Source organism: Frankia umida, assembly GCF_023242945.1.
In the GTDB taxonomy this organism is placed as follows: domain Bacteria; phylum Actinomycetota; class Actinomycetes; order Frankiales; family Frankiaceae; genus Frankia; species Frankia umida.
Genome location: NZ_JALKFT010000030.1, coordinates 1 through 57,671 on the forward strand (window position 1 = coordinate 1; position 57,671 = coordinate 57,671).

General features: G+C 69.0%; 52 protein-coding genes and 3 CRISPR repeat arrays. Of the genes, 40 read left to right on the forward strand and 12 right to left on the reverse strand.

Annotated features, from left to right (window positions below; genetic code table 11):
• Positions 1-435: 435 nt before the first annotated feature.
• From MXD59_RS21200 to MXD59_RS27480, 3 genes are all read left to right on the forward strand, one after another.
• Entirely contained in the window at positions 436-1,578 is a 1,143-nt protein-coding gene (locus MXD59_RS21200; protein WP_504858363.1) for a site-specific integrase, read from the forward strand.
• Positions 1,579-1,694: 116 nt separating this feature from the next.
• A complete protein-coding gene (locus tag MXD59_RS27475) occupies positions 1,695-1,904 on the forward strand; it encodes a TIR domain-containing protein (protein ID WP_372512161.1) in 210 nt (69 codons plus the stop codon).
• Positions 1,814-2,062 carry a TIR domain-containing protein gene (locus MXD59_RS27480; RefSeq protein ID WP_372512162.1) on the forward strand — a complete coding sequence of 83 codons (249 nt, stop codon included), beginning with the start codon at positions 1,814-1,816 and terminating at the stop codon, positions 2,060-2,062. Before MXD59_RS27475 ends, MXD59_RS27480 begins: the two co-directional genes overlap by 91 nt.
• A 255-nt stretch (positions 2,063-2,317) precedes the next feature.
• On the opposite strand, the gene MXD59_RS21205 is transcribed toward MXD59_RS27480, so the two are convergent.
• On the reverse strand, positions 2,318-2,542 hold the full coding sequence (locus tag MXD59_RS21205) for a helix-turn-helix transcriptional regulator (protein WP_248826380.1): 225 nt from the start codon (positions 2,540-2,542) through the stop codon (positions 2,318-2,320).
• 537 nt (positions 2,543-3,079) lie between these two features.
• On the opposite strand from MXD59_RS21205, the gene MXD59_RS21210 reads away from it, so the two are divergent.
• The 7 genes from MXD59_RS21210 to cas6e all read left to right on the forward strand — a co-directional run bounded on the left by MXD59_RS21210 (position 3,080) and on the right by cas6e (position 12,818).
• Positions 3,080-3,775, forward strand: a complete 696-nt coding sequence (locus MXD59_RS21210; RefSeq protein WP_248826381.1) for an FxLYD domain-containing protein — start codon at positions 3,080-3,082, stop codon at positions 3,773-3,775.
• 72 nt (positions 3,776-3,847) lie between these two features.
• Positions 3,848-4,790: a CRISPR direct-repeat array (repeat unit 28 nt; unit sequence GTGCTCCCCACGTGCGTGGGGGTGAACC).
• A gap of 309 nt (positions 4,791-5,099) precedes the next feature.
• Complete coding sequence (gene cas3, locus MXD59_RS21215; protein ID WP_248826382.1) at positions 5,100-7,925, forward strand: CRISPR-associated helicase Cas3'; 2,826 nt, start codon at positions 5,100-5,102, stop codon at positions 7,923-7,925.
• A complete protein-coding gene (casA, locus tag MXD59_RS21220; protein WP_308301753.1) occupies positions 7,922-9,421 on the forward strand; it encodes a type I-E CRISPR-associated protein Cse1/CasA in 1,500 nt (499 codons plus the stop codon). The genes cas3 and casA overlap by 4 nt, the downstream gene beginning before the upstream one ends.
• A gap of 26 nt (positions 9,422-9,447) precedes the next feature.
• The gene (locus MXD59_RS21225) at positions 9,448-9,966 is read left to right on the forward strand and encodes a type I-E CRISPR-associated protein Cse2/CasB (RefSeq protein WP_248826384.1); all 519 of its coding nucleotides are present in this window, start codon (positions 9,448-9,450) and stop codon (positions 9,964-9,966) included.
• Between the two features lie 55 nt (positions 9,967-10,021).
• Entirely contained in the window at positions 10,022-11,308 is a 1,287-nt protein-coding gene (gene cas7e / locus MXD59_RS21230) for a type I-E CRISPR-associated protein Cas7/Cse4/CasC (protein ID WP_248826385.1), read from the forward strand.
• A gap of 2 nt (positions 11,309-11,310) precedes the next feature.
• On the forward strand, positions 11,311-12,117 hold the full coding sequence (gene cas5e, locus MXD59_RS21235) for a type I-E CRISPR-associated protein Cas5/CasD (protein ID WP_248826386.1): 807 nt from the start codon (positions 11,311-11,313) through the stop codon (positions 12,115-12,117).
• Positions 12,114-12,818 carry a type I-E CRISPR-associated protein Cas6/Cse3/CasE gene (gene cas6e, locus MXD59_RS21240; RefSeq protein WP_248826387.1) on the forward strand — a complete coding sequence of 235 codons (705 nt, stop codon included), beginning with the start codon at positions 12,114-12,116 and terminating at the stop codon, positions 12,816-12,818. Before cas5e ends, cas6e begins: the two co-directional genes overlap by 4 nt.
• 151 nt (positions 12,819-12,969) lie before the next feature.
• Positions 12,970-13,305: direct repeats of the CRISPR family, unit length 29 nt; unit sequence CGGTTCACCCCCACGGGCGTGGGGAGCAC.
• A 91-nt stretch (positions 13,306-13,396) separates the two neighbouring features.
• A CRISPR array of direct repeats spans positions 13,397-14,646; the repeat unit is 29 nt; unit sequence CGGTTCACCCCCACGGGCGTGGGGAGCAC.
• A gap of 200 nt (positions 14,647-14,846) precedes the next feature.
• Here cas6e and MXD59_RS21245 read toward each other — a convergent pair.
• Positions 14,847-15,062: a DUF397 domain-containing protein gene (locus MXD59_RS21245; protein ID WP_248826388.1), complete on the reverse strand. Its 216-nt coding sequence runs from the start codon at positions 15,060-15,062 to the stop codon at positions 14,847-14,849.
• The gene (locus tag MXD59_RS21250; protein WP_248826389.1) at positions 15,059-15,922 is read right to left on the reverse strand and encodes a helix-turn-helix domain-containing protein; all 864 of its coding nucleotides are present in this window, start codon (positions 15,920-15,922) and stop codon (positions 15,059-15,061) included. Before MXD59_RS21250 ends, MXD59_RS21245 begins: the two co-directional genes overlap by 4 nt.
• Before the next feature lie 415 nt (positions 15,923-16,337).
• Between MXD59_RS21250 and MXD59_RS21255 the strand changes: the two genes are divergently transcribed.
• Positions 16,338-17,348: an ATP-binding protein gene (locus tag MXD59_RS21255; protein WP_248826390.1), complete on the forward strand. Its 1,011-nt coding sequence runs from the start codon at positions 16,338-16,340 to the stop codon at positions 17,346-17,348.
• Positions 17,349-17,506: 158 nt separating this feature from the next.
• Positions 17,507-19,150 (forward strand): hypothetical protein, encoded by a 1,644-nt coding sequence (locus MXD59_RS21260; protein ID WP_248826391.1) that lies wholly within the window; start codon positions 17,507-17,509, stop codon positions 19,148-19,150.
• Between the two features lie 28 nt (positions 19,151-19,178).
• Here the strand turns inward: MXD59_RS21260 and MXD59_RS21265 are convergent, their stop codons facing one another.
• Together MXD59_RS21265 and MXD59_RS21270 are read right to left on the reverse strand one after the other, a co-directional pair.
• Positions 19,179-19,700 carry a flavoprotein gene (locus MXD59_RS21265; protein WP_248826392.1) on the reverse strand — a complete coding sequence of 174 codons (522 nt, stop codon included), beginning with the start codon at positions 19,698-19,700 and terminating at the stop codon, positions 19,179-19,181.
• Entirely contained in the window at positions 19,700-21,289 is a 1,590-nt protein-coding gene (locus tag MXD59_RS21270) for a hypothetical protein (RefSeq protein WP_248826393.1), read from the reverse strand. Before MXD59_RS21270 ends, MXD59_RS21265 begins: the two co-directional genes overlap by 1 nt.
• Before the next feature lie 373 nt (positions 21,290-21,662).
• Between MXD59_RS21270 and MXD59_RS21275 the strand changes: the two genes are divergently transcribed.
• The 12 genes from MXD59_RS21275 (at position 21,663) to MXD59_RS21330 (ending at position 31,357) form a co-directional block, all read left to right on the forward strand.
• Positions 21,663-22,103, forward strand: coding sequence for a hypothetical protein (locus MXD59_RS21275; protein WP_248826394.1), 441 nt, complete (start codon positions 21,663-21,665; stop codon positions 22,101-22,103).
• Between the two features lie 120 nt (positions 22,104-22,223).
• A complete protein-coding gene (locus tag MXD59_RS21280; RefSeq protein ID WP_248826395.1) occupies positions 22,224-23,096 on the forward strand; it encodes an SAM-dependent methyltransferase in 873 nt (290 codons plus the stop codon).
• 375 nt (positions 23,097-23,471) lie between these two features.
• Positions 23,472-23,858: a 6-pyruvoyl trahydropterin synthase family protein gene (locus MXD59_RS21285; protein ID WP_248826396.1), complete on the forward strand. Its 387-nt coding sequence runs from the start codon at positions 23,472-23,474 to the stop codon at positions 23,856-23,858.
• Entirely contained in the window at positions 23,855-24,580 is a 726-nt protein-coding gene (locus tag MXD59_RS21290; protein WP_248826397.1) for a 7-carboxy-7-deazaguanine synthase QueE, read from the forward strand. The genes MXD59_RS21285 and MXD59_RS21290 overlap by 4 nt, the downstream gene beginning before the upstream one ends.
• A complete protein-coding gene (locus MXD59_RS21295) occupies positions 24,570-25,088 on the forward strand; it encodes a phosphoribosyltransferase (protein WP_248826398.1) in 519 nt (172 codons plus the stop codon). The genes MXD59_RS21290 and MXD59_RS21295 overlap by 11 nt, the downstream gene beginning before the upstream one ends.
• Entirely contained in the window at positions 25,085-26,209 is a 1,125-nt protein-coding gene (locus MXD59_RS21300; protein WP_248826399.1) for a glycosyltransferase family 4 protein, read from the forward strand. Before MXD59_RS21295 ends, MXD59_RS21300 begins: the two co-directional genes overlap by 4 nt.
• 64 nt (positions 26,210-26,273) lie before the next feature.
• Positions 26,274-27,017: a PIG-L deacetylase family protein gene (locus MXD59_RS21305; RefSeq protein WP_248826400.1), complete on the forward strand. Its 744-nt coding sequence runs from the start codon at positions 26,274-26,276 to the stop codon at positions 27,015-27,017.
• The gene (locus tag MXD59_RS21310; RefSeq protein ID WP_248826401.1) at positions 27,014-27,817 is read left to right on the forward strand and encodes a WbqC family protein; all 804 of its coding nucleotides are present in this window, start codon (positions 27,014-27,016) and stop codon (positions 27,815-27,817) included. The genes MXD59_RS21305 and MXD59_RS21310 overlap by 4 nt, the downstream gene beginning before the upstream one ends.
• A gap of 10 nt (positions 27,818-27,827) precedes the next feature.
• Positions 27,828-28,553: a nucleoside/nucleotide kinase family protein gene (locus MXD59_RS21315; RefSeq protein WP_248826402.1), complete on the forward strand. Its 726-nt coding sequence runs from the start codon at positions 27,828-27,830 to the stop codon at positions 28,551-28,553.
• Complete coding sequence (locus MXD59_RS21320; RefSeq protein WP_248826403.1) at positions 28,550-29,611, forward strand: radical SAM protein; 1,062 nt, start codon at positions 28,550-28,552, stop codon at positions 29,609-29,611. The genes MXD59_RS21315 and MXD59_RS21320 overlap by 4 nt, the downstream gene beginning before the upstream one ends.
• A complete protein-coding gene (locus MXD59_RS21325; RefSeq protein ID WP_248826404.1) occupies positions 29,598-30,695 on the forward strand; it encodes a DegT/DnrJ/EryC1/StrS family aminotransferase in 1,098 nt (365 codons plus the stop codon). Before MXD59_RS21320 ends, MXD59_RS21325 begins: the two co-directional genes overlap by 14 nt.
• On the forward strand, positions 30,689-31,357 hold the full coding sequence (locus MXD59_RS21330) for a 3'-5' exonuclease (RefSeq protein WP_248826405.1): 669 nt from the start codon (positions 30,689-30,691) through the stop codon (positions 31,355-31,357). Before MXD59_RS21325 ends, MXD59_RS21330 begins: the two co-directional genes overlap by 7 nt.
• Positions 31,358-31,365: 8 nt before the next feature.
• On the opposite strand, the gene MXD59_RS21335 is transcribed toward MXD59_RS21330, so the two are convergent.
• Positions 31,366-31,869, reverse strand: a complete 504-nt coding sequence (locus MXD59_RS21335) for an NUDIX domain-containing protein (RefSeq protein WP_248826406.1) — start codon at positions 31,867-31,869, stop codon at positions 31,366-31,368.
• A gap of 170 nt (positions 31,870-32,039) precedes the next feature.
• Here MXD59_RS21335 and MXD59_RS21340 point away from each other — a divergent pair, with 170 nt between their 5' ends.
• Positions 32,040-32,921: a hypothetical protein gene (locus MXD59_RS21340; protein ID WP_248826407.1), complete on the forward strand. Its 882-nt coding sequence runs from the start codon at positions 32,040-32,042 to the stop codon at positions 32,919-32,921.
• Complete coding sequence (locus MXD59_RS21345) at positions 32,908-34,548, forward strand: PEP/pyruvate-binding domain-containing protein (protein ID WP_248826408.1); 1,641 nt, start codon at positions 32,908-32,910, stop codon at positions 34,546-34,548. The genes MXD59_RS21340 and MXD59_RS21345 overlap by 14 nt, the downstream gene beginning before the upstream one ends.
• Before the next feature lie 195 nt (positions 34,549-34,743).
• On the opposite strand, the gene MXD59_RS21350 is transcribed toward MXD59_RS21345, so the two are convergent.
• The 5 genes from MXD59_RS21350 to MXD59_RS21370 all read right to left on the reverse strand — a co-directional run bounded on the left by MXD59_RS21350 (position 34,744) and on the right by MXD59_RS21370 (position 41,036).
• Entirely contained in the window at positions 34,744-35,739 is a 996-nt protein-coding gene (locus tag MXD59_RS21350; protein WP_248826409.1) for a hypothetical protein, read from the reverse strand.
• A 339-nt stretch (positions 35,740-36,078) separates the two neighbouring features.
• Complete coding sequence (locus MXD59_RS21355) at positions 36,079-37,425, reverse strand: putative type IV secretion/conjugal transfer ATPase (protein WP_248826410.1); 1,347 nt, start codon at positions 37,423-37,425, stop codon at positions 36,079-36,081.
• A complete protein-coding gene (locus MXD59_RS21360) occupies positions 37,412-38,956 on the reverse strand; it encodes an SCO6880 family protein (protein ID WP_248826411.1) in 1,545 nt (514 codons plus the stop codon). Before MXD59_RS21360 ends, MXD59_RS21355 begins: the two co-directional genes overlap by 14 nt.
• Positions 38,953-40,107, reverse strand: coding sequence for a TrbL/VirB6 family protein (locus MXD59_RS21365; RefSeq protein ID WP_248826412.1), 1,155 nt, complete (start codon positions 40,105-40,107; stop codon positions 38,953-38,955). The genes MXD59_RS21360 and MXD59_RS21365 overlap by 4 nt, the downstream gene beginning before the upstream one ends.
• 578 nt (positions 40,108-40,685) lie before the next feature.
• The gene (locus MXD59_RS21370) at positions 40,686-41,036 is read right to left on the reverse strand and encodes a hypothetical protein (protein WP_248826413.1); all 351 of its coding nucleotides are present in this window, start codon (positions 41,034-41,036) and stop codon (positions 40,686-40,688) included.
• A gap of 256 nt (positions 41,037-41,292) precedes the next feature.
• Between MXD59_RS21370 and MXD59_RS21375 the strand changes: the two genes are divergently transcribed.
• On the forward strand, positions 41,293-41,664 hold the full coding sequence (locus tag MXD59_RS21375) for a hypothetical protein (RefSeq protein ID WP_248826414.1): 372 nt from the start codon (positions 41,293-41,295) through the stop codon (positions 41,662-41,664).
• 88 nt (positions 41,665-41,752) lie between these two features.
• On the opposite strand, the gene MXD59_RS21380 is transcribed toward MXD59_RS21375, so the two are convergent.
• Entirely contained in the window at positions 41,753-42,484 is a 732-nt protein-coding gene (locus tag MXD59_RS21380) for a hypothetical protein (RefSeq protein ID WP_248826415.1), read from the reverse strand.
• 358 nt (positions 42,485-42,842) lie between these two features.
• Between MXD59_RS21380 and MXD59_RS21385 the strand changes: the two genes are divergently transcribed.
• The 13 genes from MXD59_RS21385 to MXD59_RS21445 all read left to right on the forward strand — a co-directional run bounded on the left by MXD59_RS21385 (position 42,843) and on the right by MXD59_RS21445 (position 57,584).
• Positions 42,843-45,065 carry a WD40 repeat domain-containing serine/threonine protein kinase gene (locus MXD59_RS21385; RefSeq protein ID WP_248826416.1) on the forward strand — a complete coding sequence of 741 codons (2,223 nt, stop codon included), beginning with the start codon at positions 42,843-42,845 and terminating at the stop codon, positions 45,063-45,065.
• A 322-nt stretch (positions 45,066-45,387) separates the two neighbouring features.
• Positions 45,388-49,548 carry a MobF family relaxase gene (mobF, locus tag MXD59_RS21390; RefSeq protein ID WP_248826417.1) on the forward strand — a complete coding sequence of 1,387 codons (4,161 nt, stop codon included), beginning with the start codon at positions 45,388-45,390 and terminating at the stop codon, positions 49,546-49,548.
• A gap of 599 nt (positions 49,549-50,147) precedes the next feature.
• The gene (locus MXD59_RS21395) at positions 50,148-50,501 is read left to right on the forward strand and encodes a hypothetical protein (RefSeq protein ID WP_248826418.1); all 354 of its coding nucleotides are present in this window, start codon (positions 50,148-50,150) and stop codon (positions 50,499-50,501) included.
• A gap of 26 nt (positions 50,502-50,527) precedes the next feature.
• Positions 50,528-51,325, forward strand: a complete 798-nt coding sequence (locus tag MXD59_RS21400) for a hypothetical protein (protein ID WP_248826419.1) — start codon at positions 50,528-50,530, stop codon at positions 51,323-51,325.
• 55 nt (positions 51,326-51,380) lie between these two features.
• A complete protein-coding gene (locus MXD59_RS21405; RefSeq protein WP_248826420.1) occupies positions 51,381-52,094 on the forward strand; it encodes an SAF domain-containing protein in 714 nt (237 codons plus the stop codon).
• On the forward strand, positions 52,091-52,828 hold the full coding sequence (locus MXD59_RS21410) for a hypothetical protein (RefSeq protein ID WP_248826421.1): 738 nt from the start codon (positions 52,091-52,093) through the stop codon (positions 52,826-52,828). Before MXD59_RS21405 ends, MXD59_RS21410 begins: the two co-directional genes overlap by 4 nt.
• Positions 52,825-54,159 (forward strand): ATPase, T2SS/T4P/T4SS family, encoded by a 1,335-nt coding sequence (locus tag MXD59_RS21415; protein ID WP_248826422.1) that lies wholly within the window; start codon positions 52,825-52,827, stop codon positions 54,157-54,159. The genes MXD59_RS21410 and MXD59_RS21415 overlap by 4 nt, the downstream gene beginning before the upstream one ends.
• The gene (locus MXD59_RS21420; RefSeq protein ID WP_248826423.1) at positions 54,156-55,046 is read left to right on the forward strand and encodes a type II secretion system F family protein; all 891 of its coding nucleotides are present in this window, start codon (positions 54,156-54,158) and stop codon (positions 55,044-55,046) included. Before MXD59_RS21415 ends, MXD59_RS21420 begins: the two co-directional genes overlap by 4 nt.
• Positions 55,043-55,924, forward strand: a complete 882-nt coding sequence (locus tag MXD59_RS21425) for a type II secretion system F family protein (RefSeq protein WP_248826424.1) — start codon at positions 55,043-55,045, stop codon at positions 55,922-55,924. The genes MXD59_RS21420 and MXD59_RS21425 overlap by 4 nt, the downstream gene beginning before the upstream one ends.
• A gap of 14 nt (positions 55,925-55,938) precedes the next feature.
• The gene (locus MXD59_RS21430; RefSeq protein WP_248826425.1) at positions 55,939-56,211 is read left to right on the forward strand and encodes a hypothetical protein; all 273 of its coding nucleotides are present in this window, start codon (positions 55,939-55,941) and stop codon (positions 56,209-56,211) included.
• A gap of 19 nt (positions 56,212-56,230) precedes the next feature.
• Entirely contained in the window at positions 56,231-56,641 is a 411-nt protein-coding gene (locus MXD59_RS21435; RefSeq protein WP_248826426.1) for a hypothetical protein, read from the forward strand.
• Positions 56,638-57,087, forward strand: a complete 450-nt coding sequence (locus MXD59_RS21440) for a hypothetical protein (RefSeq protein WP_248826427.1) — start codon at positions 56,638-56,640, stop codon at positions 57,085-57,087. Before MXD59_RS21435 ends, MXD59_RS21440 begins: the two co-directional genes overlap by 4 nt.
• A complete protein-coding gene (locus tag MXD59_RS21445) occupies positions 57,087-57,584 on the forward strand; it encodes a hypothetical protein (RefSeq protein WP_248826428.1) in 498 nt (165 codons plus the stop codon). The genes MXD59_RS21440 and MXD59_RS21445 overlap by 1 nt, the downstream gene beginning before the upstream one ends.
• Positions 57,585-57,671: the final 87 nt, after the last annotated feature.

Sequence of the window (57,671 nt, forward strand, 5' to 3'; positions counted from 1 at the left end):
CCTGGCGGGCACCGGGTTGACCTTGACACCATCCCATGATCAACCAGTCGACCTCGCGCATTAAAGGTCAGTAGTTGCTTCCAAGCTACCTGGGGCTCGAACCGCCGACCCGGATGGATGACCTGGGCATCTGTCGCCGAGTACGGCCTATACAGAGATAGATGGAACCTATTTCTACAGATCAAACGGTTCGTCACGCAGCGTGGTGGGGCGGGTGGGGCTCGAACCCACGACCGACGGATTAGCAATCCCATTTCGTCACTACCTGTTACTACCTGTCGAACCTTGCCTCTACCTGCGCAATCTGCTTGCAAGCAGTCGTCCCTGCGTGGCACTGCCAATCGTTATTGATCGTTTAAAGTACGGGGTAAGTACGGGATGATCAGGCTAGAATGGAGGGGTTCGTTCCACTTCCGAACGATGCGGCGGTGTGGCGTGGCTCGTCCCAGTCTGGATCTCGGCATTGGCGGGAATATCTTCTACAGCGATACGGCGAAGGGTGTTCGTGCGCGTTGCTTCTACCGCGATCATGATGGGGTGCGTCGCGAGGTGGAACGCGGCGGCACATCGAAAGCGGCGGCTACGCGGGCGCTGAAACTGGCGCTACGCGACCGGCTACGGGTCGCCGTCGGGGATGGCGACATCACCCCTGAGACGACGATGCGCGTGCTCGGTGAGGCGTGGTTCGCCGAGCAGCAGAAGAAAGACCGTTCACCGAACACCCTGGCGGCCTATCGGACCACGCTTGACCGGCACGTCTACCCGGCGCTTGGCGGAGTGAAGGCACGACAGGTCACGGTCGGCACGGCGGACCGGTTCTTCACCGCGGTCACCGCCAAGAGCGGACCCGGGGCGGCGAAGACGGCACGCGCCGTCCTGTCCGGCATGTGCGCGATGGCGGCCCGGCTCGACGCGATGGACCGCAACGTGGTCCGCGACGCCGGGCAGATCGCCCGGCCCGAACCGAAGCCGGCACCCAAGGCGCTCGGAGCTACCCAGCTCCGGCAGCTACGAGCATTGCTGACCTACGACGAGCGAGCGCGGCGGCGCGACATCCCCGATCTCGTGGACATGCTCATGGCCTCCGGGGCGCGGATTGGTGAGGTGTGCGGGATCGTCTGGGACGCAGTGGACCTGAACGCGGGTACCGTCGAGATCCGCTCCACGGTCGTGCGGATCACCGGTAAGGGGTTGGTGAACAAGCCGCGGCCCAAGTCGGAAGCCGGGCACCGGCTGTTGCTGCTGCCGGCCTGGGCTGTGGCGATGCTGCGCACCCGCCGCGACGGACAGGCCGCCGACAACGTGGTGTTCCCCGCACAGATGGGCGGGCTACGCGACCCCAGCAACACCCAGGCCGACATCCGCGACGCGGTGAACGACGCCGGATTCCCCGGGGTGACGTCCCACCTGTTCGGCCGGAAGTCCGTCGCCACGCTCCTCGACGGCGACGGCCACTCCCCTCGGCAGATCGCCGACGTCCTCGGCCATGCCAACCCGTCGATCACCCTGTCCACCTACATGGGTCGCAAAGTCTCCAACCCCGGCGCAGCAGAAACCCTGGCAGTACTGGCAGTCTGAGCGAGGCGGCGCGGGTGATGGGTGGTCGACTCCGTTCCGATCTTGGTCTCGGCGAGGTTGAGCTTGGTCCGGCCTCCCCCGAGGGTGTGGTCGGGTGGTGGTGGGACACTCAACGGATGATCGGCGGAGGCATCGCTGAAGGCGATGAGGACCGGGATTTTTTCGTCTCATACACGCAGGCGGATCGGGCGTGGGCGGAGTGGATCTCCTGGGAATTGGAAGAACGCCGCTTCCGGTGTTGCTGCAGGCGTGGAATTTCGCCGCGGGATCCAACTGGCCCACAGAGATGCAATGCGGTGTCATATGTCCGGCCCGGACAATCGTGATTCTATCCCATGACTATCCGCTCTCCCAGTACACGGCGGCGGATTGGCAGGCGGCACGGAAGGACGATCCGGCCGGTGAGGTGCGCAAGCTACTGGTGATGCGGGGCGCGGGCTGCCCCGGCCGGGGCTGTCCGTGGGACGGGCGCGCCCGACAATAGAGCTGCTATCGGAAGCCGCCCGCGAAGTTTGTGCTGAGAGAGGCCGATGTGGCAGCTGCGCGGCAGCGGCCGGCAGATCCAGCGGGTGAACCGACAATGGGCGTGGTCAGGATGCGGGGCGCGGGGAAATCGACGCTGGCCCAAATACTGGTCCGCGACATGCAGATCCGGGTGGCTTTCCCAACGGGGTTTTGTGGGCCGAGGTCAATCCGGAACGGACCTGACCGCGCTGAACAACGCGCACCGCCGCCGGGGTTACTGGTCCGAGTCATCGCGATGCTCGTCGAGCCAGGCTTCCACGTCTTCCGGTCTCCATCTGAGATGCTTCCCGATCCTCGCCGCCTTCGGCCCATACCGGTTGGTCCGCCATTTGTAGATCGTATCCACCGACACACCTAGGTACTCGGCGAGATCATCGATCTTCCATAGCCTCCGTGGACCGTCAGCACCGTTCCAACTTGCGCCTTGCCCCTGCACCATGGAGCACACCTCTCGGAGCCGGAATCGCTGGATTCTCTACCCCTTGAAGCGCAGCGCTGGAAAAATTCGGAAGCGAACACCGCACTCCGCCACTGGGAGTCGACTCAGACTTACCCTCGGATGCCACCTCAAGGGCAAGGAAACATCGCAGCGCACGCCGTGGCAATTGCTGGATTCCGATCCCAACCACTCGCTGATGCCAGGCTCGATGAACAAGGCCGAGCCAGGTGCCGCCACTGGCACCGTCCGCCCGAGCTCAGGCGCTGCCTGCGCCATGGCAGGCGCACATTGCCGCTATCCGCCATGCACGTCGGACACGCATGCGCCAGTCCCCAGCTCTGGGCTGGCACGAGGGCAGCTTTGGAAGCATGGCCAGGTGAACCATCCCGCAGCAACGGGGAAGCTACCCAAAATCGCCGATCGCGCACCTGACAACGCAGAAGGGACCGGCGCGACCCTTCGTCGCCCGTATGCGATAGTTGCACTTCTTTGCACGATCGGGGGGATGAGGAAGTGGCGTTCGTAGGCAGGCTCATAGTGGCCGCCACGGTGATGGCGTTGGCGGCCGCCTGTGCTGGCGGAAACTCGGCTTCGCCGGGGAGCACCGCACCCGGCAGGCAGATCGAGGCGGACGGCGGTCTGGTGACAGGCGCGAGTGGCTTCGGGATTTCTCGTTCACCGGGAACGGGCATGCCGGACTACGTGTGGGCGACAACGATGGTAACCAATCGCAGCGACCAGATCACGGGACTGACCGCGTCGTTCGGGCTGTACGATCGGGCAGGTCGAGTGATCGGGCAGTCGGACACGTCCGCCCCGATCCTGCGTGCGGGCGCCCAAATCCCGGTGGGTACGATCGTGGAGGTCCCCGCGGGCTCGGACGTCGACAAGATCGTGGCCACGGTGAGCCCGCTGGTGAACCTCTCGGAGAAGGACCAGCATCCCGAGTCCGTCTTCACCACGCAGGGTGTGCACCTACAGGCTGATCCGACGTCGGGCGCTGCGCAGGTACTCGGCGAGGTTGTCAGCCACTACCAGCAGCCCGTCAAACAGGTCTATGTGAGCGTGATCTGCTACGACCAGGCCAACCGGATAATCGGAGGAGGTGAGCACTACGTCGACGCGATCAACCCCGGCCAACAGGTCGCCTTCTCCAGCGACAGCCTGACCGTGACCGGCGCGCCAACCCGATGCGACGCTTACGCAACGTTGTCCGGCGCCTCGGCCTCCTGACCCGGGGACAGCAAGCGGATTCGAGTGAATCGAAACGAGCCACGGCGCTCGAATCTTCGCAGGTCAGGAAGGGTGCTCCCCACGTGCGTGGGGGTGAACCCAGTGCTCCGAGCATCGCCTCGGGTCGGCTGGCGTGCTCCCCACGTGCGTGGGGGTGAACCCGGGACATCGTCCACGAACCCGTCCGCGGTCGCGTGCTCCCCACGTGCGTGGGGGTGAACCGACAGTCACGCATCGTCAAGACGGCAGCGTGGCGTGCTCCCCACGTGCGTGGGGGTGAACCGTCGTCCTGGATGGTCGCGGTGGCGGCCACGGGGTGCTCCCCACGTGCGTGGGGGTGAACCGCAGGTCCCGGCGGATAGCCCTGTGGCTGCCCGGTGCTCCCCACGTGCGTGGGGGTGAACCGAAGATCTTCTCCAGGGCGCCGCAGTCCCGGCCGTGCTCCCCACGTGCGTGGGGGTGAACCCCGTGCCGGTACAGCGCCTCGTTGAGCAGTGCGGTGCTCCCCACGTGCGTGGGGGTGAACCCCGATTTGATCCATTTACGCACCGCGGTCAGGCGTGCTCCCCACGTGCGTGGGGGTGAACCTCAGGCGGCCTATGTCCAGAAGGCTGTGGACTGGTGCTCCCCACGTGCGTGGGGGTGAACCGCTCGCCGACGCCCGCGACGCCGCCACCCGCGAGTGCTCCCCACGTGCGTGGGGGTGAACCGCGTGAGATCGAACGCCAGCAGGTCGCCGGCGTGTGCTCCCCACGTGCGTGGGGGTGAACCCCGGCCCGACTCGCGAGAGTCGAGAATGCCCATGTGCTCCCCACGTGCGTGGGGGTGAACCGATCCGCTGGGGCGAGGAGCGCGACTTCGACAGGTGCTCCCCACGTGCGTGGGGGTGAACCGTAGGCGTCTGGTTCGTCCAGCATGATCTCGGCGTGCTCCCCACGTGCGTGGGGGTGAACCCAGCAGCACGGTGGCGTTTGACGACGACGCCGAGTGCTCCCCACGTGCGTGGGGGTGAACCGATCCTGGTTCGGCATGGCAGCCGGGTAGCTGGGTGCTCCCCACGTGCGTGAACCGTGAACCGTGGCCCGAGGTCGAGGAGGTCGCCGAGGATTGGTGCTCCCCACGTGTGTGGGGGTGAAGCCGGGCCGCTGTCGCCAGCCTTGCCTGGGAAGCGTGCGCTCCCATCTAAATCCCGCATTCAACATCGTGATCATCGTCTCATCTTTGGTGCTGGGAGCTTCCTTCGGTCAGCTGGTGTCGGTCTTGTCGGAGGTGATGGTTAGCGTGTGCTGACTGATACGGAGAGTCGGCGCACTCGGGGGGACGCGTGAAGGAGCCAGGACCGCCAGAAGGGGATCGGTCAGGGCTGTTTCTGCTGTGGGGCAAGCAGAAGGGGGCTCCGCGGGGCGGTCCGTCGTTTCATCCGCTGGCGTGGCATGCGCTGGATGCGGCGGCGGTGGCGGAGCGGCTGTGGGACGACTTCGCGCCCGTGTGGTTCCGTGAGGCGTTCGTGGCGGGGCTCGGTCTGGAGAGCGTGGAGCAGGGCCGAGCGTGGTTCGCGTTCCTGACCGCACTTCATGATCTTGGCAAGGCTGGGCCTGAGTTCGCGGGTCATGTGGCGTCGCTTCGTCGGCGGCTGGTTGCGGCTGGCTTCACGTTTCCCCGGGCTACATCGGGGGTGTCGCACGAGCTGGTGGGCGCGGTGTTTGTCGCGGCGCTGCTGGAGCACCGCTTTGCCGTGCCGGCCGTGTCGGCTGCGGTCATCGGCGCGGCGGTGTCGTTGGAACGGGGCTGCTACGTGCACCTGGGCGCGATGGCCGCGCAGTCCGGGCTGGCGCTGCCAGCGGGCTCGGATAGCGCGATCAAGGACCCGTGGGCAGCTGCACGCGCAGAGCTGGTCGATCTACTGATCGCCTGTCTGGGGGTGCGGGAGCGTCCTCGGCTGACAGTCGGCTGGGCGTACCTGTCCCCGTTGGTCGCGGTGCTGACCGGAATGGTGAAGGCAGCGGACTGGCTGGCGTCGAGCACCGAACTCTTCCCCTTTGCGCCTGCGGACGTCAAGCCGCAGGCGTACCTGCGGGGCGCGCGGATCAAGGCGGCGGTAGCGACCGAGCAGGCTCGGCTGCACAGCTGGCACGCACCGATCGGCGACCATCGCGAGCTGGCGGACGTGCTGGGATTCGCCCCGAGTCCCATGCAGATGGAGGTCGCTGCGGCTGCCGGCCCGGGGAACCGCCTCCTGGTCATCGAGGATGAGACCGGAGCGGGAAAGACCGAGGCGGTTTACGGCTTCCTGCACCAGCAGATCCAGCATGGCGCAGCCGGGATCTACTGGGCGATGCCAACACGGGCCACATCGAACCAGGGGCACACGCGGCTATGCGCATGGATGAAGCGCGCGGGGCTTGACGAGTTCATCCCGATCCTGGTCCATGGGCATGCCTCGCTCGAGACCGACGCCACCGAGTCGGCGACGGCGCAGACGCTCGAGGTGGATGTCGAGCGTCACCCAGTGGAGGAGCGTGAGCCGTCTCGCTGGTCGCGTGGGCCTCATCGGCCGTTGCTCATCCGGCTGGGGGTCGGCACGGTAGATCAGATCCTGCTGGCAGTGCAATCCGTACGGTTCGGGCCGGTGCGGTTGACCGGACTGGCCGGCCGGGTTGTGGTCTTCGACGAGGTGCATGCCTACGACGCGTACATGAACGGGCTGTTGGAGCTCGCGCTGCAGTGGCTTGCTCAGATCGGATGTTCGGTGGTGCTGCTGTCCGCCACCCTCCCGCCGGCCACCCGCCGATCTCTGATTGAGGCGTTTCGGCAGGGATTGCACGGCCCGGAGCAGCCACCGCCAGTCGAGCTGCCACAGGTCGAGCAATACCCCCGGTTGACCGTCGCCACAGCCACGGCGCCCTACGTGGACGTGAAGCATCCGCCCCAGTTCCGGCCAAGCAGAAACGTTGCACTACGACGACTTGCCCTGCGTCTGGGTGGCAGTGAGGAGACGGACGCCCAGGTACTGGCGAAGGAGATCGACGCTCTGACCGCTGTCGATCGGTGGGGGCGGGTCGGAGTCGTGTGCAACTCCGTTGACCATGCGCAGCGGCTCTACCGGGTCCTTCACCGCCACTTCGCTGGTGATACCCGGGTGCGGGTGGTGCTGTTCCACGCTCGCTTCCCGCACGCCAGACGCGACGCGACCGAGGCTGAGGTGCTGCGGTTGTTCGGCAAGGAGCAGCGGGAGGCGCGCCGGGACGGTCTGGTGATCCTTGTGGCCACGCAGATCGTCGAGCAGTCACTGGACATCGACTGCGACCTACTGATCACGGAGTTCACCGTGGTGGACCTGTTCATCCAGCGGCTGGGCCGGATGCAACGCTGGACGGACACGGTTCGGCCAGGGTGGGCGAGCCCGGCGACAGCCTGGCTGGTGGATCCAATCTGCGACGGCGGTGTCCCCGATCTGGCGGACATCGCCTATGTCTATGACGATTCGGCACCCGCCGTCCTGCTGGCGAGCTGGCTCAAACTCCGCGGACGTGAGCGGCTGCGGTTGCCCGATGAGGTGCCGGGGCTGGTCAGCGAGGTCTACAACGCGGCCGGACAACTCGTGCCGCTCTGGCCGGTGAACGACGCCTGCGGGCGGCTGTGGGAAGCGGCGCACCAGCGCCAGCAGACGCGTCTCGCCTACGCAGTGGAGCAGGTGGATGGCCGCGCCGTGACCTCGCCGTGGGATCTGGATGCCTGGCGGCGTCTCACCGCGCTCGAACACGTCGACGAGTCGGCCGCGGAGGACGCGCCGCTGCGGGCCATGACCCGGCTGGGCGATCCCTCGCTGAGCGTTGTCCTGGTGTACCGGAGCGGTGACGGTCTTGTGCCGGTCGCAGGCACGCGGGCGTGCGATCTGGCGGCAAGGCCGTCGTTCCCTCTGCTTCTCCGCTCGACGGTCGCGTTGAGCAGGAAGTCGGTGGTCTCCGCCCTGCGTCATGGCGCCACCTGTCCTCCGGCCTGGCAAGGCGACCCCGTGCTGCGGCATGCCGTTCTCGCCGAGCTCAACGCCGACGGAACGTACGGGCGTGGGCTGTTTCGCTACAGCAAGCAACTCGGCGTCCTCTACCCGGATCGCGCCCGCGCGTTCCTCAAGGAGATCGACCAGTGAGCAGCTACGACCTGCTGACCGAGGGCTGGATCCCGGTGGCGCGGGCCAAGGACGGAAGCTTCGCCGCCGTCTCGCTGACCGAGGTGCTCGCCACGCCCAGCGAGTTCGCCGCGCTTGCCGACGCCAATCCTCTTGCCGAGATCGCGACGCTGCGGCTGTTGCTGGCAATCGTCCAGGCCGCACTGAACGGTCCGACCAAGGACGACGACCGTCTTCGCCAGTTTCGGCAGGGGTTTCCCGCTGACGAGGTTGCCGGGTACCTCGAGACGCACCGGACCTGCTTCGACCTCTTCCACCCCACCGCACCCTTCTTCCAGGACCACACCCTTCTCAGCAGCCTGGCCGAGCGGAACAGCAAGGCAACAGCGAGCAGCCAGATGCGACCGCGCCCGGCGGTCGATCTCGGGTTCCCGCAGATGGCCGCTGCGCAGAAGATCCTGCACAGCCATGCCCATCACGGGGCGAACCGCGTCCTCGACGCCGGTGAGGCCGCCCGGCTGCTGCTGGCCCATCAGGCGTTCGCACGAGCTGGAAAAGTACAGATCGGCGGCTCGGCAAAGATCAGCCCACTGAGTGGCGCACTCGTTGTCGCCCCGGAAGGTCGCAATCTCGCCGAGACGCTGCTGCTGAGCCTGCATGTGCGGAACAGCATGGGCTCGCCTGTGTGGACGGGGTCGGTGTCCGGCTGGCTCGGCCGACTGACCTGGCCATCACGACGAATCCTGCTCTTCTCGGACGACACCGGTCGGCACGTCACACATGTGATCATCGGCACCGGGAGACCGCCGCCTGAGAAGATCGCCAACCGGGAGCCGATGTTCGCGTACCGCCGGGCAAAGAACGCGAACCGGTATCGGGTCCTGGTCCAGCCCGAACGCGCCACCTGGCGGGACGTCACCGCGCTCTACCAGTCCGATCATGCCAACCAGATGGGCGCGGAAATCCTCACCGAGGCTGCGCTGCTCCTGCGCCACACCGATCCGGACCTCCGCAGCCGCATGGCCGCGGTCAACGTCTATGGGGCGCCGGGCGGTGCGCAGAAGGACACTCCTGCCCTCTGGATCCGCGACCGGTTTCCCCTGCCTGTCGAGTTCCTGACGCCCGGCTCCCCGGCCGTGGCCGCGCTCAGCGGTCGTCTCGACGAGGCTGATCGGGTTGATGCCGCCTTGCAGAAGCAGCTGGCTGCGGCGTTCCGGCGTGGCAACAAGGACCTGAAGCTCAAGCGGGACTACCGGCCAACCGTCCGCCCGCTTGCCTCCTACTGGTGGGCCGTGGAACCTGCGTTTCGAGTCCTGCTCGCGCAGTATGCCGCCCAGCCGTTGAACTGGGCCCACCTTGATGCGGCCAGTGAGGTCTGGGCGGATGCCGTCCGGGTGGCCGCGCTCGACTGCTTCGCCAAGGCCACCCAGGCAATAGCCCTGAGTCCGCGGTCCGCCCCCGCGCTGGTCCGCGCCCGACTCGACCTCGAGCGTCAGCTCACCAAGATTTTCTCCTAACGTCCGCTGCCGCCAGGAGCTCACCCATGACGACCGACCCTGACCCCGAGTCCACTCCGGGCCTCGTGCGGTACCTGTTCGACCTCGCCAGTTCCAGGACCTCGAGCAGGCCTCTCGTCGCGCCCAGCGGCAGCGCGCTCGCGCAGCTGCGGCGCAGCATGTCCTACCCCAACGGGATTGCGCCTGACGCCATCCCTCATCTGGTCCACTTCACCCACCCGAACGACCCGCGCGAACGCGAGCATTACCTGCTTGCCGCCCTGTTCGCTCTCTGGCACACCTCCAACCCTCCGGTGCGCCCGGGCAAGCGGCTCGGCAGCGCACTCAAGCAGCTTGCTGCCAGCGAGCGGACGAGGGCCGACACTCTGATGGCCCGGCTCGTGTCCGCACCCCGCGAATACGTCGCCGTACCAGCCCGCGGAGCGATCACCGCACTCGCCGCCGCGCGCATCCCGCTGAACTGGACCGGCCTGTACTTCGACCTGTGCCGCTCTGCGGAATGGGACAAGACGCAGCGATGGTGGGCCACCCAGTACTGGGGCTGAACCAGTCACCGCAACACCTCGAACCCTGCCAACCCTGAACCCGCCGAGGACCACAATGATCATCGAACTGCATGCCCTGCAGTACTTCCCGGTCAACAACCTCAACCGCGACGACACCGGCGCGCCGAAGACCACCACGCTGGGCGGCGGCACCCGGGCACGCTGGTCCACCCAGTCCCAGAAACGGCTCATGCGCGAGGCCATGCAGAAGATCGCACCCGAGCACTGCGGCACCCGGACTCGTTGGCTGCCGGAGAAGATCGCAGGCCTTCTCGCCGAACAGTACGGGCACCCCCACGACGAAGCTCTCGACGTCGCGTCTTTCCTGCTGCGGGCGATCGGACTTGAGACCCAGCGTGCCTCGTATGGCCGAGGGCCTGACGCGCGTCCGGTCACCCGGACCAAGGTGCTCGTCTTCAGCCGTGTCGACACTGCGGACCAGTACGCCGCCTTCCTCCACGGGAACTGGGACCAGGCCCGGACCGCCAGCATGGCCCTCCCTGAGGATGCGCCCAAAGGACGAGCCCGCCGTGGCGGTACGGCAGCCGCCACCCCGGCCGACGGTGGCACCGGTGAGAGCGCCGAGCCCGAGGAGAAGGCGAAGAACGCCGCGCGCAAGGCCTTCGAAGCGGCCTTCGGTGCCGAAGAGATCACCCGGCAGCGACAGGTCCTGGCCTCCAAGGACCTCATCGACATCGCCCTGTTCGGCCGGATGCTTTCCGAGGTTCCGGACACCAACGTGGACGCCGCGGTCAGCGTCGCCCATGCGATCACCACGCACGTGATCACTCTGGATTTCGACTACTACACCGCCGTGGACGATGCGAAGCCCGAGGATGCCGATGGTGTCGGCATGATCGGCGTCCAGCCCTACACCTCAGGCGTCTACTACCGCTACCTCAGCCTCGACCTCGATGTCCTCACCGAACGTCTCAAGCCGAACACCGACCTCGTCCGACTCGCCGCCGAAAGCCTGTGCACCTCGTTCGTGCACCTACGGCCACGGGCAAAGGCGACCAACAGCGCCCCGTTCACCCGGCCCGGCCTCCTAGTCGCCGTCGCCGCGAACGCTCCCCACAGCCTCGCCGCGTCCTTCGTCCGCCCGGTCCACGATGACCAGGGCGGCCTGCTCAACGGCTCGGCCCGCGCGCTGCGCCGCCATTGGAACACCTACGTCAGGAGCTTCAGCAGCCCAGACGGCGCGCCCCCGTTCCACAGCGCCCGCTACAGCGTCCTCAACCCTGATATCGAGGACATCGAGGACTTTTCCCTCGACCGGGCAACGCAGGAACCTCTGGCTGATCGAACGATCACCGGCGTGCTCGAGTCGGCCCTGGCCTGAGCATGCCCACCACGCTAGTTCTGCGCGTCGCGGGTGCCCTGCAGTCCTGGGGCACGCGCTCCCATTTCGCGCGCCGCGACACCGAACGCGAGCCGACGCTGTCCGGCATCATCGGAATGATCACAAACGGGATGGGATACCGCCGAGAGGACAGCCTCAAACGCTTCGCTGACCTGACGATGGCGAGTCGCACCGACCGCGCCGGCACCCTTGTCGATGATTTTTACACCGCGGGCGTCGGCGCCTGGCACGGCGGCACCACCGACGAGGATCGGCTCTACTGGACTGCCTGGACCAGCACTGACGGCACCCCCAACTTCCCCAAGGACGCCGATTCAGCTAAGGGCAACATCGGCATGAAGCACTACCTCGCCGATGCGATCTTCCTCGTCCTGCTCACCAGCGATGATCCGAAGCTCATCGACGATTGCGCCCATGCCCTCCGCACCCCACGCCGCGCGTACTACCTCGGCCGAAGGGGTTGCATCCCCGAACAGCCCCTCGTCTGCGCCATCACCGCTGAGCGACCCGAGGTGCTGCTGCGCTCCTGGCCCTGGCTCGACCATGAGGAGCAGCACAATGCTGCCCACCAGGACCTCGCCGCCGGCCGCTCCCGACAGCTGCCCGTTCTCGAAACCGCCGTCATGGGCGACCCCCTCGCCGAGGTCCGCCCCGACGTTCCCCTGCGTTTCGACTCGCTGCACCGCGAGTACCGCACCCGCCTCGTCCGCCGCTCGCTTGTTCCGCTCACCACCGCGATGCTGCAGGCCCCCGCCGATGCGGTCGCCCAGGAAGGAGAACCCGCATGACCGGCGAACCAAGCGACGAGCATCTCTGGCTCTTCCGCCTCCGTATGCCCCCGCGCGATCGCGAAGCGGCCAAGCGGTTCTCCGACCTCCACCAGGTGCACCAGCTCACCATGCATGCCTTCCCTGACGGCCCCGGCAACACCCGCGAGGACCACCAGGTGCTCTGGCGAGCCGACACCCACCCCGACACCAGCATGACTCTCCTCGTCCAGTCCCGAACGAGACCCGACCTCAGCCGCCTCCTTGTTCCTGCATCCTGGGCCGTCGATCAGCCCAGGCCGGTCAGCCACCAGCACCTACGCGACGGCGACCGCATCCGTTTCCAACTACGCGCCAACCCGACAAAAAGGAGTCACCAGGACCGAAAGCGCGTCGGACTCAACGGCCCCGATGCGCACCTCGACTGGCTCCTCCGCCACCAGATCCACGACCACGGCCAGGCCTTCACCGTGGACACCGATCCCTACACCGGCGAACCAGCAGTCGCCATCATCAGCGAACCCGACAGACCCTGCAGGAAGGGAGGACGCCCCTTCCACTTCCGCTCGACGACCTTCTCAGGCACCCTCACCATCACTGACCACAACCGATTCCGCCGCATCCTCGAAAAGGGAATCGGCCCCGCCAAGGCCTACGGCTTCGGCTTCCTCACCACCGCGCCCCTCATCAACCGCTCCGGCCCTCTAGCCGTCTCCCAATGACGGCCCGGGCCGACACCACACTGGGCGCCGTGGATCATGATGTGTGGCTGTCATTAACCGACATGTCCCCAGTCCTCGAGCACCGCGCGCATTCGCGACCCCCGTAGGCGTGGTGACACCCGGTCAGTGCGACCGCAGTGATCCTCCAGAGCGGTTTACCCCCACGGACGTGAGGAGCACGAGCCACGCGGCGTGATCCATCCACACATACGCGGTTCACCCCCACGGGCGTGGGGAGCACTGGCCGTCGCGGCAGCGGGCGAACAGCTTCGCCGGTTCACCCCCACGGGCGTGGGGAGCACGCACTGCCCAGTGTCCGGGTCGTCCTCACCGACTGGTTCACCCCCACGGGCGTGGGGAGCACCCGGCCGGCCATTTGGCGACGTAGTCGGTGCCCGGTTTACCCCCACGGGCGTGGGGAGCACGTCCGCCCCTGCCACTCCCACTCGCGGTGAGCCGGTTCACCCCCACGGGCGTGGGGAGCACAACATTCTCGCCGCGATCGGCCAGATCGGCGGCGGTTCACCCCCACGGCGTGGGGAGCACCAGGACGCAGGCGACAGCGTCCGTGTCCGCTACGGTTCACCCCCACGGGCGTGGGGAGCACTCGATCTCGTCGTAACGCGGGCCGGGCTGGGTCGGTTCACCCCCACGGGCGTGGGGAGCACGCCGTCCGATGACCGGGCTGGACTACGTCGGCCGGTTCACCCCCACGGGCGTGGGGAGCACCAGTCCGGGTGGAGCAGCTTCACCAGCGTGTACGGTTCACCCCCACGGGCGTGGGGAGCACGTGGGCGCGGAGATCCTCGCTGCGGGGAGCGACGGTTCACCCCCACGGGCGTGGGGAGCACCAGCACCGGGCCGATCCGACACCCCGCGTCACCGGTTCACCCCCACGGGCGTGGGGAGCACGTTGCCGAAAGACTTGTTTGCGACACACATAGCGGTTCACCCCCACGGGCGTGGGGAGCACTTCCGGATCCCGGTCGCCCTCTGTGATCGTGACGGTTCACCCCCACGGGCGTGGGGAGCACGTGTAAACCTCGGCATGGTCGAACAGGGCGGTCGGTTCACCCCCACGGGCGTGGGGAGCACTGTGTGGGAACCGGGCGTCTGGCTCGTGCACGACGGTTCACCCCCACGGGCGTGGGGAGCACGCCCGCCCTGGCTCGCCTATGCCCTCATCGGGCGGTTCACCCCCACGGGCGTGGGGAGCACCTTCGACACGTTGGTCTAGGATGATCGCCATGCGGTTCACCCCCACGGGCGTGGGGAGCACCCGCGCTTTCCGTGCGCGATGCCGAACGTGAGCGGTTCACCCCCACGGGCGTGGGGAGCACCATCACGAGCAGTTCCCGCCCACCAGGTCTCTCGGTTCACCCCCACGGGCGTGGGGAGCACGGGTGCCCGGCCCCACGGAGAAGGCGAATCATCGGTTCACCCCCACGGGCGTGGGGAGCACCGTCAGGGCGTCCCCAGCAGCGGTGTGAGACGCGGTTCACCCCCACGGGCGTGGGGAGCACCTGTTCCGCCTGCTCCGCGGCCCGCGCACGGGCGGTTCACCCCCACGGGCGTGGGGAGCACCGCAGACCCGCCACAGTCAGCTCAGCCACCGTCGGTTCACCCCCACGGGCGTGGGGAGCACCAGGTCCCGAGTGGCTACGCCTTCGAACTGGGCGGTTCACCCCCACGGGCGTGGGGAGCACGACGTCGAGTCCGCATCGCCTGGCTGCGAGGGTGGTTCACCCCCACGGGCGTGGGGAGCACGTCCGCCAGCAGCAGGCCGCGCTCCGGGACTTCGGTTCACCCCCACGGGCGTGGGGAGCACACTTGCTGAACTGGGCTTTTAGATCGGGTCCTGCGTCTGTTGTGAATCCAGGCCGGGCATCGACACCCCAGTGGCTGAACTCGCGGGCTTTGCCTGTCGGGCAGCCGGAACGGAGGCTTGGCCGGTCATAGTTACGCAGCCTACCGCTGCGACACAAGGATGATCAGTGGTGCCAACGTGACAAGCGGTGCTCGTCACCCTCAGGTATCGAACTCGCCGTCACGGACGCCAGCGGTGAAGGCGGCCCATTCGGCGGCGGTGAAGACGAGGATGGGGCCGGTGCGGTCCTTGGAGTCGCGCAGGGCGCGGCCGTTCTGCGGGAGCTTGGCGACTTCGACGCAGGCGCCGCTGCCGTTGGTGTAGCTGGACAACTGCCAGGTGAGGTTGTCCCGGTCGAACTCGATTTTGCTGGTCATGGCTGGTCCCTCACCAGGCTCTGGATCATCTCGGTGGAGTCGCGGGGGTTGAGCGCGAGGGCTCGCAGATGGTCGAGTTTGTCCCGGTACTGCCGCACTTCCTCGGGCTTCTCGACGTACAGGCTGCCCGTCAGAACCTCCAGGTAGACGACCTCCGGATCGTCTGGATCCGGGAAAGCCAGGTGCGTGAAGGACGTCCCGAGCGCGGTGTGGCCTCCGACGTTGAACGGTAGCACCTGAATTGTCACGTTCGGGCGGGTTCCGGCGTCCAGGAGATGCCTGAGCTGGGCATCCAGGACATCGGGGCCGCCGACGGGGCGGCGCAGCACGGCCTCGTCGAGTACGACCCACAAGCGGGGCGGCTGCGAGCCGGTGAGGCGTTCCTGGCGACTGGTCCGCAGTGCCACCCGTCGGCGGACCTCGTCGCCAGGAAGCTCCGGCCAGGTGGAACGGATCACCGCGGCGGCGTACTCCGGGGTCTGCAGCAGGCCCTCGACCAGGGACGACTGGTAGACGTTGATCGACGACGCGTCGGCCTCGAGCCCGATGTAGACCTCCATCCACCGCGGGACGACGTCGCCGAAGCTTCGCCACCAGCCCTGGCGGCGGGTCTCCCTGGCCAGCACGAGGATCGCCTCCCGCTGACCGACATCGTCAACGCCATAGAGAGTCAGCAGATCACCGACGTCGAGCGCACGCACGGCGACCCGGCCGTTCTCGATCCGACTGATCTTGGCGTCGGACGCGCGGATCGCCTGCCCCGCCTCCCCCGCGGTCAGGCCGGCAGCCTCACGCAGCCTCCGCAGCTCGGCCCCCAGCCGGCGGCTGCGCACCGTCGGCCCCGCTGACGACTTCGCCACGCTTCCTCCGCCATCGCACACCCATGCCTGATCGCAGTCTGCCACCGGCCGAACGCGATCCCACTAACTCCATCCGCAACGAAAACAAGTCTACAGATGCAGTTGCATTTAAAGGTTCGCAGCGGCATCCTCACGTTCCAAGGACGCTCTGACGCCGACGGGCCCACGACACGCTCATGAGCACCCGTGGCCAGCACACCGCTCCGCAGCAGCCATCAACCGCCCGCCGCACACTGCCTGCTGGCCCGGCGTCCTCACCACTCCCGCTGCCCTTGCCGGATCTCTCCCACCACGCCGTACGAGCCGGGGCAGCGCCACCTCCACTCCAACGGAGAGACGCCACCATGACCAACGAGGTGATCCGTCCACAGGCGAGCCAGACCTCGCCACCTCTCATCCCCACCGCGGAGCCACAGTGACCGCCGCGCTTCCAGCACTCGCCGTCCGCATGGCAGTCGACCACTTCCCCGCCGCCATGACCGCCATACCGGCAGTGCGGGCCGCCGCGGTCCAAGCCCTGCGTGCCTGGCGTCTGGACTCGGACAGCGTCGAGTCGGCGCAGATCGTCGTGTCGGAGCTCGCCACGAACGCTGCGAAGATCAGCGAAGGGAAAGCCGGAAACGTACTCTGGCTGACCCTCACCGGCCCGACCCTGACCATCGAGGTCTGGGACGACAGCAACACCCCACCCGCCCTCGCCCACCCAAACGACGACGACGAAAACGGCCGCGGCCTCGTCCTGGTCGACGCACTCTGCCTGCGATGGTCCTGGTACCGCCCACGCAGCGGCGGCAAGATCGTCTGGGCCCAGCTCGCCGCGAGCACAGAGCCGGCGCACCCCGACACCGGCCACACCGAAACGGCCCTGCCGAAACGTTCGCGCTCTTCCAGCCCGACGCCGGCACACCCCACCGTCTTCGAGGACGACCCGGCGCTTCTCCGTCGCGTCCTGGACGGACTCCGTCGTCTCAACAGCCGGCTGCCGGAGCCGAGTGGCCTCGCATCTGGCCTGCACCCTTTACCGGCCCGGCACGCTGAACAGCAGCGAGGTGACCAGCTGATGGCGGCCCAGTTCCGCGTTTCGGAGCACCTGCGACCCGTGGTGCTGCTGGCCAGGATGCGCAGCCTGGTGCCCGGCGAGGAGATCGAGCGGACGCTCGGCCTCTTCCATCCCCCCATCAGCCCGACCTCCGCCGGCTGGAGGGCGCTCTGTAGCGCCCTCGACGCCTACGACGCCGCGGAAGCCGCCAGCCTCGACACCACCCCGGCACGCCACTGCATCATCGCAGCCGCCTCCGCGCTTCCCGGGACCTCCCGATTCCAGGCAGGAACGTTCCCCACGACGTCCGAGAACACCGACAGCTTCCCCACCGGACTCCCCCGAAAGCACCTGGAACATCGCGCACCGTCGCGCAAGTCGTTCTGAAGCGCCCACGAAGCGGCCTGACCACAGACCTGCCCTCGAGGCCAGGCGTCACCGTGGCACCAGGGTCAGTCCCATTCCGATCGCGAGGGACTCCGCACTTCATCCGCCATGGGTGTTGGTCAACGGAACTGTTCACCTCGCGCCGTCGGTGCTCCGCGGTGAGCCCCGACCCACAACTCAGGCCAGCGGCGATCGTGGAGGCCTTCGGTGGGCACTGGGAGCTGATCCGTACGCCGGAATCCCGAGACCCCGTGGCCGCGTTCTTCCAGCCGGACGGGGCCAGCGCTGATCCGGGATCGGGCCTGTGGTCGGCGCAGGGGACGGTCTGGCAGGTGGAAGAGCAGCTGGGATTCCCCCTCCCCCACGCTGTCCATCGGGCACTTCAGCGAAGCGAACCAGTCGGGCAGCATCTTTGGCCGCCGCCCGAGCAGCTGCGGCCGACCGCGGATCTCGGCCCGGCAGATGTTCCCGACTCGACGATTCCGCGGCGATTCGACCAGGTCCACGTTGTCGGCGGCGGCTCGGAGACCTACGGCCGGCTTATGCACGGCGACCAGTCAATGCGAAGCTGGCAGCACGGCCGATACCGACTCGACCTCCACGCGGTGTCCAAGGTCCAGCAGGTACACCAGCGCCTCGAGTTCAACGTCGCCTACCGGGTCTGGACGGACGGTCTCATCGCCTTCGCCGGAGACGACCTGCACCTGGCCGGATGCGGCCCCTTCGCCGATGAGGCTCTTCGGCACCTGGCCGGGTTCCCCGGCACAAGCAGGACGGACAGAGACCTCACCGCCAGACAGGGGGACTTCCTCGCCTACCATGCCACCGCACTGACCACCATGCTCCTGCAGCCAACCCACCCCTACCCGCCCGGCACCCGGATCTCGGCCCAGAGCACCAGATCCGCCATCACGGCAGTCGGCACGGTCGTCGACACCGCCCGCAACGCCGCCGGCGATCTCCTCTACCTCTGGCGACCCGACGTCTACGATCTTCCCGGCCACCCCTATAGAGCTCGACTCCACGACCACACGCTGGTCTCACCCCACCACCTGGTGGAACCCACACTCGAAGCGCCGGACACAGCCGTCGACGGCCCCGACGGATCGGCCGTTCTCACCTACGGCAGCCGGATACGAACGATTGATCACCCCGGTTTCCACCACGCAACGGTCCTGCGCGCGCGGCTTGGCCCCGAGGAGCTTTACTACGACGTGCTCCCCGATCGTCAGACGGCCGTTGTGCAGATTCCCGCGACGGACATCGTCCCGGTCGCTGGCACCGCCTGGCCGACGATCGTCACCATCCTCGAGGCCCGCACAGCAGCCCAGGTGCCCCTGAAAGACGATGAGATCATCGTTGCTCTTCGCGAGTTGACCACCACGATCTCGACCCCGTTCGGCCCGATGGCCCGCGTGGCCGAACGGCAGCTGCCCTCACTGGACGCGGCGCTCGATCCCCACACTCCCGACGTCCCCACGCCCGAGCAGATCAAGTTCACGCGCGATTCCACCCGTCACCCCTCGGTCGTGTCGATCGACCAGGACCAACTCCAGCTTGTCGACCCTGCCCACGGCTTCATGACCATGAAGTCGGATGTCTATGCGGCTGCACTGACCCGTTCCGACGCGGACCTCACCCGGCTGCTCACCCACAAGCAGACCGTCACTCTGGACGGCTCCGAGTCGCACGCCACCCTCGCCGCGCTTGCCGCCACCCACTTTCCTGACGTCTCACCAACACGCGACGGGCCTGCTCCCGACCCACCAGTCGACGGGCCGACCTTCGACCTGGACCTCTGACGGCGCATGATGTCTGATCATCCGCGCATCACTGTGCGGGCAGGGCATCGAGCACCGGCTGCCAGGTGAAGTCCGCCTGGCCCTCGGCCGGCTGGATCGCGTTGGTCGCCAGCACGGTGAAGCCGAACGCGGCCAGATCGCGCAGGGCCCGTCCGAACGCCGGGTGCGCGGCCAGACTGGCTTTGACATAGGGGGCCACGACCACGGGGAGCTCGAGCCCGATCGCCTCGTTGACGACGCCGAGCGCCGGACTGTCGTTGATCCCGGCCGCACATTTGTTGATCGTGTTGAAGGTGGCGGGAACGACCGCCACCGCCTTTGCCTGCGGAAGACGCGGTTCGTCCGGACGCCGAGGCCGCGTTCGCACCGGATGGCCGGTCAGCTCCTCCAGCGCGCGTACGTCCAACCAGGAGGCGGCGGGCGGCGTCGGCACGACACACACCGACCAGTCTGCGTCGTGAGCCGCACGTACCAGCTCGGCGATCTGGCTCGCGGGCGGCGCCGCGCACACGACCAGGTGAAGGACCCGTTGTTCGCGCTCGGCGGCCATCAGGCGGATATCCCGGTCTGCTCGGCGACGCTGCGCAGGATCGGGACGGTGGATCCTCGTGCGCGGTGCAGCAGGGTCGTGACCACGGAGCGGGCCACAGGATCGAAGCGCAACATCTGGGGAGCACGCCGGGCCACATCAAGGATGTGCACGGCCGCGACATCGTTCTCGCCCAGGCTGGTATGCGCGCTCGCGAGATCCACGTGGACGCGGGCATGCCGGCCCGCCAAGGGCGCCGGCAGAAGCCGGGTATCGATCTGGGCGCCTATCCGGACGGCCTCGGCCGGGTCGTCCAGAGTCTGGGCGGCGGCGAGAGCGTGGATCGCCACGTTCGTCGGCCCGAACGCCGACCACAGGCGGTTGTCATCTTGGCCGAGCACAGCCGCCTGGTCGGCTGCCGCGTCGAGGCGTCGGTGGGCCTCGGCGCGATCATCACGCCGCACCGAGATCATCGCTGCGAGCAGGAGAAGCGCTCCCCGCGCCGAGACGACATCCGGATCATCGATCCCGCTCCGCCGCCCGTTCAGGGCGTCAAGCGCCTCGAGCGCGAGACGTTCGGCGTCCGCGGGACGTCCCGTGTCATGGAAGACGCAGGCGATCTGCCTCCGGGCAGTCGCCACCAGCGCCGGGGCATCGCCGATCAACGCGGCGTGCTGGCCACGGTCCGCGGCGAGCCAGGCAAGACCATGATCGCCGGTTTTGGTCGCCAACTTGGCCGCGGCGATGTAGACCGCCGCACGGGTACGCCCCACCATCCGCGGATCGACCCCGGCCGGTGGATCGGCCGCGAGCGCCTCCACACCGCGCACGGCGACCGGGAGAAGCCTGGCCGCCGACGCGAAATCGGCCTCCTGATATCTGCTGTGACAGTCCCGGGCCAGCGCGGCGAGCTCGTCAAGGACGGCCGAGGTCATCCTGCGATCGCTTGGCTGCTCGGTCGGCGCGGTGATGGCTTCTCGCAGCTCCGCCAGAAGATCGCCGCCACCCTCCGATGCGGACTCTCGGCCCGCTGACGCTGGACCATTGTTGCTCTGGAGGTTGGGGAGGATCGCGGTGGAGACGCCGACGACCGACGCCCCGATCAGGAACTGCTGCCGATTCAACTGGCCGGCCCTCACCGCCGAGTCGTGATCAACAGGTTCGGTCAGCGCGGGAGCTTCGGTGCTTTCAGCCGGCGCGCCCTTGGCTCGGATCGTGGCGAGCAGGTGCAGGTCTGCGGGGGTGAGGTGCTCTCGGTCGTCGAGATCGAGCAAATGGTGGATGTCGGTGCCGTACGCCTCCGCCAGCAGCGCGAGGATCTGCGGGGTGGGGCGGCGACGCATCGGATGCGGCCACAGCTCCAGCTCGGACAGCTTCGCCCCGGTCATCGCGGCCTTGCCCGTGGGATCCAGACCCAGCCGAGCTGCGTGCGCGTTGAGATGTGCCGCCGCCTGGGTCTGCGACCAGCCGCACGCGAGACGGTGGGCCGCCCGGGGCCGAAGCCGATAGCGGCGGCCGAGCTCCACGGCGATCTCGTCACGGCTCATCCCGGCCGCGTGCATCCGGATCCGCAGCTCTTCCTGCTCGGCCCGCTGACTCGACCTGCTCATGGCGCCGCGACCAGCTCCCCTCCGGACTCCACAGCCGTCGTGCCCACATGTCGAGGATAGGTGACAGGCAACCACCCGGTACGCCCCTCGAGTCGCGCTGCGTGCGTTACGGACGCCCACCAGCGGGCCCGACTGCGAGATTCTCCCCCACGGGCGTTCATCTGTGCAGCTCACGGCCATCGTGACGACGCGAGGAAACGTCCGCACTACAAGGGATCTTTTCCGCTTCGCGATACGGCAGTCTCGTGTCGTCCGGCCGCCGGTTCTCCCCGAGCCGTCGGCCGGATCCCACCGACGCACCTTGCGACTGAACCGCCAGCCTTTTGCTCTCAGTAAACCACTCACCCCAAACACGGTCATCCGGAGAATTTGCGTGTACCTGTTCGAGATGGCAGCCATCGGCGGCGACAACCTCGCGCCCACCGGCGGCCTCTACAACTCCTACCTGCACCGCCGCGGAGAGCTCGGCCTGACCCTCGAGACGATCAACGGACTGGCGGACCGCTGCCAGCAGTACACCGGAAAGATCCTCGGAATCTTTCTGGAGATGACCGCCCTCGCCGGCGACATCGACCAGGGCCTGCAGACCGGCCGGCACCTCGGCCCCGATGAGCGGGCCGAACTCCGCAGGAAGGTCGCCCGGCGCAACACGCTGAGCCTGCAGGCAGAGCAGCTCTACCTCGACACGGTCCTTGACGGGCAGGACCTGCTCGCCGAGGAGCAGCTGAGGCTTTTCACCGAGGGCGTCGAACAGGAACGAGAGAGGGCACGGGCGGCTGTCGAAGCTGGCCTGCGGCGCCCCGCACTGCTGTAGCCGAGAACCCATCCATCGCGGCGGTGATGTAGGTGATGTATCCGCAGGTATTGCCGCCGGGACCGAATCCGCCACCTTCGCCACGTCCGTCTGTCGTCCCACCCGGGATCGGAATCCATCATGCCGCCTGAGACATCGACGCCCGCCACACCCGCCACGCTGTTCGGAACCGACGCAACGCGCACGCGCGCACCTCTCGCGCCCGCCGAGCTGCGCGTGGACGTCGCGCACGCGGCCAGAATGTACGACTACTACCTCGGCGGTAAGGATCACTTCCCGGCAGACCGCGACGCCGCAGAGGCGGCCCTGCTCGCCCTTCCGACGCTACGGATCGCCGCACGGCAGAACCGGAGTTTCCTGCTCCGGGCCACCCGCCACCTCACCGAGGTCGGCATCCGGCAGTTCCTGGATATCGGCACCGGTATTCCCACGAGCCCCAACCTGCACGAGGTCGCCCAGACAATCGCCCCCGACAGCCGCATCGTCTACACCGACAACGATCCTCTTGTTCTTGCACACGCCCGCGCGCTACTCACCAGCGTCCCCCAAGGTGCCACTGCCTACCTCGATGCCGACCTCCACGACCCCGACCGCATCCTGACCTCGCCGGAACTCCACGACACCCTCGACCTCACCCGACCGGTCGCCTTGTCCCTCATCGCCATCCTGCATTTCCTTCCGGACGACCACGACCCGTACAGCATCGTCCGGCGCCTGATGGACGCCCTGCCCTCCGGCAGCTACCTGGCACTCACCCACATCACCGTCGACCATGATCGGGAATCGGTGGACGCAGCCGCGGAGGTCTACCGCCAGCGCGGCATTCCGGTGCAGGCACGATCCATCGACGACATCGAGCGCTTCGTCGACGGCCTGGATCTCCTCGACCCAGGCATACGGCTGGTCCACCACTGGCGGCCGGACGACGGGGTGCCGCCGGGCCTCACCGATGCCCAGGTAAGCGTCTACGGCGCGGTGGCACGGAAGTTGTGAAAGTGCGGCCAGCGGTTCACCTTCACCGCCAGAGCACATCTCTGGTGCCGACATGACACTGCGCTGCCTACCGCGGATCAGTCGGCCCTGCTACAACAAGCCCGGCCGCTGCCCCGGCTGGGCCGGCGGTGGCCTCACCTACGCCCGGCGAGCACGATGCGAAGGCGGGCACCTTCATTTCCCGGATAGTTCCGGATGGCGATGGCAGCTGTGGCCGTGGCTGCCGCACCGCTGCCCAACCTGCCGACTCATCGTGCTTCCACCGCATGTCTGCTGGCTCTCCGGACCTTTTCTCTGGGACAAGCTGCGGCACAGGACGCACCGGACGACATGATTGCAAGACCACCCAGAATACTCGCCCGAAAGGGGTGAAGTGTGGGATACCGAATAGGTAAGAGATTCTCGTTCGACGCAGCCCATCATCTTGACGGCCTTCCTCCGGGACACAAGTGTGCCCGCGTTCATGGGCACACCTACACGGTCGAGGTGGTGTTCGCAGCCGACCGTCTCGATGAACCCGGATTCGTGACCGACTTCGGCGACCTGGAACCCTTCGGTACGTATCTCGACGAGAAATTCGACCACCGCGATCTGAACGACGTCCTGGATGTTCCGCCGACCAGCGAGTTGCTGGCAGCCCACCTGGCCCAGTGGATCATCGACAGCCTGGAGCCGCTGGTTCAGGGACGGCTGGAGTCCGTTCGGGTGGCGGAGTCCCCCAACAGCTGGGCCGAGTTCGCTCCCGCTGGACGAGACGAATGATCGTCACCGAGCAGCAGCCCGCGCCATCTCCCGCCCGCGATCTGCTTGTCAGCGAGACTTTCGGACCCACGTTTCAGGGCGAGGGCGTCTCGTCTGGCCAGCAGGCGCTCTTTGTCCGTCTCGCCGCCTGCAACCTGTCCTGCCGCTGGTGTGACACGCCCTTCACGTGGGACTGGAGCACGTTCGACCGCTCCGCCGAGACCCAGCACGTCAGCATCATCGATCTTGTTCGCTGGGCGGCTGGATTCGAGACGAAGCTCGTCGTCGTCACCGGCGGAGAGCCGCTGCTGCAGCGTGACCGGCTGACGGAACTGGCGATCCTGCTGGAGATCGCCGGGAAGCGTGTGGAGATCGAAACCAACGGCACGCTTGTTCCTGGCGCCGCGCTGGCCGCCTCGGCCACGAGGTTCAACGTGAGCGTCAAACTCGCCCACAGCGGGGTGACGCAGGAGCGACGCATCCGACCAGACGCGATCCGAGCTCTTGCCGACATGTCGGCCTGCAACTGGAAGTTCGTCGTCCAACAGCCGGGCGATCTGGACGAGATCGCCGACCTCGAGGCCCGCTTCGGCCTCGAGCCGATCTGGGTGATGCCGGCAGGCACGCAGGATGCTTCGACGCTCGCGGTGATGAGAGCGCTGGCCGACGAGGTGCTGGTCCGCGGGTGGAACCTCACGCCTCGGCTGCACATTCTCCTCTGGGGAGACATCCGTGGACGCTGACGTGCTCACCTGGCCGGAGCTCACCGACATCACCGAGCAACTGGCCGCCGCGGTGGCCGCCGATGCTGTGCCGGATGTCATCGTGGGCATCCTGCGCGGAGGGATGGTTCCCGCGGTTCTGCTTGCCCACCGTCTGGGTGTTCGGGACGTACGTGCTCTCCCGATCACGCACACCCGGTACGACGGCGTGAACGCGCCGAAGACCGAGCGGCCAATGCTGGCGTACCCCGGCTCCGTCGGCCGTCTCGAGGGCCGGGATGTCCTGGTGGTCGATGACGTGATGGGCAGCGGAGAGACCCTCGAGGCCGCCTGCGGCCATCTGGCCGGCCAGGGCGCCCGCAGGATACGCAGTGCCATCTGCCTGCGAAATCGGGCGAACCAACCGGTCGCCGACACTGCTGGTGCCGGTGATGACGTTGCCGACGATGGTGGCGGTGATGCGCGGACCCCGACCTACCTCGGGCGCGAGATCCAGCGGTGGGTGGTCTTTCCCTGGGAGCAGCCGTGACGACGGTGGCGTTCTGCCTGCTTACCTACCGGCCGGACCATCCGTCGGGTATCGAGCGCAGCATCGCCGCGTTGGCCGCCGGCCTGCGCGGGCTCGGCCACACGGCCGTGATCCTCGCCGGCGGTCCGGGGGAACAGGGCGACGAGGCCGAGCCCGGGCTGATTCGGCTTGCGTCGGTGAGGCTGCCTCGTCCGGCGCTCAACGCCGACGTGCTCGCCGCGCTCGCCGACCCCGAACCGGTCCTGGCCGAGGTGTCGCGCGTGCTGCATGACCTGTCGGTGCAGGTCGTGTGCTGGGCCGCGCCCGTCTGGGGTCTCGGGCACCTCAGCCCGGCACCAGCCGGCGTGCGCACCGCGCTGATGATGCACAACACGATCCGGCCCACCTCGGCGGATGCGTGGGCGAAGGCGATGGCCGCCGCCGACGTCGTGCTGCCGGCGAGCCCCTATCTGGTAGCGGCGGCGCACAGGGACGGCTGGGACACCAGTGCCTGGCGGGTCGTGCCCAACGGGCTGCTCACCGTCCCCCGGACACCGGACCGCGAACAGCGGGAGCGGCTACGCGCGTCCGGTCCGCTGCGGCTGGTGTCCCGGGCCGCGCCTGTCAAGGGGCAGGCCGAATTTCTGGCGGCGATGCCGCCGCACTGGGATCGCCCGGTGGAAGTCGTGCTCGCCGAAGCCGATTTCGAGTTCGAGCCCGGCGAGCAGGCCGCAGCGCTGACTGCCTGCCGCGCCCAGGCGGCCCGACGTCCTGATGTGGTGCACCTGCTGCCGGCGCTGCGCTGGCAGCAGGTGCCCGCGTTCTTCGCCGGCGCGGCGGCCACCGTCATCTCGTCGGTGGAGCCCGAGACGTTCAGCCACACGGCCGCCGAGGCGCTGTCCACCGGCACCCCGGTGATCACCTTCGATCACGGTTATGTGCCGACGCTCATCGGCCCGGCCGGACGGGTCGTGCCGCTGCGGTCGGGTTTTCCCGCCGTCTGGGCGGCACTCGACGACCTGCTGGCAGACGCCGACGCCTACCACGCCGCCAGCTCCGCGGCGCCGCCGCGCATTGCCCCGCACACCCCGGAAAAGGCGGCCGAGGCATTCCTCGCCGCGACGGCCACCTCGACTCCCTGAACGCCAACCCTGAGCTCCACGACCCGCGAAGCCGGGCCAGGCACCACCGCCATACGGGCCCCGTATGGCCCCGTCCAACCCCTTCCACGGTCAAGAGGAGGGCTCCGTGTTCGGACTACTACCCGGGGACAGAGCGCTGGTCGTCGGCGCTCATCCTGACGATGAAACCGTCGGCATGGCCGGCACGATCGCCGTCATGACCGGCTACGGCATCCAGGTCGACGTGCTCTCCGTCATCTGCGTTACCACGCCGATGTACGGCGGCCACTCCGACAGCCGCACGCGGCTTGACGAGTTCCACGAGGCGTGCGATGTCCTGGGCGTCGACCGGCGTCGGGTCGCATGGCTCGACGACCGGCGTGCGGCCAGTCCGAGCACGCATCTTTCCGAGCTGGTCGCTCTGATCGAGACGGGCGAGGACGTGTCCCTGGCCGCCTCGCGGCCGGCCGCCCTGTTCATCCCGGCAGGCGGCCATCACCAGGACCACCAGGCCGTGCACCTCGCGGCCCTCGCCGCGGTCCGCCCCGGCCCTCGGCCCGGGCGCCCCCTGCCGCGCCTCGTACTCGGCTACGACGGGCCCGAGGACCGCGCCTGGCTTGCTGGTTGTGCACCGCGGCCCGTGCTCATCGACATCACCTCGGCCCTCCAGGCCAAAGCCAAGGCACTCGCCTGCTACCAGAGCCAGCTGCGCGACGATCCGCATCCCCGCAGCATCGAGAAGATCCAGGCACAGGACTGCGCGGCGGGCGCCGAGATCGGCGCTCACGCCGCCGAACGGTTCGCCGTCTACCGGATGGCGTTCTCGTGACCAGCCCCGACACCGCCAACGCCACCACCGACAACGACGCCGCCGCCGTAGATGCCGACACCGGTCACGTTCTCGTCGCGCATCAGCCGGCCTATCTGCCCTGGCCTGGCTACTTCGCCCGGCTGCTGGACGCGGACCGGTTCCTCCTGCTCGATCATGTCCAGTTCAGCGCGGGCAGCTGGCAGCAGCGCAACGTCATCCTGGGCAGTGACGGCACCCGCCGGCTGCTGACGGTTCCGATCCGCCGGCCGCACCACCAGCCGATTCGCGACGTCATGATCGCCGATGACCGGTGGCGTGCACGCCACTGGCGGATCATCACAGACGGCTACCGGCATGCTCCCTTCTGGCCGCAGTGGGAGCCGCACCTGGCGACGATCTACGACCGGCCCTGGGAGCGGCTTGCCGCGCTGAACGAGGCGCTGCTGCGCCTTCTGCTGGACGGATTCGGGCTGTCCGTGAAGCTCGTCCGCTCCAGCGAGCTTGCGCCAGCGGGCCATCGAACCGACATGCTGATCGACCTGTGTCGGCTGACCGGCGCCCGGGTCCTGCGCGTTGGCACCGGCGCGACCAGCTACCTCGACGGTGGCTGCCTTGCCCGCGCCGAAATCGGGATCGAGGTGGCGACCTACTCCCATCCGCCCTACGTCCAGAGCCGCCGCGGCTTCCTGCCCGGCCTGTCGGCCCTGGATCTCCTGTTGCACTGCGGCCCGGCCGCCCGCAGCATCCTGGCCGCCGGTGCGGCGGTCAGCCCGTGGACCTCGGCCCTCGCCTCGGAGGTTTCCCATGCCACCCGATGATCAGAACCCGATGATGACGACTGGTCCGAAGGCCACCGCGCCGATGCCGGTTGGGCCCGATCCCACGCCCGTCCGACCATGGGTCACCCTCGAAGGCATCAACGGGGTCGGCAAGACCTACCTCGCCGATCGCGCCGCCGACCAGCTCGGCACACGCTGCGTGCCGCTGGTCGAACTGCCCGACCACGACAGCGACGGGCTCCCGGGGCAGGTGATCCACGCCCTGCACGCGACCGGCGACCACTTTCTGCAGACAGGGCATCCGCGGACCGAAACCCTGCTGCTGGCCGCCCTTCAGGTCCACCGCCACGAGGCCACCCGACTCGATCCGGGCCAGGTCGTTCTCGAGGACCGCGGCCCGTACAGCGTGGCCGTCTACCAGGCTGCCGTACTCTGCGCCACCGCCTCCCTCGACGAGGCGTTCGCCACCGCCCGCACCATCCTGGACCTGCTGACCCAGTGGCGGCCCCTGCCCACAGCCACGCTCCTGGTCGTCGACGATCCGCGCCTGTGCCGGGAACGGTTCGAGCGACGAACCGGTCGCCGTGCCAACCCGGGCGAGGTGGTGCTCATGGAGCGAGTGGCCAGCCTCTACGACATGTTCGCCGCAGCCCTGCCCAACCCGTTCGCGTTCGAGGTGCTCGACCGCACCCAGCTGGACGCGGACGCCTGCGTGCACCGCATCGTCGCGGCCTGCGAACGAGTGGCCTCCGCCCCGGCCCTGGAGGCCCGGTGATCACCAGCGGCGGCCAGGCGGGGATCACCGCGCTGTGGGCGTTGCGCAGTCCCTGCCCACTGGCCTGCGAGTACTGCTACTTCGGATCACTCGAGGAGCATCGGGAGAACCCCGTGACCGCACCGGGTGCGCTCTCCCACCTGTCCCACGACGATCTTCCTTCCGGTGACGTCCTCGCCTTCGCCCGCACCATCGCCGGGTCTGCGGTGCAGCGGGTGTTCCTGGCAGGCGGGGAGCCTCTCGTGTGGCCGCCGATCCTGAGCCTGATCGAGATCCTCCGCCGCGGCGGGGTGGAGGTCGTCGTCTGCACGAACGGCATCCCGCTGAACCGCCCGGAGATCACCCGTTCGCTCGTCGAGCTCGAGGTCGACGCGGTGTCGGTGTCCCTGGACTCACTCGATGCCCGCTACCACGACACCTGGCGCCCCTCGCGCAACGGCAAGGACGGCTGGCAGCAGGTCGTCGACGGCATCCGGACCCTGGTCACCACCCGGGGCAGCGCGACGGCCCCGCGGGTCGGGATCTACATGGTCCTCACCCGCAGCAACCTCACCAGCCTCGCCGCGACCGGGCGCTTCGCCGCCGACCTCGGCTGCGACTACTTCGTCCCGCAGCCGGTCTCACTCGACGCGGACCACCGGCTCCACTCCGAGCTCACCTTGGTCGAGGGTGACCTGCCGGCCCTTGGGCAGCAGTTCACCGCACTCGCCAACGCGCGGCTGCCGCTGTGGACACCGGCGGTCGACTACCCCGGCCGGATCGCCGCCGCGGTGCGGACCTCCGTGGGATCCGTCCGCGACTGTTTCGGGGGCCAGCGTCTGTTCTTCGTACAGCCCGACGGGTCGGTCTGGGACTGCCCGTCGTCGCTGCGGATCGCCGCCACCCCGCCGTCGCGCCACCGGACGATTCGGGGCAACACCGCGGCCGAGGTCTTCACCGCGGACGACAGCTGCGCGGACTGCGCGCTGTTCTCCGTCGACTGCGTGAACATGTGGCCCCTGATGGACTTCGACCGAGTTCTGTCCACCACCGCGGGACTATGCCGTGACCGCGCCTGATCCGTTGGCCCTGCTGGAGCAGGTGGTGACGCGCAGGCCGGATCCCGCCAGCCGCGAGCAGGCGGCACTGTTGGAAGCCGAACTCGCCGCCGCCCACGACGTGGCGTACGCGGTCGTCGTCTCCTCCGGAACCGCGGCCCTGCACACCGCGCTCGTTGCCGCCGGGATCGGCGCGGGCGACGAGGTTCTGGTCTCGGCCATCCCCGTGATCATGACGGTGGCGGCCGTGGTCCTGGCCGGCGCCCGGCCGGTCTTCGTCGACACCGGGCCGGACGGCGAGCCGTTCGATGTCGCCGATGCCGCTTCCAAGATCACATCCAGGACGCGGGCCGTGCTTCCCGTCCATCTCGGCGGACGAAGCGGCGACCTGCAGCCGGTGGTCGATCTGGCCGCCCACACCGGCCTTCACCTCATCGAGGATGCCTGCCAGGCGCATGGCAGCCGCTACCGGGGATGGCTGCTCGGCACGCTGGGATCGGCCGGCTGTTTCTCGCTCAAGGACGGCAAGCTGCTCTCGTGCGGCGAGGGCGGCTACCTCGTCACCAACAATCCCGACCTTGCCGCCCGGGCCCGGGCGTTCCAGTCCCACTGGCAGACGCCGGCACCCGGCCAGCCGGCGCTGACCCGTCTCGGCACGAACTACCGGCTCGCCGAGCCGCTCGCCGCGCTGGCCAGGATCAGCCTCGCCGGCTTCGACGCCAGGCTCGCGCGTCACCGCCATGGCGCCGACCGACTCGTCCACCTGGTCGGTGACGTGCCCGGTCTCGCTGTCATTCCGGCTGCGCCAGGAGAACAGCCCAACGGCTACTGCGCGCTGTGGCGGATCCTGCTCCCCCGTCCGCGGGAACTCTCCGGCCGTCTCGCCGAAGCCGGCGTGGTCAACAGCGTCGGATCCTTCGGCCTGCGCGCCGCCCACCAGCATGCGGCCTGCTGCTCACTACACCCCGCTCCCTGCCCGAACGCCGCACGCGCGGCCGACTCCCTGCTCGTCGTCCCGATCCCGATCCGGGATCCGGCCCCGGACGACGAGGCCCGACTCGCCCGGATCGCGGACCTGATCACAACAGAGGTAGCGGCATGGTGATCCTCGAAGACCCGGAGTTCCGGGCCCATACGTTCGTCGTCCTGGACTTCGAGGCCCTTACGCCCAAGGGACGTCCGGCCGAACCCACCGAGGTCGCGGCGGCGGCGGGCTCGTTCCGCACCGGCCGGTGGGTGGAAACTGGCCGGTTCAGCTCGCTGATACGGCCACCCGACGATGTGCCGGTGACCCGGTTCGACGTCGAACAGACCGGGCTGACCGAGGAGGTACTGCGCACCCAGGCGCCCGCGGCACAGGTCATGGCCTCCCTCGACGGACGACTGACCGCACCGCCCTACCGCCTGGTCGCCCACCATGCACCGACGGAGGCCGGGCTCATCGCCCGCCAACACGAGCACTGCCCGCGGCTGGCTGCGACGCCACTGCTGTGCACCGTCCGGCTCGCCCGCATCGCCTACCCCGAGCTGCCCTCCCACAGCCTGAACGCGGTGCTCCATCACCTGGGCATCCCGCTGCCCGCAGACCGGCACCGCGCCCTGCCAGATGTGGAGGTGACCGTCGCCGTGTTCGCACGGCTGCTCGCCGACGCCGCCGCCGCCGGTCACTGGTCAACCCTGGCCGACCTGGACCGTCTCGGTGGCCTGCCGCCCAGGCACCCCCCGCCGGGCCCGGCGGATGCCGCCGTCCAGCCTTCCCTGTTCTGATCCGGCCCTCAGCGGTGCGCCAGCTGCGCGACGTCACCGATGCGGCCGAACAGTTCCTTGGCCTGCAGTTTCGAGTCCTCGGCGACATCCGCCGCGTCGGCGAGCTGCTGTTCGTCGAACCAGCGCACCTGGGTTTCCGGCAGCTCCACATCCCCGTCCCAGAACGCGACGAAAACGTGATCAACATGCACATGCCGTGCGGCGCAATGGCTGTCCGGACTTGCCGCCATCTCGACGATCCACCATGGTGCGATCACCGGCCGATGCGGGAACCCGTCGGGCAGGGGTGTCGCCGGGCCGGCCACCAGCCGGACGCGGCAGCCGAGTTCCTCCTCAACCTCCCGGATCGCGGCCTCCGCGGCGCTCTCGTACACCTCGACATGTCCACCGGGCGGCAGCCAGCCGCGGAACCGCCGATGCCACATCATCGCCACCTGCCAAGCCGCGTCCTCGCCCCGGCGGAACACGAAAACCGTCGCCGTCGCCTCCTTCGCCACCGCCTCCTTGCTCATCGGACCTGCCTTTCCACCATCGGCCGCACCGGCGCTTTCGTAGGAATGGCGCGAGCCTCCCATACCGCGTCCAACCGAATCCGACACCAGCCCCACGCACCCACGCGGGGACACCCGAAACGTCGGCGCACCCAGACCCAGCAGCTTCTGACCCAGCGCGGGAGGTGGCCATGGAGGCCGTCTGGAACGGAATCCTGACCTGCGACTACGAACGAACCCGCCCACAGGCCAGCCGCCTGGAATGGGATCTCTACACCACCTCCCTGACCAGCTGGCCCACGATTCTCATGGACGACCCGAGGCCCTACGGCCGGCTACGCCGCGCAGGCATCGTCGACATCCCCGAACCGGCCCACCGCGACCTGACCAGCGCCTGGCACCGCCTGCTCGCCAGCCTGCGCTACACCGACCACCTGATCGCCCGCACCACGCGCCACCGCACCGTCGCCCGCGCTGCTCTGGACCGTGTGGACGACGCCCGCCAGCGCCAGGACGTCGACGATCTCACCCGAGCGCTCGCAGCGGCCACCGCGGCCTTCATCAGGGTGAACGCCACGCATATCGTCAACTGGCTGCTTCCTGAGCAGCGCTGGGAACGCCTGCTCACTGATCTTTTCGGCTCGTCCGACACGGCGCTCACCTGTCTGTCGGCGCTGCAACTCCCAGCCTCACCCGGGCATATCCTGGCCACCTACCTGCAGCCGCGTCACCCGCCCGTGGCAACAGCCGCATCTGGCGTGGTGGCAACGGCCCGACCGCCGGCCTCTGCCGACCGGCCCGCGGACCCGCTTGCCCGACGCACCCGTGCTGCCAGCCGCCGCGAGGCCTGGACCACCGCCGCTCTGCTCGCCGCCGCCGGCACCGACACCGTGGTCACCGAGGTCCGCGCGCTGAGCCGTCTCCTCGGCTGGGCAGCCGACAGCGAGGAACGGCGCAACGAACTCCGCGGACGCCTCCTCGCCGCCGCCGACACCTGGTGCGACCTCACCAACGCCGACCGCAACCAGATCACCGCGGCCGACCTCCTGGGAGAACCCGATGACCTTTGCTGAGATGACAGGCCTCGCCAATGCCACCGACCGGGCCAGACACGGTCGCAAGGCCGCGGCCCTCGCGACCCTGATCGCCCAGGGGCTTCCGGTGCCCGACGGGCTCGTCCTGCCCGCAGATCTCACCGACGAGCAGGTCGAAGGCGCGGTCCCTGACATCGTGGCCTGGGCCAGGTCCCACGCCGTCCGCCACGGCCTCGTCGTTCGGTCCTCGGCGCCCGAGGAGGACGGCCCGCAGGCGTCGTTCGCCGGCCTCTACGCCTCGCGCTTCACGCGCGTCCGTCCTCCAGCACTGCTCGCCGCCATTCGCGAGGTGCGCGCCGGCGCGACCGCCCCCGCTGTCGCCGCCTACGCCGCGCACCACCACGTCCCCCTCACCGGCCGCCTCGCCGTCCTCATCCAACCCGCGATCCGCGCCCACACCGCCGGTGTGCTCGCCGCGGACTTCGATCCCACGGGCCGCCTGCAACGGTGGACGTTGGATGCCGTACACGGCCTTGCGGTGCCCGTGGTCAACGGCAGCCAGCGCGGCGAACGTCATCACAGCGCCCGAGACAGCCCGGTCCCCGCTGAGCAGGACGTTCTGTTTCTCCCCGGCACTGCCCGTGAGCTGCGCCGACCGCCCGGCGAATGGATCGAGCTGCCTGCAGAGAAAGGACTACCGCCGCATCGCGTCAAGATCCAGACCTCTGCTGGTGGCCTGCTCCAGCTCCACGCGCCCCTCCAGGCGCAGGGCCGTTCCCTCATCAACCCGTCGACTCGGGACCGCCTGCTTCGCCTTGCCGGCCGGGCCGCCGCGGCCCTGGGCCTTGACCAGATCGACATCGAGTGGGCCGCCACCGGTGGCCGAACCCTCTACATCCTTCAGGCCCGCCCGCTCACCGGACCCGTCCCCGAGCCTCACGCAGACGCTCCCTCCGACGACGACGCGGCCTGGCGCGGTATCCCGGCATCGCCCGGCCGCGGCAGCGGTCCCGCCCACCATGTGCGCCTGCCGATGACTGCCTCAGCCGGCAGCTCCGCCGGCACCGTGATCATCTGTGACAACATCGGCCCCGACGCCCTCGACGCTCTCCTCGCCGGCCCGGCCGCGATCGCTGCGACCTCCGGCGGGCCTCTCTCCCACGCCGCCATCGTCGCCCGCGAACTCGGCGTCCCCTGTGTCACCGCCCTACCCACCGACCTACACAAGATCAAGACGGGAGCCCTGCTCACCGTCGATGGAACAGCGGGGACCGTTCAGATCACCGCCGTCCCGGAAGCATCATCGGACCGACAGCGCACATCACTCGCGAATGCAGCCGTCGTGACCTCGGCCCTGCCGACGCGTCCACCCGAGGACGGACGCCGAGCGACGATCCTCCTCCAGCTCCCGGGCAAGGCGTTACCGCTTGTTCCGGACGACGCCAAAACCGCCACACGCGCCGTGGAACCCCCCGTCGGCGTTCTGCAGCCCAGCGACCAACCAGCGCTGCCGCCATTGCCAGCCGGATACCAGGAGCATCGGTTGGAAGGACTCGGCAGACTTGCCTGGCCGAGCAGCGCCGGCCCGTTGCCCAGCCGGCTGGTCGTCCTCGATCTCGAGGACCTGATCTACGAGAGGCCGGCTCCCCCCGTCGGGCCGCTATGAACTTCCCGCAACGGATCCCTGGTCGATGTGGTCACACATCTGCACCCGAAACCATCAATCGCGTTCGACCTGTCAATGTCGCCATTTATGCTATGCTCAGTACGCCTCGCCAGCACCCCCCGAGCTGGCGGGGCACTTCCTTGTGTGGGCTCGGGCCTCAAGCCGAGTAGCCGGCGATGCGGCACTCTGTCTGCGTCAGAGCGGATCGATTTCCACCTCTGTTCCGGCGTTCGATGATTCCACGCGATGTGACTGGCTCCATACTTGACCGAGGACCGGGTCGCGTGGGGGTAGTTCACGTTCCGGGCCAAGGACCGGCCCCTGCGGGCCGGCGTCGACCGTGGCGAACCCGCCGAGGCTGACGAGAACCTCTCCCTCTTGCAGGTGAATGCCGGCCTCGGTGCGAGCTGCGACGAGGTCGTCGATCGATGGCCAAAAGCTGCCGGAGATCGGCTCAATGTCCTGCGCGCTCAGCCTGACGGTCGACTCGGCCAGATCATCGGACTGGATCTCGTACCAGGGGGTGTCGGCCCGGGCAAAAGTCCGGACCACCGTTCCCGCGGTAACAGTGTGATGGTCAATCGTTCGGATTCGAGAACCATAGGAGAGTATAGGCTCGATGCCGCTGCTCGGCGCCTGCAGCGTCGGCGCGAGATCATCTGCGGAGAGAATCAGGAACGCGTCAGGATGTTCTCTCAGCGGATGCCCCGGCACCCTGGAAATCTCAGGGTGAACCGCATACCACGTGGCGCCGTTTGCGTCGAAAATCATGTCCTTCACGGTCGCCGTGATATCTGTGTGTCGACCGTCCTTGCCTACAAGAGCGACCCGGGTTCCCTGGGGATACGGGGATGCTGGTAGCGCAACGGCCCGCAGCAGATCCTCACCGTGAGCTGCGACGGCGCTCTGCTGGCGCGCTGTCAGCGTGCTCGACTCCCGGCCGATGATCGCATGGGCTGCCACCTGGCGGACCATTTCGTCGTCCTCGACACTCACTTCCTGGGCGACAGACATGTCGCCGGAAACAACCAGAGCGGAGTCCAACCACAGCCGATAGGAGACCGTCTGCGCAGCAGCCGGGTTGGCGGTGAGGTTGACGATCTCGATGCGATGGCCGCCGTCCTCCCAGGTCCGCAGTGGGGCGTTGTTGTGCAGGATTCTGCCGTAGGTGGCGAACCCAGCCTCGGGCATCAGAACTGGGCTGGTCCGAGTCGGCCGCCACCTGTCACGATCGGCCACGGGAAGGTCGTTAACAGCCGGATAAATATCACCGGAAGTTTGCGCGGGTGCCGCTAGGACAGCTTGGTACATGGATTCCGGTATCACGAATCCGAGTGACTCCTCGAGTCTCCAACGGGAGGCTGCCACGCGGTGCGCGGCCTCCACCGGCTCGGCTCGCATGCCCGTCGGGTAAAGCTCTGCGACGACAATCGGAGAACCAGCCGATCGAGCATGGTGGAGTTCCCAGTACGCCCCGTCGACGTGGATGAAAACCGACAGAGCTGGCTTCGGTATTGAAGACATCAGAAACTAGGATCCGATCATGGCATGGTCGGTGTCGCAGAGGTCCCATTCCCAGGGGGCGACAACGTGATCCACGATGGCCGACTGCGCACCGACCTTCCACAGCGCCTGGAACGGCTGGAGGGAGCGGAGCAGCGTCGCCTCGGTGCTGGTGAGACCGAGATCGGCGAGCAGGCCGCGGATCTGTTCGGGATTCTGGTGAAGAAAGACCCGGACGCTGGTCGTCGTCAGCAGCCCCTCGGCGATCTTCGCGGCGGCGGAGCCGTCGTCGACCTGGCTGCGCAGGTCGCTCAGCGCGTGGGTGATGAGAATGTTCGCCGCGCCCCACTGTCGTCCAAGCCGCCACTGGTCCTGCAGAAACCGGGTGATCGCGAGGTCCTCGAGAGCCATCCAGGCCTCGTCGACGATGGTCAGCTTGTGCCGGTCACGGCTGCCGTACATGGCGCCCTGCAGCCAGCCTGCGGCGGCAGCCAGCACGAGGCGCAGCGTGCGGCGACGCGACAGCAACGCGGACAGGTCGACGATAAGACCGGGTGCTCGGGCCCAGTCCAGGTCGACGCTGGTCTCGGTGTCACAGATGCCCCGCAGGTCATCCTCGACGAGCAGGGCGACCGCGTCGAGCAGCGGCCGGCGCCGGTCGGCGAGCTCATCCGAGGTGGTGTTAAGATCGTCGGCGAGGCTGGCCGGAGGTTCGGCGAGCAGACGGCGCAGGTCGGGCAGGGTCGGGTCCGGCGTTCCAGCGGTGGTGAGCAGGCGCAGGCTCTCGTGCAGGATGCGCCGCTCGCCGGCCGGCAGGTTCGTGCGGTTCGTCGCGATGGCGACCAGTGCGGCTGCGACGCCGACCCGGTGGGTGAGCAGGTCCTCGTCGGCCGCGGCGGCGCGCGCCGGGCCGAGGTCGAAGGGGTTCACCCGGACGTCCCCGCCGTGGCGGAGCCTGAGCACGGCCCAGCCGAGGGCCTCCCCCAGGCGGGCCCACTCGCCTTTGGGGTCCAGGACCGCAGTGAACCGGGTTGGGGTGAGGGCGGTGGACCGGTAGACGAGCGTTTTGGCGATCGCGCTTTTCCCGTAAGCGCCGGCGCCGCACAGCACCATGTTCGGTCCCTGCACGAGGCCCTCCCGGTAGGCCTCGTGCAGGTCGAAGAAGAACCCGCCGCCGCCCAGCCGGTTGCCGCCGAGGAAGGCACCGGCCACCCCGAGCCGGGCGCCGATCCGCCCCGGGTACAGAACACACAGGTGCGCGGTGGTGGCGAGATCCCGGGGCAGCGTCAGCCGGTGCCGTGCGAACCCGGCCGTGGACCGGCGGCCCGCGTCGCGTCCTGCTCCGCCTGGCCGGTGGCCCCTACCGGACGGCATCACGCAGTCCCTGGCTTGGCGCGCGTCCACCGGGAAGACTCGCGGCCCACGCGCGATCATGCCGGCCGTGCAGGGCCCGCAGTTCGGTGATGCCGGTCTGCGCGGCCCGGTCCATCAGGCGCCGGCTGGCCTCGTCGAGTTCCTCCAGCGTGTGCGCGGCCACCCCGGCCAGGGCCAGGTAACCGAACTCGGCATGCCCGCTCTGCAGTTCGACCTCCCGCTGGTCCACCGCGGTCTGGGCGCTCGCGAGATGCGTCGGGACGCGGAAGCCGTACCGTTCCCGGGCGGCGACGGCGGACTCGACCTGCACGGCGTCCGAGGTGATGCGTCGCCGCGATGCGCGCGACGAAATCGGCTCGCACAGGATCGCCAGCGTGTGCATGCCGTCCGGTTCGAACAGCAGCGGATCCAGCCAACCCGGTTGCAGCTGGGACCCGGGCCACTGCGTCACCCAGAACATGCGGTGCCAGACGTCGTCGACGAGGACCGCGTCCCACCGATTGAGCAGCGACAGCGGACCGGCATGCACTCCGGCAAGCGGGCTCGCGAGGCCAGCATGTTCGGCGAGGCCCCGCCGCGCCCCGCGCGGTCGGCCGACCGCGCCCGGGTCGGCGCGGATCCGGAATGCCTCAGCGATCGCGACCGGAGAGTCCGGCGCGCCGGCCACCAGGCCAGCGGACCGGCACTGCTCCAGCAGGGTCGACGCGGTGGTGACCGCCGCCTCGGCCGGGTCGGCGTGCCGGGGTAGCCGCCGCGTGTCGATGGTCACCCACAGGCGCAGATCATGGTCGGCCAGGGCTGGGCTGATCTGGTCAAGCAGCGCCTCATAGTGGGCCGCCACCTGATCGTGCTGGGGCTCGGCCGGGTGCTCGGCCTGGCGGCCGGCCAGCCACTGCCGGTGGGCGGTGAAGGAGGCCGGCGCCGAGCACAGGGACCAGCCCAGTTGCACGACCGTGCTGTCCCGCGTGAGGTTCGCCAATACCGCCGACCAGGCGCCCAGACGTTGATGCTGGTCGGCCGGGTCCAGCAGCACGATCTCCGTGCCCCGCGCCGAGATCAGGACGCTCATGGTGCCCAGGCGCCGGTCACGCACGACGCCGATCGGCGCAACGGAGTCGGTCGCCCCGGCCGCAGCCGAGCGGGCCACACCGACGATCTCCAGGCCGGCGAGTACCGGTGGCAACAGCACCGCCGGCTGCCCTCCCCGTCTGCTTTCGTTCGCCGTGCTGCGTGCCGCGGGCAGCGGTGCCCACCAGCGGTCCCGTCCACTCGCCCGCCGAGCGAACTGGCGGGCGGCCAGGGGCAGCACCTGATGTGCCGGTCCGCCCGGTGCCGGCAGCAGCGCCACCAGGCAACAGCCGGCCGCAACGGCCACACCGGCGAGCACCGATCCGGTCAGCAGCGGCAGGGCCAACAGGGAGATCAGGCCGAACACCAGCAGGCTCAGCGGCCCGACCTGCAGGCCGAGGAACGAGCCGCTCTGGCGACGTCGCGCCAGACGGTACGTCGGTGCCGGGGAACTGTCTGTCACGACAAGCCTCCTGGGGGACGAGACGGACGAGGTGGCCGTGGTCTACGCGGTGGCGGCGACGGACCGCTGCTGCTCGAACCTGGTGACGGCGAGGGGTCTACCAGCGTTCGTGTACCGGACCCCGGTGAGCGGCGGCCCTGCCCGACGCCTTCGCCTTCCGGCGCCGCGGATCTCGGGCCTGAGGACTGCCCGGACCTTGCCGCCGGACCGGTCGACCGGCCACCCATCGGCCGCTCCCCGCCAGCGGTTCCCGCGGTGGCCGTCGCCAGCCGACGGGACGGGCCCAGTCCGCCGCCTCCGGTCTGGGACGACGAACCCGGCGTCGCCGCGCCACGTCCGCCCATCCGCGACAGCGACGATCCCAGCGCCGACCCGAAGTAGGCGGTCTGCATCGCCTGCATCCCCGCGCGAAACGGCGCCCGGCTGAGACCCTGGGCGATCACGGCCTGCTCCATGGACGGGATCATCCGCCAGACAATCCACGGCATAAAAGCCGCGATTCCGGCGATGGCCAGGCCCAGCAGAATACCGGCCCAGTCGTCCCCACTGGCGGGGCTCGGGTTGCCGTTGATTTTCGCCAGATCGACCCCGACCCGCAGCGCAAGAAAGATCGCCGGTTTGATCATGACGATGGCGACCACCATCTCCACGGCTTTCCTCGCCGCACCGCGCCCGGACGCCGTGGTCATCGTCATGAAGGACAGCGGAGCCAACGCCACCGTCACATAGACAAGCGCCGTCCGGACCACCAGCTCGAGCGAGATCACCATGACCGCGAACAGAACGAACTGGTTCAGAATCAGGACACCGATGTTCGCTCCGGGCGTGACCGCGTACGGCAGTATTGCGCCGGCCAGGTCGTCTGGCCTGAACTTGCTGGGTGGCAACATCCAGGTGGCGAGGACGTCGGAAACCTCCACGCCTTTGCTCACGGCCCAGGGGAATCCGAGAATGGAAAGGATCGCAACGACGACGTCACGGGGCAGGCGAGCCAGAGCCTGCCCCGGTTCACCGGAGAACAGGCCGGTTATCACACTGAGACTGATGCAGCCCATCAGACCCAGGCAGGCAAACGAGGCAACATCATGATAGGCCCCATGCGCGCCGATGAACTCCTCGGCGGTCACTCGGGGTGTCGTGGATCGATGCACGAATCCAGTCACCATCGATCGGGCGGCATCGACAACGTTCTCGTTCAGCCAGGAGACAACTGCCTTGGCGGCGCTTGTCGCCAGACCATCGATACTTCCCGTGATACCGCCGCGCAGCCAGCTCGAGACGGACACGGGTTGCGCAGTGAAGCCTGCCGGTACGACGCCGAGCTGGCCGGCAGCCTCACCCGCCACCGGCCGTGTGCTCCGCAAGCCACTGATCCCCACCGACGCCGTCTGCGGTGATGTGGCCGGACCCAACGTCCGTTCGGGCGCATGGACGAGTCCGGGCTGGCCGCAGTCCGAGCTCTGCCCGGGTGCCGACGGTGCAGGTGAACCTCCGCGCAGTTCCGACCAGAGCGCAACAACGCCAAGGATGACGACCGCGAGCACCAGGGCAGCCGCCGCGTACCTGCGCAGCCGCCCACGTGCCTGGAGGTCCTGCTCCGGGTCTGCTGCCGGTCCCACCGGCTCGGACGGTTCCGCTGATTCCATCTGGTCAGATGGCTTCGCCAGCTCGGACGGCGACGGGGACGCCGGCTGCGCGGAGCTTCGTCGCCTGGCGCGATGGCGCCCGGTCATGTCGCATGAACGGTGCTGGGCGCGATCAGCCAGGTCACGATCTTCGCCCCGACGGCGATCACGAAGGCGCCTCCGCCGCCGCCCAGGATGTAACCGGCGGCCCGGTTACCCGATCCCATCGACCCGGTGATCCGGCCCAGCCCGAGCATGCCGCCGCCGACCAGCAGGGATCCCACCGAGCTGGCGAGACCTGCCTGCGCGATGACATCGAGCACGCGCTGGATCACGGGGACACCCGGCATGTTGTCCCAGCTGGGATGGACCTCGACGTCCTCGGCGACCGCCGGCAGCGCCGCGGCCCCGATCGTCACCAGGCACACCGACCACGCGACGAGGACGCGACGCACGAACGCGACCCCTCTGGTTCTCCTCTGCGCCCTCACCTGAACCTCCGATGCAGTAGCGACACCACATGACGTGAAGTGCCGCCGTGGCCTGCGGCGGAAGCACCGACATGGAAAGCGAGCGCCAGTCCCCGCGCCGCAGGCGGAGACACCGGCCAACTTCCGCCGGTGACACCATGCGCATAAGAACAACTACCGTCAGGTGATGTCGGCAGCCGCGTAGGCTAATTTCTCAACCGCTTGGGAGATGGAGACCGCCATGGACTTCTTCGCACCTGGATACAACACGCCGGAGGCCGCGGCCCGGCGCGCGCACGAACAGGACATGGCCGATCTCGTCGCCGCCACGGTGAGCAGGATCCGCGAAATTCTCACCACAACCGCACAGATCGTCGTGCTCGACGTTGTCGCCGACCAGGACGAGCAGATGGGCACCACACTGCGCGTGTGTGCCATGCGCGACTTCTTCGGCGATCCGTTGATCCCCGCCGAGTCGCCGGCCTTCCAGGATGCAGCCGCGCGGATTGCCGCTGACCTTGCAGTAATCTACCGACTGACACCCACCAGCACATGGCGCTACCCCCGAACCGTCAGCATCGTCGACCACCGAAGCTGGCTCGGCGAGTACTGAGAGAGCTCGAGCCGGATCTCACGGATCCGACCTCGACCTTGCGACCAGCTGCTCAGAACTTCTATTCTGCGTGGTACAAAGCCTACGACTACAGGTCGAACCCAAAATCTTCCGGCGGAGGTAGAGACTCGGGCGGAGGCACGTCCGTCCCTCCGAGTGCCGGACCGCCCGGCGGATCGGCAAGTCGGGAAACCGCATCCCAGAGCGACTTGCCTCGCGATTCGATGAATTCCCGTTGCCGTGGCGAGAAATGAAGCGAGGACCACTCACCGGCCGGCCCGACAGCGACTCTCTGCAACGCCCCAGCCGACCCAGGATGCATTCCCGCAGGGATCACGACATCATCACCCGCGAAGATCACAGTACCGGCCTGAGAGACCCGATACGTCAGGCGCGATCCCGAGCCCGACGACAGCATGGCCGACCTGGCCGAGATGATCTCGACCTCCACATCATCATGATCCCACGTGCGGATACTCGGCCCAAAAAGATCCCCGTACCGTACGTGCTCACGGCCGTCCAGCTGCACATCGCTCGTAACCTGAGGTCGCAGACCCGGCGTCGCCCAGATCCGCTCCATCCGGACGGCCTGCGCCCTGATTTTGAAGAACACCTGGGCCGGTGCACGACGGACCAGGTCGTGCACCCGCTCAGGCAGCGGAAAACCCAATCGCTCCTCGATGACCCTGCCCACGGCCTGGGTCTGCGTCAGAACCCGCCCCGACTGCGCGCCCACGAGCTCGGCCGCCACGTTCCCCGGATACCCCCGCCGAGCAACCGGCGCGATGTTCCACCAGGCCCCCGCCACCGCGATCCGCACCGGCCACCGCCCGCTGCTCGCGACGACGCCCGCCGCCCTGTGCGGGGCGGCCCCCCGAGCCGCCCACCCTCCCGACGCGCGCTGACCACCAGGCTCCGCCATGACACACCCCTCCACCGAGACGACCATTGCCCCGATGGAGCGCACCGCTCAGCACGCGCGGAAGCCCGGGCCGACAAGCACGGTGATCATGCCGTTGCAATCCTCCATATGGTCCTGCATCAGACAGCCCACATACCCTGGTGCGCCATATATTTCGGATTTGTGGTGATAGTGGCAGGCAACGACAGCCTGGACAGTGCGGGGGCAGCGTGACATTTCGGGGCGGCTTGCCGGCACTACTGCGTCCTCTGCCCGCGTGATCGTCGATCGGGGACGGATAGCGGCGGCTCTTCCCGGCTACAAGCTGGGCGCGCAGCTCGGAGTCGGGGGCTTTGGCCTCGTGGTTGCAGGCCGGCATCGTCGACTCCGACGCCAGGTCGCGATCAAGGTAGTGCCCTCGGAAGCAGACGATGCATCCGCCTTCGTTGCCGAGGCCCGACTACTCGCAGGCCTCGACCATCCACACATCGTGCGCGTCTTCGACTATCTGGAGTCCGACGGTCTCGGATTCATCGTGATGGAACTACTCGACGGCGGAACACTGACCCGACGCCAGCAGCAGATGGGCATCAGCCCACCGCAGGCATGCGCCGTAGGCCTGGCAGTGGCCGCCGCGCTGGCGCACGTGCACGAGCGTGGAGTGCTGCACCGGGACATCAAGGCGGCCAACGTGCTGTTCGACAGCACGGGTCTCGCGAAGGTCACCGATTTCGGGATTGCCCGGCTGTTCGCCGGAAGCGGCGTAACCGGCACTGCGCGCGGGGCTGGCACTCCGGCGTACATGGCGCCTGAGCAGATCCGTGGTGGGCGCCTCGGCCCGACCACCGATCTGTACGCCCTGGGAATCCTGCTCTACCAGATGCTGACCGGTGCCCCGCCGTTCGACCCGTCTCTGCCACTGCCGCAGCTGTGGACCCAGCACCTGTCCGTCGTGCCCGCGCCGCCCATCGGCACACCTGTCCCCCTGGCCGACGTCATTCTGCGCGCTCTGGCAAAGGATCCCGCGGATCGCCAGCCCGACGCCGACGCGTTCGCCCGTGACCTGGCTGCTGCAGCCGTCGACGTCTATGGGCCGCGCTGGCTCGTCTCGACCGGCCTCTCGCTGCATCTGGATGAGGAGATCCGCCGCATCGCGGCGCCCACCCTTGCTGTGCTTTCGCCCTCCACCCTGGCCGTGGCTGCGCGATCGGATCGTCTTGGACAGACCTCCTCCTGGCCCTCCACATACGCTGCAGATCACAAGTCGATCTCCTCACCTCCACACTCCACGCCCCACCATGATCTACGGACTGTCGACCGTCCAGCCTCCATCGGTGCGGGGTCGATACCGGCCCAGCGTCCCAGGAGACGGCATGTTCCTCGCCCACCCGCTCGGCGGCAGATACGCCGTCCTCAGATGGTCGTGCCGTTCACCTTGGTGCTCGTCGCTGCCATCGCGGCCATTTTGCTGACCACCAAAGCACCGGACCGCCCCGCCTCAGGGGGCAGCCCAGCACCCCGTTCCACACCGTCATCCTTTCGCGGACTCACCCTCTCCGGATTCTCAGACGCGGTGTCCTCGGTAGCGTTCTCACCGGACGGCCGCACCCTTGCCGGCGGCAGTGGAGACAAGACCGTACGACTCTGGGACGTAACCGATCGAGATCATCCGGCGCCTATCGGCAAGCCCCTGACTGGTCACAGCCTTTATGTCACCTCGGTGGCATTCTCCCCAGACGGTCGAACCCTGGCCGTCGGAAGTTGGGACAGAACAGTCCAGCTCTGGGATATGAATAATCGCAACCACCCCACGCTTCTCGGCACTCCCCTCACTGGAGCAACTGACCAGGTGAACTCAATTTCCTTCTCTCCGGATGGGAGAACCCTCGCCGTCGGTGGCTGGAGCCGAATGATCCAGCTTTGGGATCTTGCCGATCGCACCCATCCGCTACCCCTCGGCCAGCTTCTGGCAGCCGGCGACCACATAGGATCCGTAGAATTTTCGCCAGACGGCCGCACCCTGGCCGGTGGCGGCGCCGACGGGATCCTGCAATTGTGGGACCTCACTGATCGCACACGTCCCACAGCCCTCGGCAAGCCCCTGACTGCCGAACTCAAAGTAATTACTGCGCTGACTTTTTCATCCGACGGACGCACCCTGGCGACTGCAGGAGCAGATGACATAGCACACCTGTGGGACCTGAGCGATCGCAGCCGACCAACCGACCTCGGAAAGTTGCCAGTCGATATAGAAGAATCGTCCGCTGCGATTACTTTTTCCCCAAATGGACGTACGCTAGCCAGCGCCAAGAGAACAGGATTCCTGTATCTGGCGGACGCCGTCAGCCACGCCGTGTCTCCACCTCTGCTGGGGCATATGGGTGCCGTCACCTCGGTTGCGTTTTCCCCCGACAGACGGACACTGGCCAGCGGCAGCGAAGACCGAACAATACGGCTATGGGATGTCACTGAACCAGCACGGCCAACTGCACTCGGGTAGAAATCCTTGGCCAGGAATGATCTCCAGGAGCCGTGCACCGCAGTGCACGTTTGAGCTCAATTTTTTCTCACTTGCCATCCATATCGATGAAATGCCGTTTTTCACCTGTCTAAATCCTAGCGTCTGCTGTTGTCGGTCGGCGTCTACTGCCTCTTCCGCGGCTCGGTTCCAGCGCGCTTCATAGACCAGCCAGCGAGGAAAGCGTGCCTGACCGTCGGTGACGCCGGGTGGCGGGTGGAGGCGCATGGCGGTGATCGCTACGGTCAAGGTGTTGGGGATCGCTGTGCGGAGCCAAACGGGTATCGCTACTGCGGTGCGGCGGGTGGTCGATTACGTCGACGGCGGGGGCGCGGGGGAACCCGCGGTGGCGGGGGCTGCCTACTATCGCGAGGGCGGGCGGCTGTCCGGCCGGGCGCGGGGAAGCGGCGCCGAGATCGCCGGGCTGAGTAGAGCGGGTAGCAACGTCACGGCCGAGCAGCTGCAGCGGCTGCTGAGCGGGGAACATGCGGCCTCGGGGCGTCCGCTGCTGTCCGCCGTAGGTTCGGCCAGCCGGCTCCCGCGGACCCGGCACCATCTTCAACTCGGGCGCGAGTGGTTCACGCTCACCGAGGCGGCAGATGTCGCTGGGGTGGACGTGTCATATCTTCGCCGGCTCGCCCGCGCATCCGCCCAGGCACAATCAGGTCCAGCGACAACCACTGCAGATGACTTGACGAATGGTGAGCCCGCTCCCGCGATGCTTCGGGCGGAGCGCGATCCGCAGTCGGGGCGCTGGCGGGTCTCCCGGGATGAGCTGCTCCGCTTTCTGCGCCAGCGCGAGCCGCCAACGGTGGTGATCGGGTACGACGTGGTCTGCAGCGCCCCGAAGAGTCTCAGCGTCGCCTATGGCTTCGCCGACGACGAGCTTCGCGACGACATCGTCGCCGCCGTAAATGCCGGCGTTGACGCGCTCGTCGACCACCTCGAGCGCTACGCCGTACAGGGCATGCTTGATCGTCGGAACCGGCCCGGCCTGGGGCTTGCCGCCGCGTCTTACCAGCACGAGGTGAGCCGCGCGGACGAGGCTCACCTGCATATCCACAACATTGTCGCGAATGCGGTGGCGGTGCCGCTGTTCGACGAGGACGGCACACCCCTGCGTGAGGCGGATGGCACGGCGATCGTGCAGTGGCGGGCGCTCGACGGGGAGCTGTTCCTCCAGCATGTCCGCACGGCCGGTTTCGTCGGAGCCGCCGCGATGCGCCACGAGCTGACCCGACGCCGCGGCGTCCGGTGGGGGCCGGTGCGCAACGGGGTCGCGGAGCTCGCTGCCTTCCCGCCGTCGCTGTTGGCAGCCTTCTCAACCCGGCACGGCCAGGTCCACGAAGAGTTCGCGCAGCTCGTCGCCGGCGGCCTGTTCCCCGACGGACGGACCGAGGCCGCCGCCCAGCGCCGCTCCCGCGCGTCCAAGAAGGTCCTTGCCGACGACCAGATCCGTGCGAGACAGGCAGCGATCCTCGCCGCCGCAGGATGGACGCCGTCGCAGGTCAACGCACTTCTCGCTCACCAGCCACAACCAGCGCAGACCCCGGCCGGCGACGAGGTCCCCGCGCTCGTCGACCAGCTGGTCGGCCCGCACGGCGTCACCGCGAACAGCACGGCTTTCACCCGCCGCGACGTCTACCAGCAGGTCGCCGCCTGGGCGGTGGACCGCCTCGATGCCACCGAGATCAGCCGCATCGTCGGCCGTGCCATGGCGGACCCCCGAGTCGTCCTGATCGAGGAACGCGACCAGCGCCGCAGACGTACCGAGCAGTACTACACCACCGAGGATCTGCTCGCCGCCGAGGACAGCCTCCTCACCCTGCACCGCCAGGGCCGCGTCGACCATGGTGGTCTGCCGCATCCCCTGCTACCCGCCGACGCGATCAGCGCTGCCCTCGCCGCCGACCCCCCGGCCAATGCCACCAGCACCAGCACCAGCCCGGCCACCGACCCGTCAACGTCAACATCAGCCGCCCAACCGAGCGCCATTCACCTCAGTGACGAGCAGGACGCGCTCCTGCGCGCCGTGCTCACCAGCACCGACCTGATGCGCCCCGTCATCGGCCCGGCCGGCTCGGGCAAGACCACCGTCATGCGAGTCCTCGCCCGCATCCTCACCGAACGCGGATACGCCGTGCTCGGCGCGGCCCACGGCGGGCGGCAGGCCGAGCAGCTCGGCGCCGCCCTCGACGTACCCAGCAGGGTCGTCAGCGCCTGGATCACCCTGCTCGACACGGCCGACGACCCGACCACCCACTGGCCGGCGGACCAGACCGTGCTCGTCGTCGACGAGGCAAGCCAGGTCTCCACCCGCGACGCCGAACGGATCGCCCGCCACGCGACCCGCACCGGCACGGTCGTGATCCTCGTCGGGGACCCCGCACAGCTGGGCTCAGTCGGTGCTGGCGGCTGGTTCGCCCATCTCGTCGACCGGCATCCACCCCTGGGGCTGGCCAGCGTGCGCCGTCAGAAAGGTCCCGCGATGCGCAGCGTCCGCGCCGCACTCGACGGGCTTCGCACCGCGGTGCCCGCGCGGACGATGTCCGCCCTCGCCCGGCTTGCTGACGACGGCCACCTTCGGCTGTTCAACGACCGGGAGTCCCTGCTGTCCGCTGCGGCGACCGATTGGTACCAGGAGCGCACCGCCGGCCTCGCGCGTGCGGCAGCGCCGATGATGGCCGAGCACCAGCGTGACGTCGACTCCCTCAACATCACCGCCCGCGCCGCCCTGCAGGCCGACGGCAGCCTCACCGGCCCGGTCCTCACCGTCGCCGGCCGCGACTTCCAGGCCGGGGACGAGGTCATCACCCTGACCCAGGCAGGGCACACCCTCATCCCGCACGGCCGCGGCCGGCAGCACTACATCCGCACCGGCACCATCGGCCGCATCACCGCCGTCCACGTGGACCCTGGCCGGCCCGACGCCCAGTACCTGCAGGTGCGCTTCCCGGGCCGCGGCACCGTGCGCGTTGGCTGGGACTACCTCACCCATCCCTTCCCGGACGGACGCGACGGCGGGCTTGCCCACGCCTACGCGCTCACCGCCCACAAGGCGCAGGGCTCCACCATGCCCACCGCCCGCCCGCTGATCGCAGACGACACCTCCCGGGCGGGCCTGTACGTTATGCTCTCCCGCGCCCAGCACGACCTGCGCGCCTACCTGATCCGCCGCCACGACCTCGAATCCGGCCTCGACGACGAGAACTGGCTCCCGGTCCTGCCCACCGCCGACGCCACCACCCGCCTCGCCGAACGCATCCGCGCCTCCCGCGACGAACGCCTCGCCCGCGACATCGATCCCCACGCCCACGCCGCCCACCATCTCGCCGCCACCCACACCCTGCCCGAGCTGCACCGCCTTCGACACGGCCAGCCCAGCAGCACCCGCGGTTCGCCTTACCCGTCGCCCGGTGTCGTGCGCCGAGCGGAGCTCGCCGCCGAGGCCGCGCTCGCCGCCGCCGCCCTGGCCGATCCCGCACCGCAGCTGCTCGCCCGTCTCGGTCCCCGCCCGGCGAGCGGACCCCACCGTGACCATTGGGACCGAGCCGTCACTGCCGCCACGATCTACCAGGCCCATGTGCCGGACACCCGCCTCGATGATCCCGAACTCCCGCCCGCTCCCGCCAGGAGCCATCCGGACGAATGGGCGGTGCAACGCCGAGATGCCCGGGACCTCGCCCTGGCCTGGGTATCCAGGCTCGGCCCGAGCGCCCGGGAGCTGTTCGACATGCGCACCCGGGCCGTTCCCCGTGACCGCGCGATCGCCGGCATCCACGCACTGCTCGACAGCGGCCGGGCCCCGTCCGGCCTGCTCGCCCAGCTCACCACCGAGGGCCAGTCCCCTGTTCGCGACCCGGCCGCCATCCTCGACCATCGCGTTACAGCGCTCTGCCACGAGCACGCCGTGGACGCATCCCTCCACCAGCTCCCGCCACCGCGCAGCCTGACCGACCTGTGGCAGGCCGCGACCACCCTGCTGGACGCCGCAGAGATCGCCCATCTCGCCACCCACCCGCCGAACAAGCTGGCAGGCGAACTCGACCGTGTACGCCGCACCCGCCGCGATCTGGAGGCAGCCGACCGCACGGCCGCGATCCCCGAGGATGACCAGGCCGCCCAGCGGGCCCTGCACGACCGGGAACGCCGCCTCGACGCAGCGCTCACCCGCCAGGCCGACGCCGCGCAGCTCAACCTGCGGCAGAACCCCGCCCGCTACCTCACCGACCTCCTCGGCCCGGTCCCCTCGACCGAGAACCTGGCGCACAGCTGGTACACCCGAGCCGGTCAGATCGAGGACTACCGCCTGCGCACCCTCGGCCTCCCCTACGGCCAACCCGCGCAACCCGAAGCCGACCTCCCGTCCCACCGAGCCCTCGGGACGATGCCCGACGACCCCGAGCACCGCCGCCGCTACCTCGAACTGATCACCACAACGGACACGCTGGATCTACGCCTCTGACGCCAGGCCGAGGAGACGCTACGCGCTCCTGGCTCCCCGCCGCTTCCGTTGATCAAGCTTCCGATGCTTCATTGCTCAGTCCCATCCCGCCCATGGTCGCTCCGAGCGTCACGTAACACAACGTTCACAGAACGGCGCAAATCGCGCTCGATCTTCCGCAAGAGCCTTGACACCTGGCGTCATGCGGATCAAATTTGATGCCTACGGGGGTAAACAGCATCAAACGCCAACATCCATAGCCCCGAGAGGCCATCGTGCCCGAATCGTGCGCAACGGACGACCGGCCAGCTACCGATGCCCCGAGAGCTCGTCCGCCACTGCGATCCCTCCCTGCCACCCCACCGACGCGGCGCGGTCTCGTCGTCGCCGGGTGTCTCGCGATCGTGGTCCTGGCGCCCGCCGCCTGTTCCGGCAGCGCGTCCCCTCGTCCACTCGCACCGACGGCGTCGCCGAGCACCCGGTCGAGCGCTCCACCGACATCCAGCCCGTCCCCCAGCGCCGATCAGGCGATCCGCGCCGCGACTGCCGCCTACGAGCAGGCCTACCTGGACGCCGTCGCCGATCCGACGAACACGGGAAAGCGGCAGGTTCTCCTCGCGATGTACACCGCCGACTCGCCCGAGCGCGCCGGGGTGTCGACGTTCCTGCAGACGTTCAGCACCAAGGGCTGGGCCGGCCGCCGAGGCACGCTGGACCACCAGACAATCGAGCAGGTCAAGGTGCCACCTTCCGCGTCCCAGGGGAAAGCGGAGACGACTACCTGCACCTACGATTCCGGCCGGGTGGTGGATGCGGCCAACCGCGCTCCTGACGGCAGCGAGATCGTGGTGAACGACGAAACACAGAGCTACCGCACTCGATGGACCTGGCTGCTGGTCGCCGGCGAATGGAAGATTGTCGATGCCACGACGCTCACGACATGGCCGGGAGCAGACCGATGCGCCGCCCGCTAGCGCCGGCATTCACGATGGCCGCTCTGATGATTTCCTCGCTCGCGCTGATTCGCGCCCCAGCGCAGGCGGCCGTCGGTAACGGCGCAGAGCACAGCGCTTCCGGAAAGGTCGACCCGGTACTTGGGCAGATCGAGGCCTACGCCCAGATGCGAACACCGGCCACCGCACCGCGTTCGACGAGCGCCGCTCCCGATCCGTGTAGCTGGCAGTCCGGGGCACTGTTCAGCTACCTGCAGCGGGCCCCGCAGCCGAGTACGCGAACCGATGCCGATGGTGTGCAGGTCACCTTGTACGCGCGGGTGTGCGGCCCGACCGACATCACCTACTACTGGGTGCGGGCAACGCCTGCGGCGCAGCAGGTCGCAGCACTTGCGATGAGTCTGGCCCGGCAGCGGATCCCGGCGCCCGACGGTGTGTTCACCCCGGATCTGCGCGGTGGCCAGCGGGTCGTCGTGCATGCTCCGCTGCGTTTCGCGGTGCGCTCGTGGGCCCCGACGACGGCGACGGCCTCCGTCGCCGGGGTGACCGCGACCGTCACCGCGACGCCGCGGGCGCTGGCCTTCTCCCCCGGCGACGGATCACCCGCTCTGGGCTGCACCCTCGAAAGAACACGACCCCAGTCGGCATCGCCCTGTACCTATTCCTATCGGAACGCCTCCTCCGTCGCACCGAATGGACGGTCCTGGCCGGCACGCCTGCAGATGACGTGGGCCGTGGCCTGGGCGGCATCCACTGGAGACGAGGGCACTTTACCGGACGTCATGACAGAAGCGTCGTACGACGTGGCCGTCGGCGAGATCCAGGCCGTGGAGCAGGCCAGTTGACCACGCACGTCAAGGAAATCTGAAGCACGACGAGAAAAGCAGGATGGGTGACGCGATGACGGCAACCATGGGTACCGAAAAACTATCCAGGTCCTCCCCCGGCGAACAGTTCCGGCCCCGCCGAACATCCCGGGGAAGCCTCGCGGTCGCGGTCCTGCTAATTGTGCTCGGAGCCGGAACGGCCGTCTGGGCGGCGCGCCTGCACGACGATCATATTGATGCCGTCATTCTCACCCGCCCGGTCTCCCGCGGCGACATCATTGACTCCTCGGCGCTCGCGGTGGCACGCGTGTCGGTGGAGGGGACCGCCGCCCGGCTGGCCTCACCGGCGACCGCACGTACCGCGATCGTGGGACGCCAAGCGCTGGTCTCCCTGGCGGCGGGCACGCTGGTCTCCCCCGAGATGGTCGGTTCGGCCACACCTCCCGCAGGCTCGGCGCGGGTGGGTCTGCGGCTGTCCGCGGACACGTTGCCGTCGCGGACCCTGCGAGCGGGCGACTGGGTTCAGGTGGTCATCTCCGGCGCGCCAGCCGGGTCGACCGCCACCGACAGCACCACGGGCACGGACGGCAGTGCCGGTGCTGCCGCGCCGAATCTGCTCGGTGACCCGGTGCAGGTCGCCGAGGTCCGGCCACTGTCCGGCCAGACCGCGAACGGTGACCTGGTCGTGGACCTCGACGCTCCGGCCGACCAGGCAGCGCGGATCGCCGCCGCGGCCGGAACGGGGACGACCGGTCAGGGGCTGCGGCTGCTGGGGGTTCGCCGATGACGACCTGCTGGGCCATCGGAACCGCCGGGCCGGGATCGCCGGGTGCGACCACGCTCGCGCTCGCCCTGGCCGCCATGGGCGGTGGGGTCGTCATCGAGGCCGGTGCCGACGGCGGTGTCCTGGCGGCCCGCTGCAACCTTTCCCTAAGCGCGGACGCGCCAGGTCTTGCCAGCCTCGCGGTGGCCGCCACCCGTGGACGCGTCACCGTGCTCGACCATGCGCAGGCCTGCGCGAACGGCCTACCGATCGTCCCGGCCTCCACCACCGAGGAGACCGTCGCGGGCGCGCTGGAGGGCTTCACCGCCGCACTGCCTCGGCTACGCCAGGACGCGGACGTGCCGCTGCTGCTCGACGTCGGCCGCGTACGGCAGGCCACCGCGAAACTGATCACCTTCTGCGACACGTTGGTGCTGGTCACGTCCGCCGAACGTGAGGGGCTGGCCTGCGCGCTGGTGCGCCTGCCCGGGCTGTTCCTGTTCGCGCGCCGCATCGTCCTCGTGGTGCGCGGGTCCGCCTCCTACACGCTCGCCGACGTGCGCCGGCTCGTCGCCGAGCAGCTCGGCTCCTCGCTCGTCCCAGTGCTCGCCGTGCCCGACGATCCGCGGGGCGCCCGCGATCTGGCCGAAGGTGCTGGGCTGCGCCGCAGGTCAGCGCTGCTGCGGGCCGCCGATCGTGTGCTGGCAGCCTGCCCGGCGCCCGACATCACAAGCCTCGCCGCCGGGGTTGCCCCATGACCTGGACACCACCGACCGCGCACACGCAGGAGGTCGACGCGCTCGTCGATCGGCTGCGCCTCATCGTCGCGTCCGCCCTGCACGGGGGGACCGCATCCGGCGAGGATCGCCTCGCGCGACTCGAAGAGATCGTGCAGAGCAGCCTCCGCCAGGAGCAGCTGCGCCGCACCCACACCGGGCAGCCCCCACTCGACCGGGCCACCGAACAAGAGGTCAGCCGCCGTCTGCGCCTGGCCCAGTCACCGCTCGGCCCCATGGCCTACCTGCTCATGCCCGACAGCTGGAGCGACGTCGAGGTGAACGGTGCCGCCAACGCGATCTGCACCGACCGGTCGGGGCGCCGCATCCAGATCGCCAGCCCCTTCCGCAACGAGGATGAGGCGTTCTCCTGGGTGGCTGCCCAGGCCGCCGCGCACGGCCGCCGCTTCGACGACGCCGCGCCCAGCGTCCGCTGCCGGCTGGCGGGAGGCGTCCGGCTGCACGCGATCGCCCAGGTCACCGGCCGGGTCCACATCTCCTGCCGGCTGTCCGACCCCGGCCTCGACAGCCTGCCCGGCCTGGAATCCGTCGGCATGTTCGACGCCGACCTCACCGCCATGCTGACCGCCACCGCCTGGATGCGCGACCCGTTCGGTCTGGTGATCTCCGGGGCGACCACCGCCGGCAAGACCACCCTGCTGCGCGCCTGCCTCAACGCGCATCCGGCCAACGTCGTGCTCGACCGGATCGTGACCGTCGAAGACGAGATGGAGCTCTTCCTCGACCCGAACCGTTTTCCGAACCTCGTCGCGTTCGAGGCCCGGGAGGCCAACGTCGAGGGCGAGGGCGCTTACACGATGGAACGGTTCCTGTCCGCCGACCTGCGCCGGCTCACCCCGGACCGGGTGGCGCTCGGTGAGCTGCGGCCCGACGGCGGGGTCATGCCGCTGCTGCTCGCCCTCGGCCAGGGCGTCGCCCGCGGTGTCGCGGCGACCATCCACGCGCCGTCCGCCGCCGATGTGATTCCCCGGATCCGGACCTATGCGGCGTTCGGCGAGCATCGGGTTGCCGACTCGGTCGTGCTCGACACGATCGCCGCTTCCGTCGACCTGATCGTCCAGGTCAGCCGGATCGGCGGCCGGCGTGTCATCAGCTCCGTCCTGGAGGTCGCCGGCCGGGGCGAACGGGGGGTGAGCATCGCCGAGCTGTGGCGGTGGAACCCGTCCGCGGGCCGGGCGACCCGCACCGACCTCGTCGCCTCCGACGAGTTGACCGCCCGGATGACCGGCGCCGGCCTCGACGTGAACATTCTCGACCGCAACCGCAGCTATCTGATCGGCATCCGCCGATGAACGGGTTCACGGTGGCCGTTCTCGTCCTTTCCGGTTCGGTGGCCGGCTTCGGTGTCTGGCTGTTCGCCATGTCCCTGACCGGCCGGGTCACGTTTCCCCTGCCACGGCACCTGCGTGGCAGCACGGTGCCGGTGCCGGTGTTGGGTCGGCCGACGATCGGGGTGCTCGCGCTCGCCGCTGTCACGGGGCCTGTGACCAGGACACCTGCTCTTGGCCTGATGGTCGCCGCCGTCGGCTACGTGGTGCTGGCCCAACGACGCGGGCCGTCGGTGCCCGCCGTCACCCGCCTCGGCGAGGCGATCGCCACCTGGACCGAGATGGTCCGCGACGGGCTCGGCGCCGGCCGCCACCTGCGCGCGGCGCTTGCCGCCGCCTGCGACCAGCCACCAGCCGAACTCGCCGAACCGCTGGCCCGCCTGGCCGCCAACCTCGAGTCGACGCCGATTCCCGACGCGCTGTGGCAGTTTCGCCGCGAGGTCACCCATCCCGCACTCGGACCGGTCGTCGCCGTCCTCGACATCGCCTACCGGCGCGGCACCGGTGACCTCGTGAAACTGATGGCCAGCCAGGTCGACACCACCCGCGATGACGTCGCCCGGCTGCGCGACCAGCATGCGCTGCGCGCCCGGCACCGCCGGTCCATGACGATGCTGCTCGGCCTGTTCACCGCCGCGATCACCGGCGTCCTGCTGGTCTGGCCGGCGTTCTTCGCCGCCTACCGAAGCCCGACCGGCCAGCTGGTCCTCCTCGCACTGGGCGCGGCCGTCGCGGGTGCGGTCCACACGCTCATCCGCCTGGGCCAGCCCGATCTTCCCCCGGACGTCTTCGCCGCCGACCCGGAGTCCGCCGCCGACCCGGAGTCCGCCGCCGACCCGGAGCCGGCATGAACAGCACGTTGACGATCGCCGCCGGCGGTGCGCTCGCCGGCTACGGCCTGTTCGCCACCGGACGTGCCGTGGTCGCCCGCCGGCCCGACCTCGGCGCCGACCTCACCGCCCTGTTCGCCACACCCGTACCACGGTCCACCGCACTGCAGCGGCTACCCGGCCGGCTGTGTGGGGCGCTGCGTACCAGCGGATTGACGCGGCTGCTGCTTGCCGACGATGTCGCGCTCGCCGACCGCAGCGACGACGCCCACATGGCGTCCCGACTCCTGCACCTGCTCGGCGGTGCCGCGACCGGCCTGGTCTGCCTCGCCCTCGGCCACCTGTTCGCCCGGCCGCCAGCCCTGCTGTCCGTGCTGCTCCTTGCCGGGACGTCGGTCGCCGCCGTGCTGCTCGCCGACCGGCCGATCCGCCGGCTCGCCCGCCACCGCCGCCGCGACGCAGCCCTCGCCATCGCCGCCTACGTCGACCTGGTGCGCGTCCTGCTCGTCGGCGGCCTTCCTCTTCCTGCCGCTCTGACCGCCGCCGCCGACCGCGGCCAGGGTTGGACGTTCACCCAGCTACGCGAAGCACTCGCCGACGCCCGGCAACGCAGCGAACCTCCCGACCGCGGTATCGCCACCCTCGCCGACACCTACCCGCTACGCGAGTTCACCGATCTCGCCCGCACGCTCGCCGCCGCCCAGGCCGGCGCTTCGCCCGTCCTCGCCTTCGAGTCCCGCGCCACCGCGATACGTCGACTCGACACCGCCCGGCAGCGCGCCGCAGAGGCCACCGCCGACGCCCAGATGGACCTGCCCGCCGCCGTCGTCGCCCTGGCGTTCGTCGCCTTCCTCGCTTATCCACTCCTCACCATGATCAACAGCACGGTCGGCCAGTAGCGAGACCGCCGGCCATGAGCGAAAGGGCCACCCGCATGCTGCGCGTCCTGGCAGCCCGCCTCCTCCTTGTCCACCTCACGCTCAGCGCCCACGTCGTCGATCGCCTACGCCCCGGCGCGGATCCCGGCGAACGCGATCGTGGTGACGGCGGACTGTCCACGGCGCTGATCGCCGCGGGACTCGTCCTCATCGCCGCTGTTGTGATCTTCTATCTGCGGCAGAAGGCGACGCAGATCGCCTCCAACGTCTGCACCTCCACCGATCCGGCCCAGTGCCAGCAGCAGTAACACCGTGCGAACTCCCCCCTTGCGTGCGCGTCTCCGTACTCGCCTGCGCTGGTCGTCGCGCAGCCCGCGGGACGAGGGTGAGGCCACCGAACTCGCCGCGATCATGATCGGCGTCTTCGCGCTTCTGCTGCTGTTTCTGATGATGGGCGTCCGCTGGGTCACCGCCGAGGCCGCGCAGGCCGCGAGCCAGCGTGCCCTCGAAATCGCCCAGGCCCCCAGCGCCACCAACCCGGCCGTGGACGCCGTCGCTCGCCGGATCACCGCCGGTGTACTGCTCATCTCCGGCACCGACGTACGCATAGGGCAGCAGGAGGATCTGGTGTCCGTCACCGTCACCGCGCACAGCCCGCTCGGGGGTGCGGTCAGCAGCACGGCCACCGGTCCGCGCATCCACTTCGTCCCCCAACAGCAGTCCGGGCTCCACCGATGAGGCGCGCGGCCCCGCCCGCAAGGTGGCTCACGCGTCGCATCGACAAGCAGCGTGGCGCCGGGCGCGACGACGGCTCGTATGCGGTGGAGTTCGCCGTTGCCGCCGCGGTCGTGCTGCTCGCCCTGCTCATCCTCGCCGTGGCCTACCAGGCGAGCCAGAGCAGCGCCGCGGTCACCGCCGCTGCCCGGAAAGCCGCCCGCGCCGCCTCCCTCACAGCATCCCCGGCCGAGGCAGAAGGCGCCGCCGACCAGGTCGTCCACGCGCGGATCACGCCGGGCTCCGGTCCCTGCGCGGACGTTTCCGTCGTCACGACCACCATCTCGTTCCACGCCGCGGGCACGGTGCGGGTCGCCGTCACCTGCCGAACGGCAAGCCTGTTCGGCCATCGGCGGGTTGTGCATGCGAGCGCGGACGAGGTCATCGACCGGTACCGAGGTGGACTCTGATGACAGCCCGGCCCCGGCATCAGGCGGGCAGGCGGTGCAGATGGCTGACCAGGCGTCTCGACTCGCTGGGCAGGCGCCTCACCCAGGTGGACGGCCACAGCGGCGATGACGCGGGCTCGATCACCCTGTTCATGCTCGGCGCACTGTTCGTCGCCGCGGTCCTGTTCGCCGCCCTGCTCAGCGACCAGGTCCGTGTCCTGCACGCCAACGGGCAGGCCTTCGACCTCGCCGGCAAGGCCGCCCGCGTCGGCGCCCAGCAGCTCGACCCCGCCGCCCTCGACACCGGCACCATCCGCCTCGACCCCGCGACCGCCCGCACCGCCACCCTGGCCTACCTGGACGCCCACGGGATCCACGACGCCCAGGTCACCGTCACCGGCGCGGCCGTCACCGTCACCGTGCACCAGCCGGTGCTCTTCCACATCCCCGTGCTCACCGCAGGCTCGCGGGCAACGGTCACCCAGACCCGCTCGGCGATCGCCACCCCCGGCCCCTGATCCCGCTGCGGCCTTGGACCAAGCCTCCGCCGCGACCCCGACTTTCCCCGCCCCCATCCCCGGCGCCGTCCTCTCCGTCCCCGCACT

What these genes read in the sequence shown, in the direction of transcription:
- MXD59_RS27475 (WP_372512161.1), top strand. Translation starts at nt 1,695, where the DNA reads ATGATCGGCGGAGGCATCGCTGAAGGCGATGAGGACCGGGATTTTTTC.
- MXD59_RS21205 (WP_248826380.1), bottom strand. Translation starts at nt 2,542, where the DNA reads ATGGTGCAGGGGCAAGGCGCAAGTTGGAACGGTGCTGACGGTCCACGG.
- MXD59_RS21225 (WP_248826384.1), top strand. Translation starts at nt 9,448, where the DNA reads ATGACGACCGACCCTGACCCCGAGTCCACTCCGGGCCTCGTGCGGTAC.
- cas7e (WP_248826385.1), top strand. Translation starts at nt 10,022, where the DNA reads ATGATCATCGAACTGCATGCCCTGCAGTACTTCCCGGTCAACAACCTC.
- cas5e (WP_248826386.1), top strand. Translation starts at nt 11,311, where the DNA reads ATGCCCACCACGCTAGTTCTGCGCGTCGCGGGTGCCCTGCAGTCCTGG.
- cas6e (WP_248826387.1), top strand. Translation starts at nt 12,114, where the DNA reads ATGACCGGCGAACCAAGCGACGAGCATCTCTGGCTCTTCCGCCTCCGT.
- MXD59_RS21245 (WP_248826388.1), bottom strand. Translation starts at nt 15,062, where the DNA reads ATGACCAGCAAAATCGAGTTCGACCGGGACAACCTCACCTGGCAGTTG.
- MXD59_RS21265 (WP_248826392.1), bottom strand. Translation starts at nt 19,700, where the DNA reads ATGGCCGCCGAGCGCGAACAACGGGTCCTTCACCTGGTCGTGTGCGCG.
- MXD59_RS21270 (WP_248826393.1), bottom strand. Translation starts at nt 21,289, where the DNA reads ATGAGCAGGTCGAGTCAGCGGGCCGAGCAGGAAGAGCTGCGGATCCGG.
- MXD59_RS21280 (WP_248826395.1), top strand. Translation starts at nt 22,224, where the DNA reads ATGCCGCCTGAGACATCGACGCCCGCCACACCCGCCACGCTGTTCGGA.
- MXD59_RS21290 (WP_248826397.1), top strand. Translation starts at nt 23,855, where the DNA reads ATGATCGTCACCGAGCAGCAGCCCGCGCCATCTCCCGCCCGCGATCTG.
- MXD59_RS21305 (WP_248826400.1), top strand. Translation starts at nt 26,274, where the DNA reads ATGGCCCCGTCCAACCCCTTCCACGGTCAAGAGGAGGGCTCCGTGTTC.
- MXD59_RS21315 (WP_248826402.1), top strand. Translation starts at nt 27,828, where the DNA reads ATGATGACGACTGGTCCGAAGGCCACCGCGCCGATGCCGGTTGGGCCC.
- MXD59_RS21330 (WP_248826405.1), top strand. Translation starts at nt 30,689, where the DNA reads ATGGTGATCCTCGAAGACCCGGAGTTCCGGGCCCATACGTTCGTCGTC.
- MXD59_RS21335 (WP_248826406.1), bottom strand. Translation starts at nt 31,869, where the DNA reads ATGAGCAAGGAGGCGGTGGCGAAGGAGGCGACGGCGACGGTTTTCGTG.
- MXD59_RS21340 (WP_248826407.1), top strand. Translation starts at nt 32,040, where the DNA reads ATGGAGGCCGTCTGGAACGGAATCCTGACCTGCGACTACGAACGAACC.
- MXD59_RS21345 (WP_248826408.1), top strand. Translation starts at nt 32,908, where the DNA reads ATGACCTTTGCTGAGATGACAGGCCTCGCCAATGCCACCGACCGGGCC.
- MXD59_RS21350 (WP_248826409.1), bottom strand. Translation starts at nt 35,739, where the DNA reads ATGCCCGAGGCTGGGTTCGCCACCTACGGCAGAATCCTGCACAACAAC.
- MXD59_RS21355 (WP_248826410.1), bottom strand. Translation starts at nt 37,425, where the DNA reads ATGCCGTCCGGTAGGGGCCACCGGCCAGGCGGAGCAGGACGCGACGCG.
- MXD59_RS21375 (WP_248826414.1), top strand. Translation starts at nt 41,293, where the DNA reads ATGGACTTCTTCGCACCTGGATACAACACGCCGGAGGCCGCGGCCCGG.
- MXD59_RS21395 (WP_248826418.1), top strand. Translation starts at nt 50,148, where the DNA reads ATGTACACCGCCGACTCGCCCGAGCGCGCCGGGGTGTCGACGTTCCTG.
- MXD59_RS21400 (WP_248826419.1), top strand. Translation starts at nt 50,528, where the DNA reads ATGATTTCCTCGCTCGCGCTGATTCGCGCCCCAGCGCAGGCGGCCGTC.
- MXD59_RS21405 (WP_248826420.1), top strand. Translation starts at nt 51,381, where the DNA reads ATGACGGCAACCATGGGTACCGAAAAACTATCCAGGTCCTCCCCCGGC.
- MXD59_RS21410 (WP_248826421.1), top strand. Translation starts at nt 52,091, where the DNA reads ATGACGACCTGCTGGGCCATCGGAACCGCCGGGCCGGGATCGCCGGGT.
- MXD59_RS21415 (WP_248826422.1), top strand. Translation starts at nt 52,825, where the DNA reads ATGACCTGGACACCACCGACCGCGCACACGCAGGAGGTCGACGCGCTC.
- MXD59_RS21420 (WP_248826423.1), top strand. Translation starts at nt 54,156, where the DNA reads ATGAACGGGTTCACGGTGGCCGTTCTCGTCCTTTCCGGTTCGGTGGCC.
- MXD59_RS21425 (WP_248826424.1), top strand. Translation starts at nt 55,043, where the DNA reads ATGAACAGCACGTTGACGATCGCCGCCGGCGGTGCGCTCGCCGGCTAC.
- MXD59_RS21430 (WP_248826425.1), top strand. Translation starts at nt 55,939, where the DNA reads ATGAGCGAAAGGGCCACCCGCATGCTGCGCGTCCTGGCAGCCCGCCTC.
- MXD59_RS21440 (WP_248826427.1), top strand. Translation starts at nt 56,638, where the DNA reads ATGAGGCGCGCGGCCCCGCCCGCAAGGTGGCTCACGCGTCGCATCGAC.
- MXD59_RS21445 (WP_248826428.1), top strand. Translation starts at nt 57,087, where the DNA reads ATGACAGCCCGGCCCCGGCATCAGGCGGGCAGGCGGTGCAGATGGCTG.